The organism is Croceicoccus sp. Ery5 (genome assembly GCF_020985325.1).
In the GTDB taxonomy this organism is placed as follows: domain Bacteria; phylum Pseudomonadota; class Alphaproteobacteria; order Sphingomonadales; family Sphingomonadaceae; genus Croceicoccus.
In genome coordinates this window covers 3,674,720-3,731,200 of the sequence record NZ_CP087587.1, presented here as the reverse complement: position 1 = coordinate 3,731,200, position 56,481 = coordinate 3,674,720, and the positions used below count along the sequence as shown (strand labels likewise).

Below are 56,481 nucleotides of genomic sequence, written 5' to 3'. Positions count from 1 at the left end.
CGTCGGGGCGTTCGGTGCAGGAAGGCGGGATCGAACCCGATATCAAGGTGCCGCAGATGTCCGACCCCGACGCTCGCGCCCGCGCCAAGAACGCGATCCGCGAATCCGACCTTCGCGGCCATCTGATCAACGAGATCAGCCTGGAAGACGCCGAGCTGGAAGAAGACGCGACGCAGGACCCCCGCTTCAACGTCACGCCCGAAGAGCTGGAAGCGCAGGGGATCGAGGATTTCCAACTCGACTATGCGTTGAAAACGCTGCGCAATACGCGGCTGGCGCGGCTTAGCGGTACCAATACGGGCGGATCGGGCAAGGCGCAGTAGCGCCGTACCCGACCTTCGCAATCAGGGCGTTTTTTCCCCGATCAGAATGACGTGGCGATATTGCGGTCCTATAAAGGGAGCCAGTTTCAGCAACCCTTCGTCCAGATGATAGAATAAGCGGTTGACCGGATTGCGCGGCTTCATTCCCACCAGACCGGTTGCCACCCCGACCGGCACCGAAAGGAATTGTAGATAGCGCGAGCGCATCTGGAAGTTCTTTGCGCAGAAGTCCAGTTCGCTATGCGTCAGAGGACGTTCGTCATCAGTGCGCGCCCTGGGTGTCAGGCTGCGTACGATCTTACCCACCAGGTTAATGTTCAGCGGCTCTTCGAACAGCATGATGCCACCCGGTTTCAATACGCGGCGCACTTCCGACAAGGCGCGCTCGAACTCGATGTGGTGCAGAATGCCGCCGCCGAATACCGCGTCGAAACTGTTGTCGGGAAAGTCCAGCTGATTGGCATCCATCAACATGAATTTTGGCGCGATCCGGCTGGTCTTCGCAGCCTTGATGCCCTTGTCCAGTTCGCGTTGCGAGATATTAATGCAGGTTAGCGAACCGGGCGCCACCTCGCTCTTGTCAATCCATTGCGCCCATGATGAAGAGCCAAGTTCAAGGAAATCGCCCCCGTTCTTACCCTTGAGCTCGTCGTGAATGATTTCCAGCCGCTTGTCGGTATAGAAACCGGCGGCATTCCGCAGGACCTTGTTATATGTGTCACGTTGGAGCCCCTGATCATGCGCGATCTTCTCTCTCTCTGCCCGTTCGATGGCACCGGATTCAAGGTTCACGGATACGACTCCTTATGTTCATGCCGGACCATCAGGTACGCAGCACCAAGATCGGGGACTGGATTTCCAGCGCTGACATTCCTAGTTCAGCTTTTTGCATATAGGTTCCGTGCGAGCAAACGGCCTTTACAAAGAATCGCCAACCGCCCGAACGGAAATGACGGAACGACATGTCTTCGAAACTTGCCCTTGCCCGCGCGATCGCCCTTCTCGTTCCTGCTGGCTTGCTGGCGGGGGCCTATGTCTCGCAATATGGCTTTGGCCTGTTTCCCTGCGAAATGTGCTGGTGGCAGCGCTATGCCCATTTCGCGGCGCTGGTGCCGGCAGTCCTGGCCTTTGTGGTAAAGGGCGCGGGGCAGCGCCTGATGGTGCAACTGGCAGGGCTGATCATCCTGATCGCGGCCTTGTTGGGCGGCTATCATGCGGGCGTCGAATATGGCTGGTGGGAAGGCATCACCACATGCGCGACCACCGCAACCGCAGGGGGCGATCCGCTGGAGGCGATCCTGAACGCGCCCATCGTGCGCTGCGACACCGCGCCGTGGGACCTGTTCGGCATATCGCTGGCGGGATGGAACTTTCTGATATCGGGTGCGACGGCGGTGGCCGTGCTGGTCCTGTCGGGCCGGTCGCGCGCCACGCCCTACTCCGGCAAAATTCGGGAAATGTAAGCGATGCGCAAGGACGATACCGAAGCGATGATCCGTGTCGATCAGGCTGGCGAATATGGCGCCACGCGGATCTATGCGGGCCAGCTGGCCGTGATGGGCGACCGCGCGCCCGGTTCGGGCGAAGTTGCCGCCATGGCGCAGCAGGAGGCGGAGCATCGCGCCCAGTTCGATGCGCTGATGGCCCGGCGCGGCGTGCGCCCCACCCTGTTGCAACCGGTGTGGGACCGCGCCGGTTTCGCGCTGGGCGCGGTAACCGCATTGATCGGGCCCGAAGCGGCCATGGCCTGCACCGCCGCGATCGAGACCGAGATCGACCGCCATTATACCGAGCAGCTGGAAGAACTGGGCGACAGCGATCCCGAACTATCCGCGATGGTCGGGAAATTCCGCGACGAAGAGCGTGAGCACCACGACATCGCCATTGCGCAAGGGGCCGAAAAGGCGCCCGCCTATCCGGTGCTGTCGGGCGCGATCCGGCTGGGGTGCCGCGCGGCAATTGCGCTTTCGAAACGGATCTGAACGCGTCAGCTATCGTTCAGGCCATATCGGGCCTATGATCGGGACGAGATATTATTAGATGCCGGCCAGTCCGATGCTTGTAAGTCCGACGCCGGACAACTGACCGACGCGCTGGGAGGCGCCGCCACGATGACCAAGACTATCGCAATCGCCGCTCTCGCATTCGCTGGCGTCTGGGCCAATCCCGCCGCCGCGCAGGACACGGGCGGCGAGCGTGTGAACCAGGTCATCGTCTATGGCGACCAGCCTTGCCCCGAAGCGCGCGACGACAGCGAGATCGTGGTCTGCGTGCGGCAGGAAGATCCCTATCGCGTGCCGCAGGATCTGCGGCAGAGCAACGCTCCGCAGAACGAGGCATGGGCCAATAAGGTCGAGGCCAATGCCAATGTCGGCGCGACTGGCGCGATGAGCTGTTCCACGGTCGGTCAGGCAGGCCAGACCGGCTGCGCCCTGAACGAGATCGAGCAGGCCTATGCCGAGAAGGAAACCGCCGACAGCGTCCGCTTTGGCGATCTGATTGCCGAGGAGCGCGCCCGCCGCCTTGAATCGATCGATGCCGACGCCGCCGCAGAACAGGCGCGCGTCGAAGCGCTGGAGCGGGAATACGAAGCCCGCCGCACCGGCCAGTCCCCCGATCCCGCAACCGGCAATGTGATCGAGCCTTCGGATGCCGAGCCGATCGCGGGCGATTCGGGCGAGTAAGCCGCTTTTACAGCACGTGCCGTATCTCGGCGCAGCCATCATGGCCGGGCCGGTCCCGACGCCTTGATCAGGGGGCCGATCCGTTCGGCCCACCCTGTCCCGTTGCAGGAAGCATTTGCCTCCTTAACGATAATTGCGCTATGCGACACGCCGCAACGCATTGATCGGGCACCGAAACCCACGAAAAACCGGGCGAGTAAGCCGTCATACCCTTAACGGCTAACCCGGTGCGAAATGGCGTTATGGCGCTTGAACCGCTATCGGGGGACAGGCATTGGTTGCACCGCAACATATTGAGGCGCGTAACATGTATCTCAATGCGGACAGGACGATCGCGACAACGGCGGGCGAGGCGGTAACGCTTCGCCGTGTGGACGATCGCCGCATGCAGCGTATCCGCTGCTATCTCACTCTCGCACTGGCCGATCTTTTCGCGCTGGTGGTGTCGTTCGTAATGGCGAACACGATCTATCTGCAGCAACCTGCGGCCGATCACGGCTTTACCCTGCTGCTGGTGATGGTGCCGATCTATTTCTGTTTCGCCGCGATCAACACTTCCTATGGCGGCGATGCGCTGATGCGCCAGGAAAAGAGCTTTACGCGATCGGCACAGGCGGTGCTGTTCGCGGGCGCCGCCGTGGCGCTGATCGTCTATCTGATGAAGGCAGGGAACGAGGTTTCGCGCGCCGTTTTCGTTATCGGCTGGGTGTTGTCGCTGATCAGCGTGCCGATGCTCCGCATGGCGATCTTTCGCCCGCTGCTCAACCGTATGGGCGGCACGCCCTATTCGCGTGTGGTGATCGTCGACGGCGTCGATTACGCCCCCGCGCCCGACGATATCATGATGCCGCTGGCCGATATCGGCTTTGACCCGTGTTCGACCGATCCGCATGGCTTCCACGCCTTGGCTGCCGCGGTGACCAATGCCGACCGCATCGTCGTGGTCACCGAACCGCAGCGTTATGCCGACTGGTCGACCGCGCTGAAGGGTATTGCAGTCAAGGGCGAGATCCTGTCGCCGGGCGATGACAAGCTGGGCATCGTGGGCGTGGGCCGTCACCAGAACCGCCCGACCATGGTGATCAGCCACGGTCCGCTGACCTTGCGCGACCGTATGACGAAGCGCCTGTTCGACGTGACCGTCGCCTCGATCGGATTGCTGGCGACTTCGCCCATCCTGCTGGCGACCGCGATCGCGATCAAGCTGGAGTCCAAGGGACCCGTCCTGTTCATGCAAAAGCGGATCGGGCGCGACAACAAGATCTTCGAATGCTGCAAGTTCCGCAGCATGTACACCAACCGCTGCGACGCCAATGCCGCCCAGCTGACGGTAAAGAACGACCCGCGCGTGACCAAGGTGGGCGATTTCATCCGCAAGACCAGCATCGACGAGCTGCCGCAGCTGATCAATGTGTTGCGCGGAGAGATGAGCATTGTCGGCCCGCGCCCCCACGCGATGAGCGCCAAGGCCGCCGACCAGCTCTATTGGGATGTCGACACCCGCTATCGCCACCGCCATTCAATGAAGCCCGGGCTGACCGGTCTGGCACAGGTGCGCGGCTATCGCGGCCCGACGGACCGCACCGAAGATCTGACGAACCGGCTTGCGTCCGATCTGGAATATGTCGATCGTTGGTCGATATGGATGGATTTCTATCTGGTGGTGCGCACCGCGACCGCGCTGTTCGGCAAGAACGCCTTTTAAAACGGTTGTGGACCGGCTGGTCTGCGGACCGGCGAAAGTTCTTGGCTGGCGGGGCATTGGCTTCCGGCTGGCTGGCGATGGGCTGTCAAAGCCCTGCTTCCGAAACTGCTGGTCAGACAAGTGACTGGCCTGATTGGGCGCCCGATCTCGACAAGCATTATGCCGCGGTTGACCGCCAGAGCTCGCAGGCCGTCGATCTGCGGGAATTCGGTGCCATAGTTGATGGCGTCGCGGACGATACGCAGGCCGTGCAGCGCGCGATAGATTCCGGCGTAAAAGCTGTCATGATTCCACCGGGCAGAGGCCTGCGCATGACTGGCAGCGTGACGATTCGCTCCGGCATGGCAATCTTGGGCAACGATCACGCGGCACCCATCATCTGGGAGGGCCGCGACCGGCAGGCCTTTCTCGTTCAACCCGTTGAGGAAATGTTCGACGTCTTTGTCGAAGACATCGTTTTCGATCGCGTCAAAATTCTCCGTCGCGAAGGTTTGTCACCCTCCGGCCATCTGGTCACGGCTCGCAATGTCAAAAACCTGACTGTAACGCGCTGTGTAACGGAAGGGGTCAGCCTGTGCTACCTCAGCCATCTCCGGCGGCTTGCCGGCCTTTACAAACGCAAGAACGGAGCGGAAAATGTCGATCCGGCTACCGTCGCCGGATTTGCCTCCGATCACACCCGCGATCTGAATGATTTCGCGCTGATCGCTGATAACCACATCGATTACGGCAAGTTTCACGGCGTTGTGATCCGGTTCAACTTTGCCAAGCATGTCGTTGTTTTCCGTAATCGCGGTACATTTGCCAACATCAGCTGGTGGGGCGGTGGCGCGCGTCGGGGGGAAGGGGGCGAACTGCAATTCCTGCGACGGGTAAAGCATTGCTATATCGCCGATAACTTCGTGTCGGGTGCGATTGGCGGAATTTATGGCAATAATGGTGAGAACGTGACCGTCGCGCGCAATATCGTAAAGGATGTCACCGACGCAGGGGTGGATTTCGAAGGCTGTATCGATTGCATTGCCTATGAAAACCGCGTCATCAATGTCGGCAATTTTGGGCTGGCGACGTTTTTTGCAGCCAAGAATATCATATTCCGCGACAATTATGTCGAACAGAACGGCGATGCTGCCACGCTTCCCGAACGATACGGCAAGGGGCGCATTGGCAATCCGCAAGGTAAGTTCGTCGTCGGATTGCGCAGCAGCGGGTTCAGCGATGGCGACAGTGTAGATGTCACCTTTCGCCGGAATAATTTCGTGTGGTCCGGTGATGCGGGACTTGGTGCATGTCTGGGTAGCTTTTTCGGATCGTTACGGTTTGAGGAGAATCAGTTCGAAAATGTCCTTTGCGATGTTCGCTATTTCCGGACTGGTCGGCTAACTGTGGTGGACAACCGTTTCCGTTTTACGAAGACTATGGCTGAGCCTGTGAATCTGATCGCCGGATCGGCCGGTGTGGTCGAGATCACAGGTAATACGATCGAGGTCGAGGGGGCGATGCCTGCAGGTTCCAACCTTATCTTGCGGGAACTGCCACGGCCGCGCAATTCGCAGACGCGCATCACAAGCAATCGCCTTGCGGCACAGGCTCGCAGTATGGTCATCCGTATGACGGGCAAGCCCGCGCTTCGAACCGCCGTTCAGATCGAGGACAATGGCAGCATTCCGGTTGTCGTGGAAAACGAATTGACCTGAGCGCGTGTGCCCGCTTTCATCTTAACCGCCTTGACCTCAGCGCGGCGTCCGTGTGAAGCATATTGGCCGAGAACAGACTTGCCGGGATTCCGACATCTTCATTACATTCCAGCAGTTTCGCGCCAGCAGCGTCGTTGAACCGGCGAGGATGCCAGCCAGTTGAAGCATTCCCGACATTTTCGCACCGACATCTCCTCAGGGGCGCGCAACGAAGCTATGCGTGCGGCAATATCCAGTTAGAAGGTAAGCATGCCGATTTCCAACAAGCTCCGCCGCTTGACGATGATCGCGTCGCGCCAGCCGGAAACCTTTCTTCCCTTCGTGTCGCAACGCCTGTCATCCAAGCTTGGCTCTGCCGCCGCAAAATCTGGGGAGGGCTATATCAGCCATTATGGCGCCTGGCATGGCAACGCCGGCGACGTGATGATCGTCTATGCCCAACAAGCGCTTTTGAACAAACGCTTTTCGCAACAGAAATGGGTGGACGAGAACCACAAAAAAAAGGTCGAAGCACCTGACATCGAGCGCATAAACAACGACGCGAAGTTGGTTATCGTGGGCGGCGGCGGATTGCTTCTACCCGATCGTCACCGGCTGATCCCGAATACCGACAGCGATTGGCTGTGGAATATCTCGATGAAGAATCTGGCCGCGCTGCAAAAGCCGCTGATCGGGTTCGCAATTGGATATAACCGGATGAAGGGGCAGGACGATTTCCGCCCCTTCTTCAACGATCATATTGCCGCGACGATCGATAGATCGGTCTTTTTCGGGCTGCGCAACACCAGCAGCCTTGAAAAGCTGGCGACCTATCTGCCGTCACGGCTGGTCGACCGTCTGGTGCTGCAACCATGCCCCACCAATCTGATGTCGCGGGTCGATCCCCCGCGCTGGGCTGCCCATCGCGACCCCAAAAAGCGGGAGGTTGTGTTTGTGCTGTTCATGGGTTTTGCCCGACTGGGCATCATCGAGGATAAGGCGAATATCCGCCGCGTTGCGCAGCTTGCCAAGCGGTTGCACGCGCAGGGGTGGGATATCCATATAGCGACCCACACGAACGAGGAACTGGCTGCCATTCCCGCCTTCGAGGAAGAGTGCGTGCCCTTCACTCACAAAATGCTGGACATGATGTCACGCGAAGCAGTGGTGCAATATTACCGCAGCAAAAACCTTGTCATCGGCATGCGCGGTCATGGAGTAATGCTGCCCTATGGGCTGGGCGTGCCTGTCATGGGGATTATCAACCACGTCAAGGTCCGCTATTTCCTCGAAGAGGTCAAGCTGGGTGAATATGCCGTCGATCTCGAAGATCCGGTGATGACCGACAAGATGTTCGAGCGGGTCCAACAGTTCGACAGCGACCGGCAGGGATTCTACGATATCATGGACCGTGAACAGCAGCGTTTGTGGGACATCACGGAAAGGAACCTTGACGGTCTGGAGCCCTATTTCAATCCCGCATGATCGGATGTCATGCTCCGCGCGCTGGTTTGCGTTTGATAGAGGCGACCGAGACCAGGCTGGGTGAAGCGAGCGCCAGCACACCGGCAATCAGCAGAAGCCCCGCGCCCGATCTATAGGCGAGAGACATCGCTCTGAATGGTGGCATGTCCGCCATGACAGTAAAGATCAGCGCTGCCACAGTCGTCACAAAGCAGATAGCAAAGATCAGCCCGAAGCGATGCGGCGTATGCTCCAATTGGCGCATGGCGATGATACTGCCGATCACCGTAAGGGCCGAGGCGGCCACTCCCGCCCACGCCGCCGTTGCAATGCCGTAATGCGGGATAAGGAATATGTTGCCGACCACCGCGATGATGGCGGGCACGGTGGTAACGGTGCTGACGATGCCGGGCCGCTTGTGAAACAGGATTTCCTTGTTGAACTGCAGGGCCGCGCCGCCCAGAAACGCCGTTAGCACCAGGGGCGGAATCAAAGTGGCGGCAGAACGGTAAGAGATGGGTGCAAGTATGCGCACAAGTTCGGGGCCGAGCATCATTGTAACGGTCACGATGATCGCCAGCGCCGCGACCATCGCGAGGTCCAGGTCGGCCAAACGTCTCAGGTCCGGATTGGCTTTTTTACGCTGTTCGAAAAAGAATGGCAGATAGGCCGAGTTGAAACTTCCCAATAGTATGGCCAGCGGTGCGATGCCGGTGGCGGCCACCTGATAGATAGCCAGATCGACCATCGTCAGCATTCTGCCGATGATCACACGGTCTGCCAACCGTTTCAACCAGAGTGTAGCCGCGGTTGGAACCGATTTTATCCCATAGGAAAGCAGCCTTCGTGGCTCTTCCCAGTCCAGCGCATCTTGCGGCTTACGCTCTCTGACAAAAGATACGCATACGAATAGAGCTGTCAGCGCGCCGCCGATAAAAAACCCCAGCAAGGGTCCGACGGCACCCCAGCCGGTCAGTACCAGATAGGCGCTGCCAACGGCCTGCATAAGTGCCTGCGCGATCTGGACGCGTATATATTGCTTGGGATCACGCGTGGCGCGTGCGCTGGCCAGATTGAACGAAACGATGCTCTGCGTGACCATGCAGCCGACAAGCAAGGGCATGAACGGCATCAGAGCCAGTTGATGCCCGCTGATCGCGCCCCAGAATAGTGTCAGCAACGGTGCCAGCAGCAGTCCCACTCCGACGACGGTGGCGATGCGCGTGATAAAGCTGATCAGCAGGAAATCAGACTGATCGCCCGCGCCCTGCTTTTCATAATACAGCCGCGTCGTTGCGGAATTCAGTCCAAGATCGCCGACGATAAACAGTGCTTGCAGGATCGCCATGGCAAAGCCCCATTTGCCGAATTCGGCCGGTGACATGGCGCGCGTATAAATCGGCAGCAAAAGGAAGGGGAAAATGCGGTTCAGCACCGTGCCGAACAGATAGATTCCCGCCTCGCGGGCTAGTCGACTGCGCAGAACGCCCAAACCCATGCCCGTTACCCGAGACTTATCCAGCGGCCAGATCGCCGCGCAACGCGGCGGCTTCGATCCCCAGCCTTTGCGCCACAGTCGCGATGCGTTCCCGCAGCTCGCCCCCGGCATTCAGCAATTCCGCACCTTCGTCGACGATGGCGGCAATTTCGCCCCCACTTGGCGTAACCGCGAATTCATGCGGATCAGGGTACTCGAGTTGCTGCTGGATGGTAAGCGTTTTGTGCGAGTTCGACCCCATGAACACGCTGGGAGTGCCATTCAGCGATGCCATGATCGACGGGTGCCAGCGCCCGCTGATGAACAGGCGTGCATGTGCCAGAATGGCGATAGATGCTGCGATCGGAGTTTCGGCCGGGATCAGGGCGACACCGGTTTCACGGGCGACGTTCCGGAGAAAACCGTCGCCGTGGCAGGATTCGACCAGCACGACATTCAACCCTAGCCTTTTGACTGCGTTTACCAGATTTCGATAGGTTTCGCCCACGGTTGGCAATTGCCAGATCGCAGCCGAACTGCCGCCGATGGCGACATAGGGCCGAGTTGCCTGATCGGGGAGGGGCACGGCGGATTTGTCGAAATAGGTCCAAAGGACGCTGGGACGAAAGCGGGTGCCATGGTCGGCATCGGCAAACATGTGCTGCCACGTGAACACCGCGTCCGGCCGCATCACGGATTTGACCGCGGGCATATGCGTTTCCTGAAATCGCTTGGAAACCGGTTCGCGCAGGGCCAGCAGATCAATCCCCTCGAACATCTGCCGTGCCAATGCCAGCGTTTCCGTATTGATGCCGCTACGCGGATCGGCCGAAAGCATGCCATTCAGGACATAGATCTGCTTGCCTGCGATCCTGGCCAGATGGATCAGCGTCAGAAAGAACAGGAAATGACGGCGCGGCTGGGTCGGGAAAATGCCATCGCCTTCCAGATTCATCATCAGAGCGTCGCAGCGGTCTAGGTCAGCCAGCACCGTAGCAATTTCAGGGTGATAGACCGCTGCGCGCCGTACCAGCGCTGCGTTGCGTTCCAGATCATGCGTCATTGCGCGTGGCGTGCCCAAAGCGGTCGTGATGCCAGCGGCCAGCGAACCCACGAATGGGATGTTGCTGACCTTTTGCCGGTCGAGCAACGAACATAGTTGCTCGTAAGCCGGCAGGGGCAAGCCTTTCGCATCGCGATACCACCGCCCCATCGGGCCAGAACGGACGGCGCCGATTACTTCATGATCCTGTTCAATCAATTGCCGCAACGCCATGCTGGTGGCGCGCGCGCCCCAGTTCGGCTTGTCGACATTTTCACGAACGTAGAGAATTTTCATTGGTCAGTCGCTCCACAGTGCTGCCAGCGCTATGGGCTAGGGCGTCTGTCCGCAAGGCGGCCCACGCGATTCGATGAGGTCGGCGATGGCGCGCGCGCAGCGGTCAGTGGCTCTACCGTCGATCTCCCCCACCTCGTCCTCAAGCGCCGATGGCGGCACAAGATCGGGCGCGCCGCGGTCATAACGTTCGACTGCGGCAGCAACTTCCGCTGCGTCATGCGCCAACGCTGCGCCGCTTTGTGCCATCCAGCCCTGTTTGCCAGCTTCGGATTGTTCGGCAAATGCCGCTGCGGGGATAGGGATACACAGTACGGACCGCGACAGGATCATCGCTTCCAGCAAGCCGCTTGAATAATGGCCCAGGACCAGCTCGTTCGCGTCAATCGCCTGTTCGATCGGCCGCTGGCAACGGTCGAGCGTATGCGGAACATGTAGCGCCGAAGTCAGATGCGCGACGCTGTCCGCAGTGGAGCGGGGGTGGATGCGAATCGTGACGTGAATATCGCGCGCCTGTCCGGCGCGGTTCAGGCCCTCGATCATGGCTAATTGCACTTTTGCTGCGGTTTGCGGATTAACCTTGCCATGCTCGCCAAAAGGCTGGAACAGATAAAGCAGTTGCAGTGGCCCCGATTCACCAGTCGACGGTGCGGGCCGAGCAGCGAGTTCGGCAATCTGGTCATAGCGCGGCACCCCACCGATCGCGATACGGTCGGGCTCCATGCCCGCCACGATATAGCGTTGGCGATAGGATTTTGACGGCACCACCGCCAGATCGTGACCGGCAAAGCCATAGCTGGAGATTGCAGGCAAAAGCCCGGTTCGCGTCAACAACGGGGCCAGCGCGTGCTTGATACGAAGGACAGGGTTTTGCGGCGTGTCGGCCCCGACGTGCACAAAGGGACCTTCTTGAACGATCACGCTGGGCGTGCCCAGCCGCGCCGCCGCCCTGACGAACGCTTGTTCAATATAGACGCGGTCATGCACCATCACGATCGCATCGTGTCGCTTGCCAAGAATGCTCTCGGCATAGGCGTCCAGCCTGCGCATCATCGCGGGCCCGCCGTTCAGGAGAAGATTGGCCGACAGGCTGGAGCTTAGGCGCCGCATGCCAACATCGGCCATGTTGGTATCGAACCTGCGCCCCTTGCCGTGATATGCCGTGTGCCCTTCCGTGCGCAGGTTGAAGGGCTGGGTATCGACGAACTGGAAGCGGACATCGCCGAGCATGACAGAAAGCCGCTGTTCCAATGCCTCAAGCGTCCGGCCCGAAGAGCCGCCCGTACCCATCAGCACAATCGATCTGGACATGGTCGCGGGTCTTAAAGGCCGGACCGCACCCATGCATGGCCGTGCCGATTCACGATCATGCCGGAACGCGGAATATTCGCAAGCGCAATCAGGCTGTGGCCGTGGTCGCCGACACCGGCCTTTCACGCCATTTCAGCTTGTCGCGCTGGACCTTTTCGACCGGCAGGATTTCCTCGGCCTTGCAGCCCAATGCCTTTTCGACATTGCGCAGATCGCGGCACAGCCGGCGCAGGCCATCGGGCTCCAGCGAGGCAGCATGGTCGGTGCCCTTCCATGTCCGGTCCAGCGTGAAATGTCGCTCAACCCAACTCGCGCCTAGCGTCAGCGCAGCGATATCAGCCGCGATGCCCAGATGGTGGCCCGAAAAGGCGACACCCTTAACGCGGCCGTCAAAGCTGTTTTTCAGCCGCGTAATCTCGCCCAGGCAGATATCCTGAAATTCGACCGGATAGCCCGAAGTGCAGCTATAGATGATCAGGTCGTTGGCTCGCTTGCGCTCTTCGAAGAAGGAGACAATCTTCTCCTCCTCGTCATGGGTGGTCATACCCAGCGAGAGGTGGATTTCGCCGTCGTAACCATTTGCCAGCACGTCCAGCATCTCGAAATGCAGATTACAGGCCGAAGGCACTTTCAGCAGCTTGGGTTTCAGCGTCGCCATTTCGCGCGCCGAAGTCGTGTCCCAGACCGATGTAGAATATTCGATGCCATTGCGTTCGCATTCTTCCATCAGCTCGCCATGCTGATCGACCGAGAATTCAAGAAATTCGCGGTGAGCGCCATAGGTGTCGCCATAGGAATTTCGGGGATTAGGGTGCGGCGCGTTATACTGCTCTTCGGTCAGCAATTCGCGGTTGTTTCGCTTTTGGAACTTTACGACATCCGCTTTGGCATAGACTGCGGCAATGCGGATGTGTTCCTTGGCGATGTCCATTTCGCCTTTATGGTTGCAACCTACTTCGGCGATGATTTTCACGCCCATCGAAAACTCCGCAAAATAAGAAAGCGTTTCAGTCTCCTGACGGGTCCTATCACCCGCGTGGGCAGGCATACAACAGCGAACAGCAGTTTGTCGTCGGCGGTAGCACGGCGGCGCGATGAAGCGAGGCGGCGCCGGGGCGGTTGCCATGGCGTGATCGCCCTTGTTTTCGCCATGCCACGCGCTTAGCCATGGTTTGCGGCGCATTGTGCGGCGTGCTTTGGGACTACAAGGATCGATCGGCGGTAAATGGTGTCACGCGAAGGGCCGGAGAACGGCGGTGGATCAAGGAGCTGGCGCTCACCCGCCGGAGGGCGGATTGAGGTTGATGCAGCGCCCGAAAGATCTGCGCGCAGCAACGGCCTTGATCATGGCGAGGACCGGCCATCGCCCGAACGGCGCGGTGCAAGCCGCCGGCGACATCGTACGCAGCCGCGGGCTTCTGCTTCGAAAATGTCGTTGGCGTTAACACCCGAACTTGGCCGGCTGACGGTTCTGGCTGTGTTGTTCACAGCCATCGCCTTTTTCGGCGGATCGGCCCGCGCCGATGTGAACTGGTTGCTTCCGCTGCGCCCGATTTGCCTGTTCGCCATTGCCATTCTTGTTGTGCTGCCCGTACGCGACCGCGCGCATTCCATGACCGTTCCGGCGCTTTTGCTGGCGGGGCTGGGAGTCGTGATCGCGATTCAGCTTGTGCCGCTGCCGCCCGACATCTGGACCACATTGCCAGGCCACGCTCGATTTGCCGAAGCGGCTGTCGTGACCGGACTGGAACAACCGTGGCGGCCTGTGTCGCTGGTGCCATGGCTGACCTGGAATGCGCTATTCGCCCTGTTGCCTGCGCTTGCCATTCTGGTCGGGCTGTGGGGTACTAATCCGCGCCAGCGCGAAAAAGTGATTGCCGGATTCCTGATTTTTCTGGGCATCAGCATATTACTGGGAATCGCTCAGGTTGCCGGCGCGCTGAACGGCCCTCCGCTGCACTATCGTTTCTTCGCGCAAGACTCGGCGATTGGCTTTTTCGCCAATCGCAATCATGCGGCCGCGGTGCTGGCCACCGGCTTTCCTGTGCTGCGCCTGTGGTCGCTGGACGCAGCGCCAGGGGGTGGCTCCGGGTCGAAACGCCGCATTTTCGCTTTGATTGCCGCATTGGTGCTGCTGGTGATGATCGTGGTGACCGGTTCACGCACGGGCATGCTGATCGGCTTCGCATCGCTTGCTGCTTCGTTGGCGATGGCTCCGATCGACGAACTGGGCAAGAAGCTGGATCCGCGTAAGGCGTGGTTGATCCGCCTTGCTGTCGTCGCGGTACCGGTGCTGGTAGTGGTATTGCTGATCCTGTTCGGTAAGGCAGTGGCTCTTGACCGTATTGTCGACGACGATCTGCTCGCCGAACAACGAGTCGTCTATCTACCGCTGTTGCTGGATCTCATGCGCAATTTCTTGCCGTTCGGTTCGGGTTTCGGCACGTTCGATCCGGTCTATCGCAGTTTCGAGCCGGACTGGGCGATCACCACGAAATATTTGAATCACGCGCACAACGATTTGCTCGAACTGATGATGACCGGCGGCATTCCAGGACTTGCTGTATTGGGCGCCTTTTTGCTGTGGATCGCAGCGCGGCTGTGGCGGACACGCAAGGATTCGCGACGGCCGGAAACGATCTCGGTTCGCGCGGGTGCGATCATGGCCGCGGCACTATTAGGTGCAAGCCTGACCGATTATCCGCTGCGAACCCCGATTGCCGGTGTGGTTCTGGTCTTCGCCTGCTGGCTGATGGCCCGTCCGCTGTTCGATATGAAGCCGCCTGCCGAGAACAAGGGTAAGGGGCGGTCATCGTCTTCTGCGCCCTCATACTTCGGATCGGGAGGTCGCCGCTGATGCCACGCAAGGCCGGAAAAATGCCCAAGCGCCGCATTATGGCCGCTGTAGCAAGCTGTATGATGGCTGCTGTCGTATCGGTGCCCATCGTGCTGTTCACCATGCCCAATGTGGTGCCCGGCGCGATTAGGGCTCAACTGGTCAGCCTGCCTCTGGTCGTCAGCCCCGAAGCCCGCGCTGCTGCTGCTGCCATCGCTCTGGCAACCGACCAGTCGGAGGAAACCCTCGACAAGGCCGAGCGCTGGGCGAATGAGGCCGTGCTGGCCGACCCGCTCGAGGAAAGCGCCATCCGTTCGCTGTCATTCGTCAATGCCTATCGCGGGAAAAATGACAAGGCGATGGCGATATTGCGTTATGGCGAATCGCTGTCGAAGCGCGATCTGATGACCGAGCTGGCCCTGGCGCTGGATGCGCGCCAGTCTGGCGATAACGAACAGTCTATCCGCCATTACGGCCATGCTTTGGGCACGACAATTCGCGGTTACGACCTGATCGTGGAGCAAGTGCTGGCCAATACGTCGCAGGACGTCGAGTTCGCACGCGATCTCGGCACGGCTATGGCGGCAAGGCCCGGTTGGCGCGACCGTTTCCTGCCCTTCTATATTGCGCGGACCCAAAATCCGGATGCTCTGGGTGCGACCATTGGTGCGATGTGGGTCGATGGTGTCCCGCAAGAGGATCGCGCGCTGGCATCGCGGGCGCTGACACAGATGTTGCGGCTGGGGTCGACCGACAATGCCGCGCGCCTGATCGGGCGGGTGGCCGGTCCGGGCGGAGCGGCCAGGGTTCGCGATGGCGGGTTCGAGGATGGGCCGAATGTACCGCTTGGCTGGGATATCGAACGCAGCGCATCGTTCAGCGGCCTTGCCGTGCCCAAGGAAGGGGACGACGGCAAAGTCCTCGAACTCGGCGCGTCAAGTGGGCATGCTGGCGCCGTAGCAAGCCAGATTCTGGCACTGGCACCGGGCAATTATCGGCTATCCGGCAGTTTGTGGGCGGAAAGCAATGCCGATAGCGGAATGCCCCGCCTGCAAATTCGCTGCGTCGGCGGGTCTGATCCGATCGTCGAATTGCGTAAGGCGGAAGGTGCGCATTCGGTTGCCGACGCACGGCCGATCTCAACTCCCTTTACCGTGCCCGATAATTGCACGGTGCAGTATATCGAGGTTCGGTTCGGATCATCGCTCTTCGTGTCGCGCAGTCGCGGCTGGGTCGACGATATTTCGGTCGATCCGCTCTGACCGACTAGTGGTCGTTCTCATTAAATCCGGGAAAGGTCTTGTCCTCGGACGATGACCCGGGCTTTTCCCGCCAGAAACCTATGGCCCAGATGATCGTTGGCCAGGTCAGCGATTGCGCCATATCGCTGGCGGCATGCTGCCACACCCAGTCCTGCTTCACGGGCCATTGGGCCGAGATATCGAAGATCTCGGTCGTTCCGATAACCAGCCAGGCGATGGCAAGCGGCACCATCGAAGACAGTCGCTTGCGAAGGACCAAGGCAAGCACAAGCCACAATGCCAAACCCAGATGAACATGGATCAGGGCACGGACGGTTTCGTCGGCGGGAATATATTGCCGCTTCAGCCCTTCATACAGCGCTATGACATCGGGAAAGGCAAAGCCCGCCTGTGGCGGACTAGCCGACATCTCCGGTCCCGCGCTCACGGGCCTTGCTACGCTGGGCCAGATTGCGCGCCTGCCGCCGCTTGCGGGCAGTCTGCCACTCGACGCCCGCCAAAATGAGGGCGGGTATCAAAAGAAGGCTGGCGCCGATGATGATTTCTTGGCTCATTCTACCCGCGTTTCGTTGCGTCGACCAATTGGGGTCATAAGAATGTGGGCGGGGGATGCAAGGGGCGCTGACCGATATTGCAGGGGGGATGATCCATTTTGCGGGCCGAACCGTTAACGAGCAATGCCCCGCGGGAGTTCCGCCATCCAGCGTGCCAGCCCTGCCTCGTCCGCGGCCAGCGCGACGGGGTTTGCGTGCCAGCCGGCAAGCGCGCTGTGCATGCGTTCCAGTCCGAACAGGCGCGGTGCGAACAGGCTTTGGTCGAACGCGCCCAGATCGAGCAGCGCGGTCGATGCCGCCGCGATAAAGCCGCGATAGCCGTGCGCTTCGACCTGCGGGGCGATGCCGTGGGGCAGGGGAGCGACGTCGATCCCCGCGATGTCGTCGATCATTGCGGCGATCTCTGCGGTATCCTCACGCGGATGGGGCAGATAGGCGACGGGCAGGGGCGATGCGGCGGCGATGCGGGTAAGACCTTGGGCAATCCGGCGGCGCGGCACGATCCCGTCTTCGGCCAGTGGCGATCCGATGAACAGCAAACGGTCTTGCGGCGGCGCGCGCGTGGGAGCGGGCAGCACCAGATCGCCCGTTTCGAACCGGTCGCGGACGATCAGCCGATTGCGATCCGCGCGGCGGGACAATGCGCCCTTGGGGTAAAATCCGCTTGCGATCTGCACCGCTCCGCGGCCTGCGTACCAAAGCGGGCTGGTCAGATCGACGTAATGCGACAGCCCGTCTTCCCATAATTCGATGGGGCCGGTGAACCGGTCGGCCAGCATGCGTTCCAGCGGTTCCCCTTCAAGAAAGAGGATCAGCCGGTCGATGCCAAGCGGCGCCAAAAGGTCGCGAACCTGCGCATAGTAGCGGCGATTGGCGGCAAATGCAGCGGCCAGATGCAACGGATTGCGCGGCGGGCGGCGTTCGCGGCCCAGTGCGATGCCCTTGCCGGGAAACAGTAACTCTACCTCGGCCGCGATATGGTCGTCGCGATAGAGTACATGGGTAACGCCCGGATCGTTCGCTGCCAGCAGTCGCAAATGCAGCGTGGAGCGGGGCAGGGCAGCGATGACCGTCATGGCGTCTAGCCCTGCGTGGCGGCGATCCGGCCCGATGCGATCAGCATATCCGCCAGTTCGCGGATCGCCCCGCGTCCGCCCGAATGTTCCAGCACAATATCGGCTGCGGCCAATGCCGCCGGATGCGCATCGGCAGGGGCAACGGCGCAACCGGCTGCCTCCATACACGGTAAATCGTTGATATCGTTACCGATATAGATTGCATCCGCGATCCCGATGCCGCGCTCTTCCAGCCAGCGACGGAACAAGGGCAGCTTGGTATCGATGCCATGGCTGCATTCCAGCTTCAGCTTTTGGCAGCGCGCGGCGACGACGGCGTTCTGTTCCTTGGAAATGACGGTCATTGCCAGACCCGCCTTGCGCAGCATTTCGATCCCCATGCCGTCGCTGCGCGAACAGGCCACGCTTTCCTCGCCCGAAGTCGATACGAATAAGCGGTCGTCGGTCAGCACACCGTCGAAATCCATGACCAGAGCGGCGATCCGCGCGGGCAGGGCTGTACGGGCGGTACGGGCGGGACGCTGGCGTGCCATCCTTGCCATGCGTTCCTCGGCAATACGAAAATCGGCGGGCTCGTCGATTTCCTGCCAATGTTCGACCGGAATCTCATGCATGACCGTCTTGCCGAAGAACCGGAACCCGGCCGTGCGGAACCCTTCGGTGCGCATGGCATAGACCGCGCCGGTTTCGACGAATTCCGGCTGGCGCTGTTGCCGCATCAGGCGGAAGCTCTTGTCGTGATTGATCCCGTCCGCGCTGCCATCCGCCTGCTGCGACCACAGGAAATAATGAAAAGGCACCACGGCCAGCGCGCTGTCGGCCTGCTGCGTGTCCAATGCGGCCAGCGTGCCATCGATATCGTCCGAATCGGTCAGTGGCGAGGTGCATTGCAGGAACGCGATGGCATCGGGGCGATAGGCTTCCGCCCGCTCCAGCTCCTCCAGAACGTGCAGCAGCGCATCTTCCGAACGCGCGATATCGCCGGCCAGTTCGTCGGGGCGCATCAGCACTTCGGCGCCATATTGTTTTGCCACAGCGGCGATTTCCGGGTCGTCGGTCGAAACCACCACCCGTGTTACGCGCGTCGCGGCAAGGGCGGCATGGATCGAATGGGCGATGAGCGGCTTGCCCGCCAGCGGCAGCACGTTCTTGCGCGGAATCCCCTTGGAACCGCCGCGCGCGGGAATGATGGCCAGAACTTCCATTGTTTCCCCCTAGGCCGCCCTGCTGGCCAGCGCCTTTTCATACAGCACCGCGCGATAGCAATCGAGGATGGCGCGATTCATGCGTTCGCCGGTAAAGCGCGCCAGGAAATCGGCACGCCCCGCGCGGCCCATCCGGGCCAGTTTCTCGCGGTCCAGACCGCGGATGAAGTCTGCCAATGCCTGTGGATCCTCGGGCGGGAAAAGCAGGCCGGTCTCGCCGTTGCGGACCACTTCGGGCAAGGCGTCGACATCGGACGCCAGAACCGGTTTGCCCTGTCGCAAAGCCTCGATCGCGGCAAGGCCGAACCCCTCCCAGCGCGAGGGCACCAGTACCGCATCACAGGCCTCGACAAAGCTCCAGATCGCCTCGCGCTGTTGCCAGCCGTAATGGGTGATATTGGGCAGTCGCTTCGCCTCTTGCTCGTCATCCACGACGGTTGCGCCGATCACGTGCAGATGGACGGGCAGGCCGGTCAGCATCGACATCGCCTTTTCCGCGATATCGAATCCCTTTTGCCGGTCCTTGCGCCCGATGAACAGCAGGTTGATCCGGTCGCGAGGCATGGGCACAGGCGCGGCGCATCCCGGAAATACACGCTCGGTCACCCCATTGTGCAGCACCGACATATTGTCCTGCGGCAGTCCGCGCTCGATGGCGCAATCATATTCGAATTGCGAAATGCACAGTACCCGCTGGGTCATGGTGGACATATGGCGTTCGACCGCGGCGATCAGGTCGCGGCGGCGGTTCGACCAGCGGATGTTGAAAGCCCAGCCATGCGCGCAATAGACGACGGCGGGGCGCACATCATCGGGCATGCGGGCAATGACAGGGCGCAACATGCCGGCAAAGCTGGAATGCAGATGCACGATATCGGGCCTGTCGTGCATGATCGCATTGCGCGCATGGGCGGCAAAGCGAAGCAATGCGCGCGGGCTGCGCTGCGCATCGTCGAACAGATGCAGCGAGGCATCGGGAAGATAGGGAAGCACGAACCGTTCTTCGGCCGGAACCAATGCCCCCACGCGGCGCGGTCCCAGCACTTCGCGCTGGAAGCCCAGCACCTCGGACAGATAGGCACCCACCCCGCCGGGCAGCTTTTGCGCGATATGCATCACGCGATAGTTCTCGGGCCCGGCCTCGCTCATTGCGGAATGGCCGGATGCGGCAGGCCGTCGCCGCGCGCCTGGCGGGGTCGGGGCGGTGCAGGATATGTTTGTCCAACGCCAGCTGCCGGAAAATAACCACGACGATAAATCAGCGCATTCAGGAACAGGAAAATCGGAAAAACGGGCGGGTACATCATTGCTCCGTCCATCGCAGCGGCAGCGCAATAGCCCAGCGCCCCGACAACAGCAGCTCGCCGCAATCCGTTCAACTGACCCCAGTGCATCAGCCCGAACCCGATGCCATAGCCCATGGCGGCAAGGGCGAGGATCAAACCGAACAGGCCGAAACTTTGCAACAGGCCATAATAGACGACTTCGGGGATATAGATTTCTTCCGCGCCGAACAGGGTGATGTTCAGTTCGCGCAAATAGGTCATGCGCCCGCCCAACCGGTCGTCGATCAAGTTCGCGCTGGTCCAGCCGAGCAGGGGAAGAATTACAAGAAATACACAGAACGCCGCGCCAACGGCCACCCATACTCCCGTTCGGTTCAGCCGGATCTGGCCCGAGAACGCCATCAGGATGAACACTGCCACCATTGCGAACCAGGATGTGCGGCTGAGTGTGCAGATGATCGCCACAATGAACAATGCGCGCCAGATCTTTTTATCTTCGAAGTAAAGGTAAACCGGCATCATCATGATCATGCAAACGCCGAAGATATTGCCGTTGTTATAGGTCGAAACCAGCTTCATCAGCCAGCCGCTGCGCAAGTTGTTTTTGCTGAGGATCGTGCCCGCGTCCTCGATATTCACCGTCAAATAGGGAATTTCGATAATGTCGCGGGTGAAAATGAACAGGACAAAGTTCATGAGGCCCCAAACGACCGCGAAACGGATCATCGGGCGAATGGCGCGTGCCATGTCGGCAGTGCGGATTCGCTCAAGCTGGGGCGTAATTGCGACCAGTATCAGTATCGGCAGCAGGCCGAAGATCACCGTGAACGGAATCCAGCGCGACGATGGCAGATTATATTGCTGTGCCTTGAAATAGACCATTGCCGCCAGCGGCAGGAACAAGGCACCCGTCTGCACGATCGGGGCGAGTTGCAGGTCACGTTTGCGAATGATGGCAATGGCGGCCATCGCGCCTGACAGGCCGATCAACAGATAGCCCCATGTGACCGGAAATTTTTCGACCATGATCCCGCCTTTTGGGAAAGCGAGATTGAAGCATGCGACAAGGACGAACAGCGGCCAGATCAGCCCGCTGGCTTCGAATGCACCTTGTCCGTCAGGATGATGCGCTCTTAAGCCAGTAACGGGATGCGGGCCGGTCATCGCGGATCAGGCTTCGGCCCGGTCGTGGCCGCCATAACTGTAATATTCGTGGTAGCCGTAAGACGAATATCCACCGCTGGTGAAGTCATACTTGGTCAGCACGACGCCGAGGATGTTCGTGCCCGCGCTCAACAGGCGGCGGATCGAGGCCTTTGCCTGTCCTTGCGAGCCTGAATGCGCCTCGACCACATAGAGCACGCCGCCGGCCGCCGAAGCGAGCTGTGGTGCATCGGCCAGGCCCAGCACCGGCGGGGCGTCGATGATGATAATATCGAACCGGTCGCGCAGCTGGCTGAACACGCGGTCCAGCGTTTCTCCGCTCAAAAGGCGCGGCGGCGAGGGAGGGATTGGCCCGCTGGGGATGACCGAAAGATTGTCGACATCGGTCGTCTTCAACGCTTCGGGCACCAGCGCGGGGCTGGTCAGCAGCGTCGAGAAGCCCGACTTGTTGTCGATGTGGAAATTGTGATGCACTGATGGTCTGCGCATATCGGCATCGACCAGCACCGTGCGGCGTCCCGATTGGGCGAATTCGCGCGCCAGTGCCTCAGACGTAGTCGATTTGCCTTCCGCGGGTCGAGTTGATGTGACGAGTAGCGTCTGCGGCAGCCCGTCGCGAGTCGACAGTTCCAGCGCGGTGCGCAGCGCATAGATCGATTCCGACATGGGCGAATGTGGGTCGAGCATCTCCGTCTCGGCATCCGCATTGGCGGGGCGCGGCGTGATGCCCAGCACAGGCAGGCCCAGCTTGCGCTCCACATCGTCGGAAGAGCGGATCGAATCGTCCAGCCGTTCTCGCGCAAAGGCAATTGCTGCGGCAAGGCCGAAACCGATGACGGCGCCGAGAAAGGCATTGATCAGCGGACGCGGCCAGATCGGCGCCGACGGCGTTTCGGCACGGTCGATGATCAGGATGTTATTGGCGGTAATACCCGCAGCGGCATTCAATTCGCGGAAACGCTGCAACAATGCGTCGTAGAGGGCGCGATTGGTGTCAGCCTCACGCCGCAAAATGGTCAATTGCACGCCGCGGCTCTGTTCGCCCAGTGCAGCGCCCTGCAGTTCGCGTACATTGGCCATCAGGCTGCGCTCTTGCTGAACGGCGATGCGATATTGGTCGCGGATCGAGTTGCGCACCTGCGTAGCCTGAAGCCTGATCTGCTCGTCGAATGCGGCGATTTGTGCTTCCAGCTGTCGGACAGTTGGATAATCGGCGCTGTGCCGGTCTCGCTCACCTTCAAGCTGGGCCTTGGCCTGAGCCTTTTGCGATTGAAGTGTCTGGATCGCCGGATTGGAGAGCACTTCGGCGAGACTCATCAGCGGGGTCGCCTGTGCCTGCCGCCATTTCTGTTCGGCCAGAATGCGGTCGGTCTGCGCCGTCGCATAAGCCGTGTTCAGTGTGGCGAGGTTCGAGCCCGTCAGCGTCTGGCCGTTGCCCTCTGCATCCTCGCCACCGTCAAGATTGGTGATGCCGGTCTGGCGCGCATATTCGATCAGCGAGCGTTCGCTTTCCTCCAGACGCTCGCGCGTTTGACCCAACTGTTCCTGCAGGAACTGGCGCGAATAGGCCGACATGTCGAAACGGCGTTGCAGTGTGCTGGCGATAAATTCCTCGGCAAAGGCATTGCTCACCCGTGCCGACAATTGCGGACTGGGGCTGTCGAAGCTGAGGTCAACGAGGCGCGTGCCGCTGGTCAGTTCGATCGTCAGGTTTTCCTGAAGGATATTGATGACCGCACGCTGCCACGCGGCGGAGCCGGGGCTGGTATCGGGTGGCGTCATTTCCATCGCTTCGAAAAAGCTGGGGTCTTGATAGTAATTGAGCGATCGGGCGACGCGATCGGACAGCGAACGGCTGCGCAGCACTTCAACCTGCGTTTGCAGATAAACCTCGATATCCCCGCTGGCGGTCGGGTCCTGATCCTCCGACCCGAGGATCTGGGGCCCCTGCTGATCGATTTGCAAGGTTGCGGTGGAACGATAGATCGGTGTCGACAGCAGTGCCATCAGCAGGCCGATAATGATGGCGACTGCCGTGACGCCACCGATCAGCCAGCGATTGCGATAAAGCGCTGCGCGAATTTCGCGCAGATCGAGGTCGCCTTGCGACAGATGGCCGAGCCGGTGCGCATGGGCGCGGGCATCCGATTGGACGACATCGTCATCGGCAAAACGGTCGCGATCGAGGATGGAGGCTTCCTGGTTCATGTCAGCGATACCCGATCAATTATACAGCGGCCGGAATACGGCGATAATCGGAACGAGCTGGCGGATGTCGCGCCAGATTTCCTTGGCTTCGGACAGGCCGACGACGACCACATCGTTGCCCAGAATGCGCGGGTCTTCCATTGCGCCGCTGCGGATGGCGTTGACGTCGAAACGCGCGGCCATGCGCTGGCCCTGAATGGTGCGGAAAATCACCACCTCGTCCATCTTGGCGATCTCGTTCTCGCCGCGGGCCATGGCGATGGCTTCCAGCAATGTGGTGCTGTTGCGGATTTCGAACACGCCCGAGCTGTTGACCTGTCCGGTCACCACCACCTTGCGGTCGGCGGAATCGACGATCGAGACCGAAACCTGCGGCCGTTCGAGCAAGCGGCCGCGATAGGACTCCTCGATCTGCGAGGCCAGTTCCTCGGTCGTCAGCCCCTCGACAGTCATCGATCCGATGCCCGGTACGCCGATTTGTCCGCTGCGGTCGACCTTCACGCTTTCGACCGACAGTTCGGGTTCGAAAAATGTATTGATGCTGACCGTATCGTCCGGTCCGATGCGATAGGGGGCGGCGGCTTCGGCCTGTGCCGCCTGACCCATCAGCGTATAGGCATCGCTGTCGCTGGCCACCGATTCCACCGGCGGATATCCTTTGGCGCAACCGGCAAGGCAGACCGCGACTGCCGCAAGCGGCAACGTCTTTCGAAGCACGAAAATCCTCCAGTCGGCCCCGGGCCGAATTCCGGCCGCAGGCGTGGCGGGCACCTGCATGTTAAGGCTGTATTTCATTGAAACATCGGGCAGGTGGCGTCAAGCAAGCTTCCCCGCCCCTTATGGCAGCGCACAACGGATCGCCTTGCAACCGCGTCAGCTGAGCGCGATATCGGGCGCGTCTTCCTGTTTCATGCCGACAAGGTGATAGCCCGCATCGACGTGATGCACTTCGCCCGTCACGCCCGAGGACAGGCCCGACAGCAGGTAAAGCGCCGAGCCGCCGACATCGTCGATGGTCACATTGCGGCGCAGCGGCGAATTCAGCTCGTTCCATTTGAGGATATAGCGGAAATCCCCGATCCCGCTGGCCGCCAGAGTCTTGATCGGGCCTGCCGAGATCGCGTTGACGCGGATGTTTTCGGGGCCCAGATCGTTGGCCAGATATTTGACGCTGGTTTCCAGCGCCGCCTTGGCCACACCCATCACATTGTAATGGGGGACGACCTTTTCCGCGCCGTAATAGGAAAGCGTCAGGATCGACCCGCCATCGGGCATCATTTCGCGCGCACGCTTGGTAACAGCGACCAGCGAATAGGCCGATATGTTCATGGTCATCAGGAAATTGTCGAGGCTGGTATCGACATACAGGCCGCGCAGCTCGTTCTTGTCCGAAAAGCCGATGGCGTGGACGACGAAATCGATGGTTTCCCAATGCTGTTTCAGTTCATCGAACGCGCTGTCCAGCTTGGCCATGTCGGACACATCGCACTCGATCAGCAGGTTGCTGCCAAGGCTTTCGGCCAGCGGGCGCACGCGCTTTTCCAGCGCTTCGCCCTGATAGCTGAAGGCCAGTTTGGCGCCTTGCGCGGCCAGGGCCTTGGAAATGCCCCATGCCAGCGACTTGTCGTTCGCAAGTCCCATGATCAGGCCGCGCTTGCCCTGCATCAGGGTGCCTTGGGGAGGGGTGCTCGTTTGGGTTTCGCTCATGTTCTCGATCCGGCGATTGCTACCGCATTGGGCCGCTTGAACGGCTTCTGATGTCGGTTGATCCAGTGTTTCGGGTTACGTGTTCTTCAAGTCAAATTCGTTGCGGCCGACCATGTCGCGCTCTTCCGGCGTTTCCGCAAGCGCGGCGTTCAGTTCGGCGCCGACGACGAGCCCTAGCCCGACCAGCCAGAAAAAGAAAAGGGCGATCATCACGCCGGCAAGGCTTCCATAGGTGAGATCGTAGGAAAACAGGGTGCGCAGAACCGGCGGCAGGGTCACCGTCACCGTCACCCACCAGACGGTGACGAGCAGCGCGCCGGGCCATTTGGGATATTCGCGCCCGCGATAGGCACTGGGCGTCAGCGCGATGAACAGCAGGAACAGCGATCCGAGCAGGCCGAGCGCAGGGATAAAGCGCGACAGGGCCAGCCTGCCGACCCATGCATTGGCTTCGGGAAACCATGCGGCGATCACCTCTTGCGCGGCAGTGATAAAGAATTGCGCGGCCAGCGATGTCATCAGCAGCAGGACCGCACCGATGATGATGCCCGCCGACAACAGCCGGTATTTCAGGAAACTGGCCGAAGGGCGTGTGCCATAGGCGCGGTGCAATATGTCGCGGATCGTTTCGACAAGGCTGCCCACGGTCCATAATCCGAACGCCGCCCCCACCCATAACAGCCAGCCGGTCCGCGAGCTGACCACATCGCGCGCCACCGGTTCGATCACGTCGGCCACCACGCGCGGGACGGCGAGCAGAAACGCATTGATCGCAGCGGTCCGGTCCGCAGCCTCACCCAGAAGCTGGAAGATCGCGGCACCCAGAATGAAGAAGGGGAACAGCGACAAAATCGCCATATAGGCGAGATTTCCGGCATGAATGAAACCATCTTCGTACACGCCAGTCCAGACGCGTTTCACGATGGCGAAAAATCGCGTGCCCGGTCCGATTTCGCGCCGGACCGCCATCAAGGACATCTTGCGCTGGTTCAGCGCGTGCTGCCTGCGCGCCTCTGGCGTGAGGTTCGACCGGGAATCGCCATAGGGCGCGGGAGGATCCTGATCGTCTTGGATAGGCCCGTTCCTTGCTGCGGCTTTGTGCGGCCCTTTTGTCCGGCCAGCTCTACTCGCTCAGTCGGCTGCGGATATTGCGCGTATCCTTCCAACCCTCAAGCCGCCTGGCCAGTTCCGCATCCTGTTCGGGAAGGTCGATGGTCAGGGTGACGAGCTGGTCGCCGCGCGAACCGTCCTTGCGGGTAAAGCCCTTGCCTTTCAGGCGCAGCACCTTGCCCGAACTGCTGCCGGGCGACACGGTCAGCATCACCGCGCCCGACGTGGTCGGCACCTTGACCTTGGCACCGTTCACCGCCTCGTCCAGCGTGATCGGCAGGTCGAGCCGCACATCGTCGCCGTCGCGGCGGAAAAAGCGGTGCGCCTGTTCGACGATGGTGACGATGGCATCGCCATTGCCTGCCGGACCCGGTTCGCCCTTGCCCGCAAGGCGCATCTGCGTGCCGTCTTCCGTCCCTTCGGGCAGCTTCAGGTCGATGGTCTTGCCATCCGACAGGGTGATGCGCTGCTTTTCCAGATTGGCAATATCGGTCAGCGATACGGCAAGCCGGTAATTGACATTCGCGCCCTTGGCCGGACGCCTTTGCGCGCCTGCGCCGAAACCGCCGCCCATGCCGGCAAACGGATTGTCCTGCGGCCCCGCGCCGCGCGAACGCCGCTGGCCGCCGCCGAAAATACCTTCGAACAGGTCGGACAGATCGACATCGTCCGTGCTGGCCCCGCCCATGCCGCCGCCCATGCCGCCGAACGGATTGCCGCCCGCCTGGCGATATTGTCCGCCGCCGCGCTGGCCATAGCCAAAGGGCATTTTGGGATTGCCGTCCATGTCGATCTCACCCCGATCGAAACGGGCACGCTTGTCCTTGTCCGACAGCAGGTCATAGGCCTGCGTCACTTGCGAAAACTTGTCCGCCGCCGCCGGATTATCCTTGTTGGCATCCGGATGCAGCTGTTTCGCCAGCTTGCGATAGGCCGATTTGATGTCCTGCTCGCTCGCGCCGCGCGCAATGCCAAGGATCGAATAAGGGTCCGCCATGAACCGATAGCTAGGGTGCGAGGCGCGATCGTGCAATCCGGCGATTGAAGCTGTGCACCTGTTGTCTTGTATTCGTGCAGAAATCGCGTGCGGGATAGAGCATGGCTTTGCGCAAGGGCGATGGCTCTACTATGTTGGCCATGGCAGCAGATTCCCCGCTGCCCGATGGAACGAGGATACTACGTGGAACCCGAACTTCTGGCCGAAGACGCGATCCCTGCGGGCGACCCGTTCGGCCTGTTCGACGACTGGCTGGCCGAAGCCAGAGAGACCGAGATCAACGACCCCACCGCCATGGCGCTTGCCACCGCCAGCGCGGGCGGCGCGCCATCGGTGCGCATGGTGCTGCTGAAAGGGCACGGCGCCGATCTGGGGCCGGGGGGCGGCTTTGTGTTCTATACCAATCAGGAAAGCCGCAAGGCAGGCGAAATCGCCGCCAATCCGCAGGCCGCCCTGTTGTTCCACTGGAAAAGCCTGCGCCGCCAGATCCGGATAGAGGGACAGCTTGAGCCGGTTTCCGCTGCCGATGCCGATGCCTATTTCGCCAGCCGCGCGCGCGATTCGCAGCTGGGGGCGCATGCGTCGGACCAGTCCGCACCGATGGGCGACCGGCGCGAATTCCTCGACCGGTTCGAGGAAGTGCGCAAGCGATACGAAGGCAAGCCCGTGCCGCGCCCCGAACATTGGGGCGGATACAGGCTGGTGCCGCAAGCAATGGAATTCTGGCACGACCGCCCGTTTCGCCTGCACGAACGCCGCCGTTTCACGCGGCGCGGCGGCAGCTGGGCCAGCAGCCTGCTCTATCCATAAACGGCCCGCCCGCGCACCCGATGGCCGACACCGCCCACTTGTCCCATGAAGATCGCTCGCGCCTGACGCGCAGCGCCGCCTATGCCAGCACGACGGTCGCGGCGCTGTTGCTGACGATGAAGATCTATGCCGCGTGGCGGACCGGTTCGGCGGCCATGCTGGGCAGTCTGGCTGATACCGCGCTCGACATCGTGGCCAGCCTGTCGACGCTGGTGGGCGTATGGGTCGCCTCGCAGCCTGCCGATCACAACCATCGGTTCGGCCATGGCAAGGCCGAGGCGCTGGCCGCGCTGGTGCAGGTGTTGCTGATCTCGATCTCGGCCGTGGGCATTGCGGCCCGCGCGATCCAGCAATGGCTGGGCGGTGTCCGCCCGCAAGAGGCGGAGACCGGCATCGTCGTGTCGGTCATCGCGCTGGCGGCCACATTCGCGCTGTTGGCGTGGCAAAGGCATGTCATCCACCGCACCCGCAGCGTCGCGATCCGCACCGATCATGTGCATTACCAGTCCGACGTGCTGCTGAATCTGGGCGTGATCGCCGCGCTGGCGCTGGACCGCTGGACCGGCTTTTCGGGCGCGGACCCGCTGTTCGCGCTGGGCATTGCGGGCTGGCTGGCATGGAACGCGTTCCAGGCATCGCGCGAAGCGGTGGACAATCTTATGGACAAGGAATGGCCCATCGAAAAGCGCGAGCGTCTGCTGGAAGTGATCCGCGACACGCCGGGGCTGGAAGGGGTGCACGATTTGCGCACCCGCACCAGCGGCGACCGCGATTTCGCGCAGTTCCACGTATGGGTCGACGGCAATATGACCGTGCGGAAAGCGCATGACGTGATGGACCGGATCGAGGCGCAATTGCAGGCCGAATTTCCCGGCACCGAATTCCTGATTCATCCCGATCCCGAGGGCCTGCGCGACGAAGGGGCCTTTGCCTCGATGGATCTGCTCAAGACCGGACCCGATCCCGAACTTTCTCTCCCGACAGAGGCGAAACCCTGATGCCCGCCATTCCATACTGGCACGTCGATGCGTTCACCGATGCGGCATTCGGCGGCAATCAGGCCGCCGTGATGCTGTGGGAGGACGATTTTCCCGCCGACGCCATCATGCAGAAGATCGGCGAAGAGAATAATTTCGCCGAAACCGCCTTTCTGGTCCCTTGCGACGGACCCGAGGCCGACTGGCAATTGCGCTGGTTTACGCCGGAGTGCGAGATCCGCCTGTGCGGCCATGCGACACTGGCGGCAGGCCATGTGCTGCTGGAACAGGGCGGCGGGGACGAGGTGACGTTCCTGACGCGGCGGGCCGGCGTGCTGACCGTGCGCAGGGAAGGGGGCGGCTATGCGCTGGCGCTACCCGCGATTCCGACCGCGCCGCAGGACTGGCAGGCGGCTGTCGCCGCGCTGGGTGCAAGGCCGCAGCTGATCCACCGATCGCCCGACGGCTATAATGTATTCCTGTTCGGGGATGAGGCAGCGGTGCGCGGATTATCGCCTGATTTCGGTGCTTTGGCGGCGATGGGCGACCACCAGTTCATCTGCACCGCACCGGGCGAAAGCACCGATGTCGTCAGCCGCGTGTTCGTTCCCGGCGCAGGCGTGCCCGAGGATAGCGTGACCGGTTCGGCCCATGCGGTGCTCACCCCGTTCTGGGCTGCGCGGCTGGGAAGGGACAGTTTCACCGCATTTCAGGCATCGAAGCGCGGCGGTCTGCTGCATTGCAGGCTGGACGGCGAAACCGCATGGCTGGGCGGGGCCTGCGTGACCGTCGTCGAGGGTATGTTCCGCTATTGAGCGGGGAAGAGTTCCGACAGGCCCAGCATCCGGTCGTTCAGCGCAGTCTGCTGTGCCGCCGTGCTGTAACCCAGTCGCACGATCGTCAGCTTCTGCGACGGCACGACCAGCAGGAATTGTCCCCGATGACCCAGCGCCGCAACCGCGTCCGATGGTCCGCGACCGCCGAAAACGACCGCATCGCGCCCCTCTTCGCGCGCATGATTGCGCCATAAATGCGCGCCATAGGCACCGTCCGACGGGTTTTTGCCACCCATAAAGCGTATCCAGCCGCGCGGCACGACCGTTACGCCGTCATAACTGCCGCCCCGCCGGATCAGCTCCCCGATCCTGCCCCAGTCGCGTGCGCCGGCATGGAACATGGCGCCGCCGATCAGCGTGCCGCGCGCATCATATTCGCCGCGCATCGTGGTCAGGCCCAGCGGTTCGTATAACCGGCTTTGCAGCCAGCCCTGCATCGCTGCCTGCCGCGCGGCGGGCTCCCTGCTTTGCGTCAGCGTATCGGTCGCGATGTCGGACAGGATTTGTGTGTCCGCCGTCGAATAGGCGAATTGCGATCCCGCATCGTGATCCAGCGGCTGGGTCAGCGCGTAATGCGCCATGTCGTCGCGCCCGTCGCGATACAACATGCGCGCCGCATCGCTGGCATAGGCAGGCTGCGCAGTTTCACTATGCCGCAGGCCCGATCGCATTTGCAGCAGATGGCGCAGGGTAATCGCCCCGCGCGGATCGCCGCTGCGCTGCCAGCGCGCGACGGGGGCCGGTGCGTCAAGGGCGAGCGAGCCGTCGGCCACCATCATGCCGACGATCAATCCCGTGACAGTCTTCGACAGCGACCAGCCCAGTTGCGGCACATCGGGACCGAACCCTTCGCCATAACGTTCCGCGACCGGCTTGCCGTCATGGATCACCAGCAGGGCGCGGGTTTCGCCGACGGCCTCTTCGTCGAACAGGGCATCGATCGCATAGGCGAGCGCCGTGCGATTGGCGGCGGGCGTGTCCGCCACGGCGGCCAGCGATTCGTCGGACGGCGGCGCGATCTCTTCGCCGCCCGATCCGCATGCGGATAGCGAAATCACGGCGGCAAACACGGCCACCCACTTGTAGCGGGACAAAGCGCAAGGCATCAGGCGCGCCTGATCCGCCCGCGCCCATCGAAAGGCAAGACCGAATTGAGCAGCCCTGTGGAAACGAAGCCAAAGCGCAATCCCGCATGGAAACGGCGGTTGTGGCAGGCGGTGCCGGTCGCGGTGCTGACCGGCTTTGCCGCCGCGGCATTCGTCTGGGGGCCGGGCATGGCTGCCGAAGCGCGGGCGGGAACCGATTTTGGCGCGCGCATCGCCTGTTCCTGCCATTACGTTGCGGGGCGGCCCATCGACCAGTGCCGCGCCGATTTCGAACCGGGGATGACCATGGTGCGCCTGTCAGTGGACGAGGAAGCGCAGGAAGTGACCGCCAGCGTTCCCATGCTGGCATCGACCCGCGCGCGCTATCGCGAAGGCTGGGGCTGCGTGCTCGAACAATGGTCCGGTTGAGGGGAAGCGGCTGAGCGGGATCACCCTGCCGCGAAGGTTTCCTCGATCCAGCCGCCGCCGATCACGCGGTCGCCCGCATAGATCACCGCTGCCTGCCCCGGCGCAACGCCATATTCGGGCTGCGCAAAGCGGATGCGCACCTCTTGTCCCCCGCCCAGCGCGCCTTCCAGCGTGACGGGCACCGGCTTGGCCAGCGACCGGACCTTGGCCGTCAGCCCGCTGGCGGGCACGGGGCCGATGCGGTTCGTTTCGATCACGCGCATCGCACCCACGGCGAGCAGGCGTTTCGGCCCGACGACAACGGCATTGTTTTCGGCATCGATGCGGATGACATAAAGCGGTTCGGGCTGCCCGCCGATCTCGATCCCGCGGCGCTGGCCCACCGTATAATGCACGATGCCGCGATGGCGACCCAGCACATCACCGGTTTCTGCATGAACGATATCGCCCGCATCGCCTGCCTCGGGCCGCAGCTTTTTGACCAGCGAGGCATAATCGCCATCGGGCACGAAGCAGATGTCCTGACTATCGGGCTTGGCCGCGACGCCAAGGCCCAGCGATTGCGCGATGCGGCGCACTTCGGGCTTGGGCAGGCCGCCCAGCGGGAAGCGCAGGAAGTCCAGCTGGTCCTCGGTGGTTGCGTACAGGAAATAGCTCTGGTCGCGGGCCGGATCGTGCGCGCGGTGCATTTCCGGCCCCGCTTCGCCCGTCACGCGGCGCACGTAATGGCCGGTGGCCAGACAATCCGCGCCCAGATCGCGCGCCATCTTGAACAGATCGGTGAATTTCGGCCCCATATTGCAGCGGATGCAGGGGATGGGCGTGCGGCCCTGCAGATATTCGTCGGCAAACCCGTCGATCACCGATTCGCGGAAGCTGCTTTCGTGGTCGAACACGTAATGCGCGATGCCCAGCCGGTCGGCCACCGCCCGCGCGTCGCGGATATCGTCGCCCGCGCAACACGCGCCCTTGCGCTTGACCGCTTCGCCATGATCGTAAAGCTGCAGCGTGACTCCGATCACCTCGGCCACGCTTTGCGCGGCAAGGGCCGCGACGACCGACGAATCGACACCGCCCGACATGGCGACGACGATGCGCCGCTGCGACAGCGGGGCGGGCAGGTCGAACAGGGCGGCCGGGTCCAGACTGGTCGCCGCATCGGCCGAATCGACCGGCGAAGGGGTAACGGGGGCATTCATGATGCGCGGCCCATACACCGATGCCTGCCTGCGATAAACCGCCCAAAAAGCGCAGGTCCGGACCGCATCGCCGCAAAGCCGCGCCCCCGTTTACGTTTTGTTGACCAACTGCGGCCATGGTGAACGCCATGTTCGCCAAGTTTCCCAAGCTGTCGCGCACGCAACCGGATTTATCCGGAGCGGATGGCATGGCAGGGCCGGAACCGGACGGGGTACGCGAACATCTTGCCGACAGTTTCGGCCTGATCGCGCACGAGGCTGCCGGTCACGGCGCGCGTTCGCTCGACTGGCATTCGCTGCGCGCGAAGCTGAGCGCGGAGCGCGATTTGCGCGGCGCGCTGAAGGGCGAGAACGAGGCGATGGCGAGCTGGATCCGCGCCGAAGGCAGCTTCGACCCGCGCGCGGCCGAGGCGCTGTGCGGCCATGCAAACCCGCATCATCCGCCGTTTCAGGATGTGGCGGCCGACGTATCGGATGAAAATTTTCACATTGCGCAGGGCCGTTTACCCGATCCTAAGCCTTCGCAATCTATCACCGGTTCGGGATGCAGCGTGTCGGCGGATGACGGCACATCGGCATCAGGGTTGAGTGTTGAGGACTAGATGATCGAGAACCAGGACATCAGGCCATCAATGGTGATCGGACCGCTTGGCGAGCCGCTCACGATTGACGACCTGCCCCCTCCTTCCACCAAGAGGTGGGTTGTGCGCCGCAAGGCCGAAGTGGTGGCTGCCGTGAATGGCGGTCTGTTGTCGATCGACGATGCGTGCGAACGCTATGATCTGACGCTGGAGGAATTCGCCTCGTGGCAGCGCGCGGTCGAACGTTCGGGCATGAAAGGTCTGCGCGTCACGCGAATCCAGCATTATCGCGACCTTTACGAAAGGCAGATGAAGTACTGATTCCCCGTTTCGGGGAATGGCACTGGCAGAATCTTTCAGTATCAAAGGAACATCCGGCCTGATACGCCGTTCATCCTCCAGCAACTAAGAGGAGAACTGCCGTGGGTTGGATTATTGCGCTTATCGTGGGCGGTGTTGCCGGCTGGCTGGCCAGCATGGTCATGAACCGCGATGCATCGATGGGCATTTTCTGGAACATCGTCGTCGGCTGCGTCGGTTCGCTGATCGGCAATGCGCTGGCCGGACCGCTGTTCGGCGTTCAGGGCACCGTTCAGGCATTTTCGCTGACCGGCCTGATCATCGCGTTCGTCGGTGCGGTCGTTCTGCTGGCCATCGTCAATCTGGTCCAGCGCGGGCGCGTCCGCTAAGGCTTTTTGGCCCTATCCAAAGGACGAACGTTCAATTCTACTCTGCGAAACGCAATTGTTTCGCAAAGCAGCAAGTGATAACAGCCGAAATCATCGATGGGCTCCGTGGTGACTGCGGGGCCCGTCGTTTTCGGCGCAAGTGCCTCGATTCAGATCGGGCGCCCAAGCCATTAACCGCCAGCCGCCGGGAACGGCTGGTGCGTTCATACAGCCGCTTGGGGACGGGCGGCAGCAGGCGACCGACAGATGAATTACGACAGGTCCATAGAGACTGAAGGGGCGATTCCAGCGATGCACGACCGGATCGTCGATAGCGACTATTCCGATCTGGGCACGACGGGAGAGGATGGCAGCCGCAAGAAGCGGTTCGCCCTGATCGCTGTGGTTGCCGTATTGGCGCTGGCAGCCGTGGTCGGTTTCCTGATCTGGCGCAGTTCGATCGCACCGGCCGAGACCGAAGTGCAGGTCCCCATCGTCAGCGTCGCGGTTCCCGGCAATACCACCGTTTCGGGCGAGATTACGGCCACCGGCACCTTGGCCGCGCGGCGCCCCATGCCTGTCGGTTCGGTGGGCGAGGGCGGATCGGTCGTCGATGTCATGGTCGACGCGGGCGACTGGGTCCGCGCCGGGCAGGTTCTGGCCGTGATCGACCGTTCGGTCCAAAGTCGCCAAGCCGAAGCGCAGGCCGCGCAGGTGCAAGTCGCCCGCGCCGATGCCGAGCTGGCGCAGGCCAATCTCGACCGTGCGTTAAAGCTGGTCGATCGCGGATTTATCTCGACTGCCGATGTCGACCGTCTGACGGCCACTCGCGATTCCGCCAATGCGCGCGTCCGCGTGGCGGAGGCGACCCTTGGCGAATTGCGCGCCCGCAATGCGCGCCTGAACATCGTGGCGCCCGCGGGCGGCCTGGTGCTGGAACGCAATGTTGAGCGTGGGCAGGTCGTCGGCGGTGGCGGAAGTCCGCTGTTCGTGCTGGCGCGCGGGGGCGAGATGGAGCTGAACGCCCGTATCGGCGAAGGCGATCTGGCGCGGCTGTCGGTAGGCGTCCCTGCCGAAGTGACTCCGGTGGGCAGCAAGCAGGTCTTTACCGGGCAGGTCTGGCAATTGTCGCCGACCATCGACGAAACCTCGCGTCAGGGCGTGGCGCGCATCGCCATGCCCTATGACAAGGCGCTCCGCCCCGGCGGTTTTGCCACGGCGCGCATCACATCGGGTTCGATCACCGCGCCGATCCTGCCCGAATCCGCGATCATGTCGGATGCCGAGGGTAGCTTCGTCTATGTGGTCGGCACCGACAACAAGGTTGCGCGCAAGCCTGTCGAACTGGGCATGGTGACGGCCAAGGGCATTACCATCGCTGGCGGCCTTGCCGGGAACGAGAAGGTCGTTCTGCGGGCAGGCGGGTTCCTCAGCCCCGGCGATGTGGTCGAACCGACCACCGCCGAACTCGACGGCTGAGGAGGGCGCGATGGATCTTCGCAATATTTCGGCCTGGTCGATTCGCAACCCGGTCGTGCCCATCGTCATATTCGCGGGACTGGTGCTGGCCGGCATCGTCAGCTTTATGCGGATGGAAGTGCAGGACCAGCCGGACATCGAATTTCCGGTCGTGATCGTCGTCATTTCGCAGCCGGGCGCCGCCCCGACCGAGATCGAGAACCAGATCACCCAGCTGGCCGAAGCCGCGATCCAGAACGTCGAAGGCGTGGTCAATATCAATTCCACCGCGAGCGAGGGTAACTCGCAGACAGTCGTGGAGTTCGAAATCGGCGCCGATGTCGCGCAGGCGGTGAACGAGGTGAAAGCCGCGATCGACCAGATTCGCGGCGAATTGCCCGACGGTATCCTTGAACCGCGCGTGTTCCGCGCGCAGACGTCGTCCGATCCCATCGGCTATTTCGCGGTTGCCGCGCCCGACATGACGATCGAGCAATTGAGCTGGTTCGTCGACGATACGGTGACGAAACGGCTGCTGTCGATTGACGGCATGGCCGAAGTGGGCCGCGGCGGCGGCGTCGACCGCGAGATTCTGGTCGTGCTCGATCCGGCGCGCATGCAGTCGCTGGGCGTGACGGCCAGCCAGGTGAACGCACAGCTGCGCCAGCTGAACGTCGATGCCGCGGGCGGACAGGCCGAAGTCGCCGGTTCGCGCCAGTCGGTCCGTGTGCTGGGCAATGCCGAAACCGCCTATGAACTGTCGCAGATGCAGGTTCCGCTGGGCGGCGGGCGCACCGTCAGGTTGGCCGATTTCGCGACGGTCACCGACCGCTACAGCGAGATTACCTCGCTCGCCAAAGTGGGCGGGCGACAGGTGGTGACATTCTCCATCGCGCGTGCGCGCGGCGCTTCGGACGTCAGCGTTTTCGATGCCACGATGGAACAGCTTGACCGCATTGCCGAAGAAAACCCCGGCGTGACATTCGAGACGCTGTTTACATCGGTGCCCTATACCAAGGCGCAATATAACAGTTCGATGCATGCCATGGTGGAGGGCGCGGTGCTGGCCGTGCTGGTGGTGTTCCTGTTCCTGCGCGACTGGCGCGCGACGATCATCGCGGCTCTGGCGATCCCGCTGTCGGCGATCCCTACATTCTATTTCATGGATTTGATGGGCTTTACGCTCAATTCGCTGTCCTTGCTGGCCCTTGGGCTGGTTGCAGGTGTGCTGGTCGACGATGCCATTGTGGAGATCGAGAATATCGTTCGCCACATGCGCATGGGCAAAAGCGCCTATCAGGCGTCGATCGATGCAGCGGACGAAATCGGGCTGGCCGTGGTGGCCACCACTTTTTCCATCGTGGCGGTGTTCCTGCCCGTTGGCCTGATGGGCGGGGTGCCCGGACAGTTCTTCAAGAATTTCGGCCTAACCGTCGTGGTTTCCGTGCTGATGAGCCTTGCCGTCGCGCGCATGATTACGCCGATGGTCGCTGCCTATTTCCTGAAGGCCAAGGGCCATGCCAGCCACGGCGAGGGCAAGTTGATGGACCGCTATATGGGCGTCCTTCGCTGGTCGCTCGACAATTCGAAGGCCGTGTCCCATCGCCGGACTCTGGTGCGCGAGCCGCTGCATTTCAGCTCCGCATTGCTGGAGACGGTTTTTACGCTGCTGGTCCTTGCCGCCATCATTGCGGGGCTCGGCGTCGGGTTTAGCCTGATCTATGGCAAGCTCGACCTCTCGGTCATATTGCCGACCAACCCCAGCACGCTGATGCAACCTTTTGTCGGCATGGCCAAGCTGCTGATCGAGGCCGTGTTCTTCATGGCCGTGATGCTGGTGCCGGTCGTGTTCGCCTTTGTCGCGGTCAAGGGGCTGGGGCTGCTGTTCCGCCTGATGGGCGGCCATGTCGCGCGCTATCACGCGTTCTACACCGGTCGCTGGGCGGCGCGGCTGCGCGATCATCGCCTGTGGATGGTCGGCATCGGCTTTGGATCGCTGATCTGGTCGGTCATGCTGCTGATGTCGCTGCCGATGCAGTTCTTCCCGAACTTCAATTCCGATTTCAGCCGTATCCGATTGGAAATGGTCCCCGGCACCACGCTGGAACAGACCGAAGCGGTGATGGACAAGGTTGCCGGCATTATTAACGAGCGCCCCGAAGTGCGAAGCGCGCTGGAGCGGGTGAACGAGGGCAATGCCCGCATGTTCATCAACCTGAAGGAAGACCGCGACAAGACGCAGCAGGAGTTCGAGCGCGAGCTGACCCCGATGCTGCAGAATATCCCCGATGCGCGCGTCAGCTTTCAGGACATGCAGGGCGGCGGCGGCACGGGCCGGCCGATCTCTGTGATGCTGTCAGGCTCCAATCCCGACCTGCTGGATGAAACCGCGCGCCAGCTGGCGCAGGAAATGCGCAGCATTCCGGGCGCGGTTGCCCCGCGAGTCGAGGCGGACTTGCAACGGCCCGAACTGATCATACGTCCGCGCGCCGAGCTGGCCGCCAGCCTTGGCGTGACGACATCGGCGCTCAGCCAGACGATCCGTATCGCGACATTGGGCGATATCGACCAGAACGCCGCGCGCTTCTCTCTGTCGGACCGGCAAATCCCGATCCGCGTGCGCCTGTCCGAAACCGCGCGCCGCGATCTGGATGTGATCCGCAACCTGCCGGTGCAGACCGCATCGGGCGGTTCGGTCCCGCTGGAGCGGGTGGCGGAAATCGGTTTCGGATCGGGGCCGACGACGATCCAGCGCTATAACCAGCAGCGCCGCGTGTTCGTGGGTGCCGATCTGGCGCCGGGCGTGGCCAAGGGCACGGTCGATGCGGCGGTCCAGCAATTGCCGATCATGCAGAACCTGCCCGCAGGCGTGTCCAACGCTCCGTTCGGCGCGGACCAGTGGCAGGCGGAAATGCTGAACAGCTTCGTCATTGCGCTGGTATCGGGCATCCTGCTGGTCTTTGCCGTGCTCGTGCTGCTCTATCACCGCTTCATCTCGCCGCTGGTCAATATGGGATCGCTGTTCCTCGCGCCTCTGGGCGGGGTGATGCTGCTGATCATCGTGGGGTACGAGCTGTCGATGCCAGTGTTCATCGGCATTCTGATGCTGTTCGGCATCGTCGCGAAGAACTCGATCCTGCTGATCGATTTCGCGATCGAGGAAATGGCCGCTGGCGCAGGCCGCAAGGAAGCGATTGTCGAGGCGGGGCACAAGCGCGCGCAGCCGATCGTGATGACGACCGTGGCAATGACCGTGGGCATGATCCCGACGGCCATTTCGCTGACGGGCGATTCGGCATGGCGCGCGCCGATGGGCGTGGTGGTGATCGGCGGGCTGATCCTGTCGACACTGCTGACCCTGCTGATCGTGCCCGCAGGATTCAGCCTGGCCGACGGGTTCGAAAAGCGCGTCGGTCCGCTTTTGCGCAAGCGCCTCTTGACCTATGATCCCTCGCACCGGCACGAAAGCGATGCGCAAGCAGGTAGCCTGCCTGCCGAATAGGGCAGCGTGGACGATCATTTGACGGAGCAGCGAGCCCATCCGCCGGTAGAGCCCCTGGTCGAAGATCAAAGCGACCGCGGTCGCACCATGCGGCGGGTTGCGACCGGGCTGCTGGTGCTGATGGCGCTGGTCTTCGTGGTGTCGCGCAGTTTCGAGGATCGGGTCACGGGCCTTGATTTCGTGACCGCCTTTGCCGAGGCGGCGATGGTCGGCGCATTGGCAGACTGGTTCGCGGTGACTGCGCTGTTCCGCCATCCGCTGGGCATTCCGATCCCGCACACGGCGATCATCCCGACAAACAAGGACCGCATTGCCGATTCGATGGCGCGCTTCCTGCGGTCCAATTTCCTGACACCCGCCGTCGTCGCACGCCGGATGCGCGCGATGAATGTAGCGCGGGCGGCGGGCGATTACCTTGCCAGCCCGCCCAAGGGGCAAGGCAACGGGGTGCGCGCGGGTGCCGCCGAATTGCTGGCGCAGGCGCTCGAATCGCTCGATCCCGAAAGGCTGGGCGATCAGGTGCGGCACGGGCTGGCCGCGCAACTGGGCCGCCTCGACGTTTCCCCGTTGCTTGGCCAGATGCTGTCCGCCGCGATCGCGGACAAGCGCCACTTGCCTTTGCTGGAATCCATCGTCCGCTGGGCGGGCAAGACACTTGAATCGAACGAAAGTCTTGTGCGCAATATGATCCACGAGCGCGCCAATGCGCTGCTGCGCTTCACCGGACTGGACGAGCGGCTTGCCAATTCGGTGCTCGACGGGCTCTACCGATTGCTGGCCGAAATGCTGGTCGATCCCAACCACCCGCTGCGCGCCAAGGTGGAAGAAGGGTTGGAAAAGCTGGCCCACGACCTCGTCCACGATCCCGATATGCGCGCAAGGGTAGAGGGGATGAAGCAGGAACTGCTGGCCAATCCCGCCGTCGCGGGCTGGTGGCAGGGCGTGTGGGAACGGCTGCGGGGCAGCCTGATAGAGGCGGCGCGCAATCCCGACAGCGCGATGGGCGGCCAGTTCGCAGGCGCGTTGCAAGAGCTGGGCGAGGCATTGCGCGGCGATGCGCGGTTGCAGCTACAAGTGAACCGCTTTGCCCGCCGCAGCGCGGTCGGCATCGCCAATCGATATGGCGACCAGATCGTCCGGCTGGTGTCCGAAACGGTCAAGCGCTGGGACGCCACCACCATTACCCAGCGTGTCGAAGGCGCGGTCGGCCGCGACCTTCAGTTCATCCGCATCAACGGCACGCTGGTGGGCGGGCTGGTCGGACTGATCATCCACGCGGTTGACGTGTGGGTGCTTTAGGGGATGTTGTAGCGGATTACCTGCACTACCCACGATGCGATCGGCGCGCCATCTGCGCCGCGCGCGGGCTCATAGACCGCATCTTCCCGAAATATTTCGCAGGGCCGGTCGTCGAATTCATCCGTCGTGGTATTGCTCAGGATCGCGCAATCGCGAACGCGGCCATCTTCCCCGACGATCATGCGCAACTGCAAGGTGGCGACCTTTCGTGCATGTAGCGCCGCTGCCGGATAGCGGGCCTGAACCTTGGTGGCGAGGCGCACGTAATCATCATGCGGCAGCGTCGGCGCTGACATACGGTTGCGATTGGCGTCCGCGTCAAGGCCCCATTCCTCGACCAACTGCCACTCGCAGCGCTCCAGCATTGAGAAGACGGCGTCCATCTTACCCGTCTTCAGCGTGACCTTGCCCGACAGTCCGTCGGTAAACTCGATCCGGTCGATCATGGCAAAGCGTTCCGGCTCGGCCTTGAGATAGTCGTCCGACACGGCGCTGCCATCGGCGGTGATTTCGACAAGACCCTGCGCCACGAAAGCCGGATCGCGCCCCATCTTGCCGACGACGACCGAAGCCTCGGCGTCAGGACCGCCCGTCGCGAAGCTGAGCGCGATATGACCATAGACGCCCTTTTCGGGCCGACCGATCCGGGCATGGCGTCCGATCAGGGTCAGGTCGAACCCCCGACCGGGCCCTACGGTGCTGAGTTTAAGTGCGGTATGGTCCTCGCCAGACCCGAACTGGCGCGCGATCGTGCAGCGCTCGGGCGCGAAATCGACCAGCCATTGCGATGACGGGGCCAGCGTCACCGGGTCCGCAGCCAACGCAGGTTGTGGCAAGAGCGCCGATGCACCGCATAAAATGGCAATCGCCATTGACCTCATATAATCGCCCCGCATTCAATCTTTGCCTAACGGTAACAGGAATTTACGCGGGGTCAAAACCGGCTATCGGCAGGATATCCCCCCGTAAAATCGTTATCCGCCGCGAAATTGGTAAAGCTCATCGAGATGCTGCGGTCCAGTGCCTCGACATGGTGCCACCAGCCGATGGGCAGAAAGATCGCCTCGCCCGCATCGATGGTGCATTCCAGCATGGGCGGGGTGGCGATGTCGTCATTCAGAAACTCGTCCAGCGTCCAGTCGCTGAAACAATGCAGGCTGTTGCGCATGCGCGCCGTTTCCCAGCTTGGTACCATGCGCACCCGCTTCCGACCCGATATTTGCACCAGCAGATTATTGGTGAGGTCGTGGTGAAACGGCGTCAGCGTGCCGCGCGGACCCATCCAGAAAAGGCCATCGCGCCCGCCGCTTTCGCGCAGGATCGAAACGGGTGCCAGATCATCCCACAAGGGCGCGAGCGTGGCCTTGTTGGTCTTGTCGTTATAGGCGGTGATATAGAAATCATTGCTCGCCTCGTCGCGGCGCAGCAATTCGATCACCGCGCGCATGGGCACGCGCCGTTCATGCGCGGTCTTGTCACTTTCGTAAGTCGGTGAAGCGCCGCGCTGGCCCTGCAATTCGACAACAGCATTGCCCAGAGTTTGGTCAAGATAATCGAGTGTCCAGCGTTCCAGCGCGGGCCAGTGATCGACCAGCCCTGTCAGCTTGACGGGACGGTTGGCAAAATAGAACGCGCGGAAGAAGCGCTCTGGTTCGATCGCGTGCACGGTCGGAATGCTATGCGCCCCATCGTTCTGGGCATGGAGGCGGGCATAAAGGTCCAGCGTCCAGTCGCGTTTTGCCAGCTTGTTGGAGAGCTGTCGGGCGGCCGCGAAGAACGGGTCCTTGGCAAGGCGTTTCAGTTCGTAATCCGCGCTTTTGTCGCTGGCGCCGCTGTTAAGCAGCCGGGCGCGGATTTGCTGTTCGTCACAGCCGTCGAGGAGCGCCTGCGCGATCACGTCGCGCTTGGCATGGGGTGATTCGCCGGTTTTCGCCATGCGACTGTTTAGTGCGCGAATATTGCGCGAGAAAGATGGGGCGACATGCTGTCCGCATGCCGCCCCATGGGCATTACAACTTCTCAACCAATTCCGGCACTGCCTTATAGAGATCGGCGACGAGGCCGATGTCGGCGACCTGGAAGATGGGTGCGTCCTCGTCCTTGTTGATGGCGATGATGGTCTTGGAATCCTTCATGCCGGCAAGGTGCTGGATGGCGCCGCTGATGCCGATGGCGATATAGACTTCGGGGGCGACGATCTTGCCCGTCTGCCCGACCTGATAATCGTTGGGGACATAGCCCGCGTCCACCGCAGCGCGCGATGCGCCGACGCCCGCGCCGAGCTTGTCGGCAAGCGGCATGATGGTCGCCTCGAACGTCTCGGCATCCTTCAGCGCGCGGCCGCCCGATACGATGATCTTCGCGCTGGTCAGTTCGGGGCGTTCGCTCTTGGCGAGTTCGGCACTGACAAAGCTCGACTTGCCCGCATCGCCGGTGGAGGCAACCGCTTCGATCGCAGCGCTGCCGCCGGTGGCCTCGGCCTTGTCGAAGGCAGTGCCGCGCACGGTGATGACCAGCTTGGGATCGCTCGATTCAACCGTGGCGATGGCATTGCCTGCATAGATCGGACGGGTGAAACTCTTCTCGCCCTCGACCGACAGGATATCGCTGATCTGCATCACGTCGAGCAATGCCGCCACGCGCGGGGCGATATTCTTGCCGGTGGTGGTGGCAGGAAACAGCACCGCGTCATGGTGATCCATGATCGAGACGATCAGCGGCGCGACATTCTCGGCCAGCTGGTGTTCGTAGGCCGCATCGTCCGCGACATGGACCTTGCCCACGCCCGCGATCTTCGCGGCGGCATCGGCCACAGTGCCGCAGCCCGCACCCGCGACCAGCAGATGCACCTCGCCCAGCTTTGCAGCGGCGGTTACCGTGGCAAGCGTCGCATCGCCCAGATTGCTATTGTCGTGATCGACATAAACAAGCGTCTTCATCATGCTACTCCAAGCGCTTTGAGTTTGGCGACCAGCTCGTCGACATCGGCGACCTTCACGCCTGCCTGACGCACCGGCGGTTCGGACACGTTCAGCGTCTTCAGGCGCGGCGCGATATCGACGCCGTAATCAGCCGGAGTCCTAGTCTCCAATGGCTTCTTCTTCGCCTTCATGATGTTGGGCAGGCTCGCATAGCGCGGCTCGTTCAGGCGCAAATCGGTCGTGACGATCGCGGGAAGGCCCAGCTTCACCGTCTCCAGCCCGCCATCGACTTCGCGCGTCACGTTCACGCTATCGCCGTCGATCTCGACCTTCGATGCGAACGTGCCCTGCGGCAGGTCCATCAGCGCGGCCAGCATCTGGCCGGTCTGGTTGCTGTCGTCGTCGATCGCCTGCTTGCCAAGGATGATGATGCCCGGCTCGATCCCGGCGGCCACGGCCTTCAGGATCTTGGCCACCGCCAGCGGCTCGACCTCCTGATCGGTCTCGACCAGCACCGCGCTGTCCGCACCCATCGCCAGCGCCGTGCGCAGCGTTTCCTGCGCCTTGGCAGGGCCGATGCTGACCGCGATGATCTCTTCGACCTTGCCCGCTTCCTTCAAACGGATCGCTTCTTCCACCGCGATCTCGTCGAACGGGTTCATGCTCATCTTCACATTCGCAAGATCGACACCCGAACCGTCCGCCTTCACACGCGGCTTCACGTTGTAATCAATCACCCGCTTCACGGGCACTAGGGCTTTCATGGCTAAAGCACTCCCATCGATTGGTTGCGCGACTGCTGCCCATCCGGCGGCAATCGCCTGTGTTCTGCTGCCATCTGATAGAGGTTGACCATTACGTCAATCAACTGCTTTTTGGGTTAGCCTAGATGGCGGCATGCGGATCAATAACGGTTCGCGCACAAAAAAGGGGGCGGTTTGGCCCCCTTTTCCGTTTCGCGGGGTCGCCCGATCAGGCGGCCTTCTGGACTTCGCCCACGATCTTCTTCGCGGCGTCGCCCAGATCGTCGGCCGGCACGATCGGCAGGCCCGAATTGGCGAGGATTTCCTTGCCCTTTTCGACATTCGTCCCTTCGAGACGGACGACGAGAGGAACCTGCAGGTTCACTTCCTTGGCCGCTGCGACGATGCCGTCGGCGATGATGTCGCACTTCATGATACCGCCGAAGATGTTGACGAGGATGCCCTCGACAGCAGGATCGGACAGGATGATCTTGAAGGCCGCGGTCACCTTCTCGGTCGTGGCGCCACCGCCGACGTCGAGGAAGTTGGCGGGGAAGGCGCCGTTCAGCTTGATGATGTCCATGGTCGCCATGGCAAGCCCTGCGCCGTTCACCATGCAGCCGATGTTGCCGTCGAGCTTGATATAGGCAAGGTCATATTCGGAAGCTTCGACTTCGGCCGGATCTTCCTCGGTAATGTCGCGCAGTTCGGCCACGTCGGGGTGGCGGAACATGGCATTGCCGTCAAAGCTCATCTTGGTGTCGAGGACGAGGAGGTTGCCGTCCTTGGTTTCCACCAGCGGATTGATTTCCAGCATTTCGCAATCGAGCGCGAGGAAGGCTTCGTAAAGCTGCTTGGCCAGCTTTTGCGCCTGCTTGTTCAAATCGCCCTTCAGCTTCAGCGCAAAGGCCACCGCACGGCCATGATGGGGCTGGAAGCCCGAAGCCGGATCGACGGTGATGGTGGTGATCTTCTCGGGGGTCGAATGCGCGACTTCCTCGATGTCCATGCCGCCTTCGGTCGATACGATCATGGCGATGCGGCCCGTGGCGCGATCGACCAGCATCGAGAGGTAATATTCCTCGGCGATATCAACGCCGTCGGTGACATAGAGGCGGTTGACCTGCTTGCCCGCTTCGCCCGTCTGCACGGTGACCAGCGTGTTGCCGAGCATTTCGGCGGCATCCGACTTCACGTCGTCGATGCTTTTGGCAAGGCGCACACCGCCCTTGGCCTCGGCGCCCAGTTCCTTGAACTTGCCCTTGCCGCGGCCGCCGGCGTGGATCTGCGCCTTCACGACATAAAGCGGCCCGGGAAGCTTCTTGGCAGCCTCGACCGCCTCTTCAACCGTCAGGGCTGCATAGCCCGTGGGGACGCCGACGCCGAATTTGGCCAGCAGTTCCTTTGCCTGATATTCGTGAATGTTCATCGAAATAATCCTCGCCAATGCCTGATGCGGCCATCGCGCCGCTGTAGGAAGGGTTCGCTTGGCACGCGTCTAAGCATAGCCGCGCCCACTTGAAAAGGGCGCTTGACGCCTAAAAAGGGGTGCTTGGCGTTTTGTCACGAGACTTTGCGAAGCATTAGCGATAAAATCGCATCGCAAGACGCTTCGCACATGCGGCAAACCTGTGCCAAAAGGCAGCTTGCATGCTTGATTACACCCGATTCGACGCAATTATGGCCGAAGCCGCCCGCATCGCGATGGCGGAATTTCCCGGCGCGGGAAATGAAACGACTGCGTGGCGCAAGGAAGATGACACGCCCGTCTGTGCCGCCGATCTGGCCGTGAACCGCTTTCTGGCCGAATCGCTGCGCGATCTGTTGCCCTCTGCAGGCTGGCTCTCGGAAGAAACCGCCGACAATCCCGATCGGGTGAAGGGCGGGCTGTTGTGGCTGGTCGATCCTATCGATGGCACGCGCGATTTTCTGCGCGGCCGCGCTGGTTGGGCCGTTTCGGTCGCGCTGATTAGCAATGGTCGGCCGCTGATCGCGCGCCTGGCGGCACCGGCGCGCGGTGAAATATGGGCGGCGGAAGCGGGGCGCGGCGCGCGGCGCAACGGTCTGGCGTTAAAGGCCAGCACCCGTGCCGCATTCGATGGCGCACGCATTCCCGCCGATGCGACGATGCGGCTGCCTCCGTTGGTCAATGTGCCCAAGCCCAATTCGATCGCGCTGCGCATTGCATTGGTCGCCAGCGGAGAGGCCGATGTCGCCGCCAGTACGCGGCTTGGCTATGAATGGGATATCGGGGCCGCCGCCCTGATCGCGCGCGAGGCGGGGGCAACCGTGACCGATGCGACGGGCGGACAACTTGCGTTTAACAAGGCCGATCCGCGCGCGAAAGGCATTCTGGCCACGGCACCTGCGATCCACAGCGCCGCCACGGACTGGCTGGCGGGAAGGGACGATCGTTTGCGTCACAATTGACGCGGGTTTTCGTTGACGCGGGTCTTCGCAAGAAAAGGGTTTTCGAACGAAAAAGGCTCCGGCAGCCTGCGCTGCCGAAGCCTTCTCCTCTCCAAACAGATGATTGCCGGACTTATTGGCCCTTGGCGGCCTGAACGTCCTGCTGGCTGATCGGCAGGATCTTGATTTCCACGCGGCGGTTCATGGCGCGGCCTTCTTCGGTATCGTTGCTGGCGACGAAATAGTTCGGATCCTCGCCAAAACCCTTCGTCGCGATGCGCGCCGCGGGGACGCCCTTGTACGACAGGTAATTCGCCACGGCCTGCGCACGCTTTTCCGACAGTTGCAGGTTATAGGCGTCGGCACCCGTGTTGTCGGTAAAGCCGTAAACGTCGATCAGGCTGTCGGGATAGTTGATCAGCGACTGGGCAATGCCGTCCAGCGTGCTGCGGAAGGCCGGCGAAATCTCGGTGCTGTTGACGGGGAAAGTGACGCCATTGGGCAGGTTGAGATTGATGTAATCGCCTTCCTGCTCGACCTCTACGCCGGTACCGGCGGTCACTTCCTTCAGTTCCTTGATCTGCTGGTCCATCTTGTAACCGACCACACCGCCGGCCGCGCCGCCGATACCCGCGCCGATGATGCGCGCGGTCTTGCCGCCGACGATGTCGCCCAGCAGATAGCCGAGGCCCGCACCGCCCGCGGTGCCAAGCGCAGTGCGCGAAATCTTTTTCTCGCCCGTGTTGGGATCGGTGACGCAGGCCGAAAGGCTGACCAGCGATGTCGCGACAAGGGCGGCTGCTACGAAACGGTTTTTCATGGGATTGCGGTCCTCTTCTTCATACGCCCGCCTGCCGATTGAGCGATCCCGAAACGACGGCGGATCGGGTATATTGCGCTAAACGCATTATATGACAGCTGCGTTCCCGACCCGCGAACCGGAACGGGAAACGCAATTGCTTGCGGGCGGGATATGATTGCCGCTAATTGCTTCGTCACGCAACTCGGTCTCAACGGCAGTCAGAGCAACTAATTGTCCCCATTTCCCTGGTTCGACCTACTGATCATCGCGGGTTTGATCGTATTGAACGGTCTGTTCTCGATGTCGGAACTTGCCATCGTGTCGGCGCGCCCCGCACGCCTGCGCAAGCTGGCAGAGGATGGCAGCAAGGGAGCGAAGGCCGCGCTCGCGCTGGCGGCCGATTCGGGCAAGTTCCTGTCGACCGTGCAGATCGGCATCACGCTGATCGGCATCGTCGCGGGTGCCTATTCGGGCGCCAGCCTGGGCCAGCCCGTGGGTGAACGTCTGGCGTTGCTGGGGCTGGATACGGCAACCGCCCAGCAATTGGGCTTTATGCTGGTGATCGTGCTGACCACCTATTTCTCGCTCACCGTGGGAGAGCTGGCGCCCAAGCAGATCGCGCTGCGCGGCCGGGAGACGATCGCATGCCTTGCCGCGCCGCCCATGACGATACTGGCCAAGGTTGCCGCACCCGTGGTCTGGCTGCTCGACAAATCAACCGATGCGCTGCTGCGCCTTGTCGGTGTGCGGCAACAGCGCGATGCGGGCGTTACCGCCGATGAATTGCACCTGATCATCAGCGAGGCGACCCGTTCGGGCGCGATCGAAAAGACCGAGCAATCGATCATGGCCGAAGTGCTGCGCCTTGCCGAACGGCCCGTGCGCGAACTGATGACCCCCAGGACAGAGATCGACTGGCTGGAACGCCGCGCCACGGTCGAGGAAATGCGCAAGGTGATCGCCAAATCGCCGCACTCCCTGTTGCCGGTGGCGCAGGGATCGGTCGATGACGTGATCGGCGTGGTCAAGGTGCGCGAATTGCTGGCCGCGCTGGTCAAGGGACAAAAGCCGCAGATGACGCGGCTGATCAAAAAGGCCGAAATTCTGCCCGACCAGATCGACGCGCTCGATGCCTTGCGGATCATGCAGCGCGGCGATGTGGCGATGGCCTTCGTGCATGACGAATACGGCCATTTCGAAGGGATCGTGACACCCGCCGATCTGCTGGCGGCCCTGGTCGGCAGCTTCGTCTCGCACGCGGACGAGGGGGACGATCCCCTGCTGGTGGAGCGGGAGAACGGCTCTTTGCTGATCGCGGGTGCGCTGCCAGCCGACCGCATGGCCGACAGGCTGGGCATCGACCTGCCCGACCAGCGCGAATTCGCGACGGCGGCGGGCTATGCCTTGTGGGTGCTGAAAAAGCTGCCGGTAGAGGGCGAGAGCTTTATCGAACAGGGCTGGCGGTTTGAAATCGTCGACATGGACGGCCGCCGGATCGACAAGCTGCTGGTCGAAAGCGTCGGCGGTGCGGCGAAACCGGACGACACCGCCGGATAGGGACGCTTAGCCGGGGATGACCGCCTGTGCGTCACGGCCGTCGCCCTGCGGCGCGGCCACGATATCGCGCGTGATCTGACCCTTTTCGACCGTATTCGTGTCGGGATCGCCCACGGCCGAACGGATCGCCGGATCGGCGGTGCCCGCCTTGCTGACGGCGCTGGTTTCGACGCCGCTGCGGGGCGCGGGGCCGCCGAACAGCGTGTCCATCGCCTGCTGGCTGGCACCGGGTGTCTGCGGGCGCGGCGCGCCGGGTTCTGGCGGGGTCAGCGCGAAATCGGGCGGAACCGCCAGCGGAGCCTGACGCGAGACCGCCATTTCATCGGGGCGGTCGCGGTTGAACAGGTTCAGGCCGCCGCCGCATCCGGCCAGCATGGCCAGCGCGGGAAGGGCAAGAAGGGCGGGCTTGATACGCATCGTCAATTACTCCGTGGCCGATTTGGCCGAAACTTTCGCGGCATCGCTCTCGTCCTTGTCGCGTATGAACAGCGTGCGGGCAAGCAGCAAGACCACGCCAAGGGTTATCGCCACATCGGCAAGGTTGAAAACGGCAAAGGGCCGCCAGTCGCCCAGGTGGAAATCGGCATAGTCGATCACATGGGTCAGGCGGAACCGGTCGATCAGATTGCCGATCGCGCCGCCCAGAATCAGCGCCAGCGACAGAATATCGCCGCGCTTCTTTTCGATGAACATCCACACCAGAACGCCCAGCGAGATCAGCCCCGTCACCGCGAACAGAGCGACACGGCTTTCAAGGCTTTCGGCGGCGAACATGCCGTATGACACGCCCGGATTGGTCGCATAGCGCAGGTCGAAGAACGGCAGCACTTCGATCACCTGCCGCTGAAACAGCTCCATCGGGCCCAGCAGCAGCGCCTTCACCCCCTGATCCAGCGCAACGATAACCGCCGCAAGGATCAGGCCCAGCCTGCGATCGGCTGTCAGGCGCGCGGCCAGCTTCATGCTGCCTCTGCCGCCGAAACCACGTTGTCGCAGCGGTCGCACGCGTCGCCATCCTCTGCCACTTCGGGCAGATGGCGCCAGCAGCGGCCGCACTTGGACATATCGGTGGGCGTGATCGTCACCGCATCGCCCTGCCCGCGCATCACTGTCGCTGTGATGAACAGCTCTGCCAGATCGGAATCGGTAAAGCCTGCGGGAACGGCGCCTTCGGGTACTGTCACCTCGGCGGCAAGGCTGGAGCGGATGGTCTTTTCGCGGCGGAACGGCTCGATCGCCTCGTTCACATTTTCGCGCAGGTCGCGCAGCCTGTCCCACACCGCCTTGTCGGCGCGCAGATCATCGGCCAGCGCGATTTTCGGCCATTCCAGCAAATGCACGCTACCCTGATCGGGGAAGCGCGTGCCCCACACTTCCTCTGCCGTGAACACCAGCACCGGCGCGGCATAGCGGACAAGGGCGTGGAACAATATATCCAGCGTCGCGCGATAGGCGCGGCGTTTCACATCCGCCGGATCGTCGCAATACAGGCAATCCTTGCGGATATCGAAGAAAAAGGCCGACAGATCCTCGTTACAGAAATCGGTCAGCGCGCGGGTATAGGCGTTGAAGTCGAAATCATTGACGCATTGCACCAGCTTTGCATCCAGATCGGACAGCAGCGTCAGCACATAGCGTTCAAGTTCGGGGAATTGGGCCATTTCGGGCACGTCGGTCCCGTCATAACCGTCCAGCGCGCCCAGCAGATAGCGGAACGTATTACGCAGCTTGCGATACTGGTCGGCCACGCCCTTCAGGATTTCGGGGCCGATGCGGTGATCCTCGGTATAATCGACCGACAGGGCCCACAGGCGGATGATGTCCGCGCCATAATCGCGCATCACGTCCAGCGGGCTGATCGTATTGCCCAGCGACTTGGACATTTTCATGCCCTTGGAATCCATGGTGAAGCCATGGGTCAGCACCGCGTCATAGGGTGCACGGCCGCGCGTGCCGCAGCTTTCGAGGAGGCTCGACTGGAACCAGCCGCGATGCTGGTCGCTGCCTTCCAGATAGAGATCGGCGGGCCATTTCAGTTCGGGCCATTTGCCCGATTCCAGCACGAAGGAATGGGTGCTGCCCGAATCGAACCAGACGTCGAGAATGTCGGTCACCCGCTCGTAATCGTCGAGGTTGTAATCGGGGCCGAGCAGGTCGGCGGCGAATTCCTCGTCCCAGCCGTCGACGCCGTGGGCGCGGATATTGGCGACGATGCGCGCGTTGACCGCGTCGTCGACCAGATATTCGCCCGTCTTGCGGTGCACGAACAATGTGATCGGCACACCCCACGCGCGCTGGCGCGAGAGCACCCAGTCCGGGCGGCCGGCGACCATCGAGCCGATGCGGTTGCGGCCCTTTTCGGGCACGAAGCGCGTATTGGCGAGCGCGTGGAGCGCGGCCTGACGCAGCGTGCCATCGGGCTCGGCGTGGCCGCCTTCGTTTTCCCAGCGCTGTTCGGCGCGGTTATCGGCGATTTCCACCATGCCGGGCTTGTCCATCGGCACGAACCATTGCGGCGTGCAGCGGAAGATGACCTTTGCCTTGGACCGCCAGCTATGTGGATAAGAGTGTTGATAGTCCGTGGACGCGCTGAGGAGAGCGCCCACCTCACGCAGGTCGGAGCAGACCGGTCCGTCGGGCGCGTTGAACTTCGGATTGATGACCGACATGTTGCGTTCATCGCCCCGACCCAGCCACAGCCAGTCCTCGCGGTAGCGGCCATCGCCTTCCACCACGAATTTCGGATTGATGCCGTTCGCCTTGCACAGCTCGAAATCGTCCTCACCATGATCGGGCGCCATGTGGACGAGGCCGGTGCCGGAATCGGTGGTGACGAAATCACCCGCCAGCATGGGGCGCAGCTCGGCGTAGAACCCACCGAGATGGTGCATTGGGTGGCGGACCTTGGTGCCCGCGAGGTCGGCGCCTTTGAGTCGCACGCTATGACCGATATCCAGCGCAGCGGCATCCTTCGACACCCGCTTGATAAAGTCGAGCATCAGGGGTTCGGCAACAATGTAGTATCTGGAGCCAGAATTTTCGTTGTCGAGATCGTCGTTGCCTAAGGCGGCGTTGAAGAGAACATACTCAACCTCCGGCCCATAAGCCAAAGCCTGGTTCACCGGGATCGTCCACGGCGTCGTCGTCCAGATCACCGCATGAGCGCCGACCAGTTCTTCTACCGGCGATTCCACGATCTCGAACGCCACGTCGATCTGGGTGGAGACGATATCCTCATACTCCACCTCTGCATCGGCCAGCGCGGTCTTTTCGACCGGGGACCACATCACCGGCTTCGCGCCGCGATAGAGCTGGCCGCTTTTGGCGAATTTGAGGAGTTCGCCCACGATGGTCGCCTCGGCATCGGGGTCCATCGTCAGGTATGGCTTGTCCCAGTCGCCATTGATGCCAAGGCGCTTCAGCTGCTCGCGCTGAACATCGACCCAATGCGCGGCATAGGCGCGGCATTCGGCGCGGAATTCCTTTTGCGGAACCTCGTCCTTGTTCTTCTTCTTCTTGCGATACTGCTCTTCCACCTTCCATTCGATCGGAAGACCGTGGCAGTCCCAGCCGGGCACATAGGGCGCGTTCTTGCCCAGCAGCGTCTGGGTGCGCACCACCATGTCTTTCAGCACATGGTTCAGCGCATGGCCGATATGCATGTCGCCATTGGCATAGGGCGGGCCGTCGTGCAGCACGAAGGTCTCGCGCCCCTTACGCGCCTCGCGCAATTGCGCGTAAATGTCCTGTTCCTGCCAGCGCGCCAGAATAGCCGGCTCCTTGGCGGGGAGTCCGGCTTTCATGGGGAAATCGGTCTTCGGCAGGAAGACGGTATCTTTAAAGTCGCGGCCAGAAGAGTTGTTTGCGTCGGTCATAACCGCCGCGCACTAGCGGGAAGCCGCGCGCGTTGAAAGAGCGGGAATGCGTTAGGGCCGAGATTCAGGCAATATCGGCCAGTAAACGCCGTGCTTCGTCGCAATCGCGCGCGATCTGGGCCGTCAGCTCGTCGAGCGAATCATATTTCTCTTCGGGCCGGATAAAGTGGTGCAGCGCCACTTCGACGGTCTGGCCGTAAAGATCGCCGCTGAAATCGAAGAAGAACGGTTCCAGCAATTCGGTCGGCGGATCGAAGCTGGGCCGCACGCCCAGATTGGCCGCGCCTTTCAACGGCGGGCCATTTGCCAGCGGACCCGTCAGCACACGGCCTGTCACGGCGTAAATGCCGAATTTCGGGCGCAGATAGCGGTCCATCAGCAGGTTCGCGGTGGGAAATCCGATGCTGCGCCCCAGTTTCGCGCCGTGGATCACCTCGCCCCGTATGGCAAAAGGGCGGGTCAGCAGGCGCGCCGCCTCTTGCGGGTTGCCGGCTTCCAGCGCCTTGCGCACGCGGGTGGAGGACACGACCTCGCCCGCATCCTCGACCGGCGCGACGATGCGCGTCGCAATGTCCAGCGCTTCGCAACGGGTGCGCAGCATGGCGGCATCGCCGCGCCGTCCGTGGCCAAAGGTGAAATCATGGCCGGTCACGACACCGCCTGCCGCCAGACGCTCGGCCAGAATCCGGTCGACGAATTCCTCTGCCGAGGTTTCGGCCAGCGCCTTGTCGAACCGGAACACCAGCATCGCGCTGGCGCCCAGCGCGGCGAATAATTCTTCTCTCTGGTCGAGCGAGGTGAGGCGGAAGGGCGGCACGTGCGGCGCGAAATAGCGCACCGGATGCGGATCGAAAGTCGCCACCACCAGCGGTGCGCCGCGCTCTGCGGCAAGGGCGCGGGCCTGCGCGATGACTTGCTGGTGCCCCTGATGCACGCCATCGAAATTGCCCAGCGCGATAATCGCACCGCGCAAGTCGGTCGGCATGGGATCAAGGGCGGAGAGGCGAATCATCGAAGGCGCGGTCTAGTCGCGGTCGGGTCGTCCCTCAAGCCGCTCCGATCAGCCGCGGCGGCGAAGCGTGACGAAGCTGTAGGCCGGACGGCTGCCGTCGGCGGGGTGATCGGTGCGGGCGACTTCCTCCCACTGGTCGGCGGGCGGGGCGGGCATGGTGACCTCTCCGTCATAATCGCGGTGGATTTCGGTCATCTCGATCCGACGGGCCAGCGGCAGGGCCTGCGCGAACACATCGGCGCCGCCGATCACCGCGATGCGGGCCGCATTGGCAAGATGGATCGCGCTGTCGAAATCGGGCGCAACCTCGGCATCCTCGCCGTTCCAGTCGGGATCGCGGGTCAGCACGATATGGCGGCGGCCCGGCAAGACGCCCGGAAGCGAATCATAGGTCGCGCGGCCCATGATCATCGGCGTGCCCATTGTCAGCCGTTTGAAATGCGCCAGATCGGCAGGCAGATGCCACGGCAGCCGCCCCTTTGCGCCGATCACGCCATTCTGCGCGCGCGCGAAGACGAGGAAAAGTTCAGGTCCCGTCATCGCGGCGTTCCTTCCATAATCAGACCGTCTTGCCCGTTAGCAGGCGGGTCACGTGGCCCATCTTGCGGCCGGGATTGATCTCTCCCTTGCCGTAAAGATGCAGATGATTGGCGGGGTCCGCCAGCAGGGCGGGCCAGTCATTGGCCTGATCGCCGATCAGATTGTCCATCTGCACGGCAGGCACGATCAGATCGGTCAGCCCCAGCGGCAGGCCGCAGATCGCGCGGATGTGGTTTTCGAACTGGCTGGTGCGCGCCCCTTCGATCGTCCAGTGCCCCGAATTATGGACCCGCGGGGCCATTTCGTTGAACACCGGCCCGTTCGCCGTGGCAAAGAATTCCAGTGTCAGCACGCCGACATAGCCCAGCGCCTCGGCAACCTTGGCCGCCAGTTCGCGGGCGGCGGGGACCTGTGCGGTCACCTCTGCACCCGCAGGCACGACCGAGCGCGAGAGAATGCCCGAGCTGTGGTCGTTCTGCGCGCTGTCCCAGAAGCGGACCTCGCCATCCAGACCGCGCACCAGAATGACCGAGAATTCGGCGGCAAAGTCGACGAAGCCTTCGTAGATCAGGCGGTTGCCCGAAAGCGTCAGGTCTTCGGCATCCCTGGGCGACATGATGCGCCACTGGCCCTTGCCGTCGTAACCGTCGCGGCGGGTCTTCAGGATGCCGGGCGTGCCGATCCGTTCCAGCGCCTCGGTAAATTCGGCCTCGTTCTCGACCGCGCGGAACGGGGCGGGGGTGCCGCCCTGATGTTCCACGAAGCGCTTTTCGGCAAGGCGGTCCTGCGCGATTTCCAGCGCGCGGACCGATGCGCGCAACGGGGTCGCCCCGATGAACGAGAGCGGCGCGACGGGCACATTCTCGAACTCATAGGTGATCACGTCGCAGGCGCCCGCGAATTTCGCCAGCAATTCGCTGTCGCCATAGGGGGCGCAGGTGAAATCGGCAGCGACTTCGGCGGCCACGCTGTCGCGTTCGGGGGCATAGATGTGACAGCGATAGCCCAGCTGCGCCGCCGCCATCGCCAGCATCCGGCCCAGCTGGCCGCCGCCCAATATGCCGATGGTGCTGCCCGGAGAGATTGGATCGGTCGTCATCAGTCTCAGTTGCTGTCCACCGGGCGCTGGGCGACCGCATCGGTTTGCGCCGCGCGATACGCCTTCAGCCGCTCTGCCAGTGCATCGTCATGCGTGGCAAGCACGGCCGCCGCCAATAGCCCCGCATTTTTCGCACCCGCCTCGCCAATGGCCAGCGTGCCCACCGGAACGCCGCCCGGCATCTGCACGATGGAGAGCAGCGAATCCTGTCCCGACAGCGCCTTGGACTGCACCGGCACGCCCAGCACGGGCAGATGCGTCATCGCCGCGATCATGCCCGGCAGATGCGCAGCGCCGCCCGCGCCCGCGATGATCACCTTAAAGCCCTCATCGGCGGCGCCATGGGCGAATTTCACCATACGGTCCGGCGTGCGATGGGCCGAAACGATGCGGCAGTCATGCGCCACGCCCAGCGCGTCCAGCGCCTCTGCCGCGTGCTTCATGGTCGGCCAGTCGGACTGGCTGCCCATTACGATGGCGACTTGTGCGCTCATCCCGCGATCAGCCTTCCGACAGATAGGCCCGCTCGCCCGAAGGCTGGCCGTTCACGAAGGGATAGACGATGGGCTGGCCGGTCGGGATTTCCAGATCGGTGATATCCTCGTCCGAAATGCCCGACAGATGCTTGACCAGCGCGCGCAGCGAATTGCCGTGGGCCGATACGATCACCGTTTCGCCATTGGCCAGCATCGGCTGGATCTCTGCCTGATAATACGGCAGCACGCGGGCGATCGTGTCCTTCAGGCTTTCGGTCAGCGGCACGTCGATACCGGCATAGCGCGGATCGTTGCCGGGATCGTACTGGCTGCCCTTTTCGATGGGCGGGGGCGGCACGTCGAAGCTGCGACGCCATATATGCACTTGCTCGTCGCCGTGCTTGGCTGCGGTCTCGGCCTTGTTCAGTCCGGTCAGCCCGCCATAATGGCGTTCGTTCAGCAGCCAGCTTTTCGCCACCGGAACCCACAGGCGGCCCGCATTATACAGCGCCAGATGCAGCGTGCGGATCGCGCGGGTCTGCAGCGAGGTGAAGGCGACCGTCGGCAGAACGCCCTTTTCCTGCATCAGCCTGCCCGCGGCCACAGCCTCGGCCACGCCCTTGTCGGTCAGGTCGACGTCCCACCAACCGGTAAAGCGGTTTTCCAGGTTCCACTGCGACTGGCCGTGGCGAACGAGGATCAGCTTTGCTTCGGTCATCGGTTGGATGCTTCCCTGTCTGGCGTGAATTGCATTGGGCAATTGTTGCGTTTGCCAGCCCCTAACCGTCGGGTGGCGGTTTGAAAAGAGCGCGCTATCCCCTG

53 protein-coding genes (1 of these 53 running past the window's edge) are annotated in these 56,481 nt (G+C 62.2%); 21 read left to right on the top strand and 32 right to left on the bottom strand.

Annotated elements, in window-relative coordinates; all coding sequences use genetic code 11:
- Positions 1 to 323, top strand: partial view of a S41 family peptidase gene (locus LOZ74_RS17635; protein ID WP_230292276.1) — the final stretch only. The gene continues 1,036 nt to the left of window position 1, outside the view; only the last 323 of its 1,359 coding nucleotides appear in the window; its start codon lies off the left edge, out of view; it ends in the stop codon at positions 321 to 323.
- 21 nt (positions 324 to 344) lie between these two features.
- On the opposite strand, the gene LOZ74_RS17630 is transcribed toward LOZ74_RS17635, so the two are convergent.
- Positions 345 to 1,115 carry a class I SAM-dependent methyltransferase gene (locus LOZ74_RS17630; RefSeq protein ID WP_230292275.1) on the bottom strand — a complete coding sequence of 257 codons (771 nt, stop codon included), beginning with the start codon at positions 1,113 to 1,115 and terminating at the stop codon, positions 345 to 347.
- Positions 1,116 to 1,285: 170 nt separating this feature from the next.
- On the opposite strand from LOZ74_RS17630, the gene LOZ74_RS17625 reads away from it, so the two are divergent.
- From LOZ74_RS17625 to LOZ74_RS17600, 6 genes are all read left to right on the top strand, one after another.
- Positions 1,286 to 1,786, top strand: a complete 501-nt coding sequence (locus LOZ74_RS17625) for a disulfide bond formation protein B (RefSeq protein ID WP_230292274.1) — start codon at positions 1,286 to 1,288, stop codon at positions 1,784 to 1,786.
- Positions 1,787 to 1,789: 3 nt separating this feature from the next.
- Positions 1,790 to 2,305 (top strand): demethoxyubiquinone hydroxylase family protein, encoded by a 516-nt coding sequence (locus tag LOZ74_RS17620; protein WP_230292273.1) that lies wholly within the window; start codon positions 1,790 to 1,792, stop codon positions 2,303 to 2,305.
- Between the two features lie 129 nt (positions 2,306 to 2,434).
- Complete coding sequence (locus LOZ74_RS17615; RefSeq protein ID WP_230292272.1) at positions 2,435 to 3,007, top strand: hypothetical protein; 573 nt, start codon at positions 2,435 to 2,437, stop codon at positions 3,005 to 3,007.
- A gap of 307 nt (positions 3,008 to 3,314) precedes the next feature.
- The gene (locus LOZ74_RS17610) at positions 3,315 to 4,712 is read left to right on the top strand and encodes a sugar transferase (RefSeq protein ID WP_230292271.1); all 1,398 of its coding nucleotides are present in this window, start codon (positions 3,315 to 3,317) and stop codon (positions 4,710 to 4,712) included.
- Positions 4,649 to 6,409, top strand: a complete 1,761-nt coding sequence (locus tag LOZ74_RS17605) for a right-handed parallel beta-helix repeat-containing protein (RefSeq protein ID WP_230293951.1) — start codon at positions 4,649 to 4,651, stop codon at positions 6,407 to 6,409. The genes LOZ74_RS17610 and LOZ74_RS17605 overlap by 64 nt, the downstream gene beginning before the upstream one ends.
- Before the next feature lie 282 nt (positions 6,410 to 6,691).
- Complete coding sequence (locus tag LOZ74_RS17600; protein ID WP_230293950.1) at positions 6,692 to 7,873, top strand: polysaccharide pyruvyl transferase family protein; 1,182 nt, start codon at positions 6,692 to 6,694, stop codon at positions 7,871 to 7,873.
- 7 nt (positions 7,874 to 7,880) lie between these two features.
- Here the strand turns inward: LOZ74_RS17600 and LOZ74_RS17595 are convergent, their stop codons facing one another.
- From LOZ74_RS17595 to LOZ74_RS17580, 4 genes are all read right to left on the bottom strand, one after another.
- Positions 7,881 to 9,350, bottom strand: coding sequence for a lipopolysaccharide biosynthesis protein (locus LOZ74_RS17595; RefSeq protein WP_230292270.1), 1,470 nt, complete (start codon positions 9,348 to 9,350; stop codon positions 7,881 to 7,883).
- Positions 9,351 to 9,366: 16 nt separating this feature from the next.
- Positions 9,367 to 10,668, bottom strand: a complete 1,302-nt coding sequence (locus LOZ74_RS17590; protein WP_230292269.1) for a polysaccharide pyruvyl transferase family protein — start codon at positions 10,666 to 10,668, stop codon at positions 9,367 to 9,369.
- Positions 10,669 to 10,704: 36 nt separating this feature from the next.
- A complete protein-coding gene (locus tag LOZ74_RS17585) occupies positions 10,705 to 11,976 on the bottom strand; it encodes a hypothetical protein (RefSeq protein ID WP_230292268.1) in 1,272 nt (423 codons plus the stop codon).
- An 88-nt stretch (positions 11,977 to 12,064) separates the two neighbouring features.
- Entirely contained in the window at positions 12,065 to 12,955 is an 891-nt protein-coding gene (locus LOZ74_RS17580; RefSeq protein ID WP_230292267.1) for an N-acetylneuraminate synthase family protein, read from the bottom strand.
- Positions 12,956 to 13,606: 651 nt separating this feature from the next.
- On the opposite strand from LOZ74_RS17580, the gene LOZ74_RS17575 reads away from it, so the two are divergent.
- Together LOZ74_RS17575 and LOZ74_RS17570 are read left to right on the top strand one after the other, a co-directional pair.
- Positions 13,607 to 14,833 carry an O-antigen ligase gene (locus LOZ74_RS17575; RefSeq protein ID WP_230292266.1) on the top strand — a complete coding sequence of 409 codons (1,227 nt, stop codon included), beginning with the start codon at positions 13,607 to 13,609 and terminating at the stop codon, positions 14,831 to 14,833.
- A 38-nt stretch (positions 14,834 to 14,871) separates the two neighbouring features.
- Positions 14,872 to 16,074 carry a M48 family metallopeptidase gene (locus tag LOZ74_RS17570; RefSeq protein WP_230292265.1) on the top strand — a complete coding sequence of 401 codons (1,203 nt, stop codon included), beginning with the start codon at positions 14,872 to 14,874 and terminating at the stop codon, positions 16,072 to 16,074.
- Positions 16,075 to 16,078: 4 nt separating this feature from the next.
- Here LOZ74_RS17570 and LOZ74_RS17565 read toward each other — a convergent pair whose 3' ends face one another.
- The 11 genes from LOZ74_RS17565 to LOZ74_RS17515 all read right to left on the bottom strand — a co-directional run bounded on the left by LOZ74_RS17565 (position 16,079) and on the right by LOZ74_RS17515 (position 27,381).
- Positions 16,079 to 16,483, bottom strand: a complete 405-nt coding sequence (locus LOZ74_RS17565; RefSeq protein WP_230292264.1) for a hypothetical protein — start codon at positions 16,481 to 16,483, stop codon at positions 16,079 to 16,081.
- Positions 16,473 to 16,628: a hypothetical protein gene (locus tag LOZ74_RS17560; RefSeq protein WP_230292263.1), complete on the bottom strand. Its 156-nt coding sequence runs from the start codon at positions 16,626 to 16,628 to the stop codon at positions 16,473 to 16,475. The genes LOZ74_RS17565 and LOZ74_RS17560 overlap by 11 nt, the downstream gene beginning before the upstream one ends.
- A 113-nt stretch (positions 16,629 to 16,741) precedes the next feature.
- The gene (locus LOZ74_RS17555; RefSeq protein ID WP_230292262.1) at positions 16,742 to 17,704 is read right to left on the bottom strand and encodes a hypothetical protein; all 963 of its coding nucleotides are present in this window, start codon (positions 17,702 to 17,704) and stop codon (positions 16,742 to 16,744) included.
- 5 nt (positions 17,705 to 17,709) lie between these two features.
- Positions 17,710 to 18,909 carry an acylneuraminate cytidylyltransferase gene (locus LOZ74_RS17550; RefSeq protein ID WP_230292261.1) on the bottom strand — a complete coding sequence of 400 codons (1,200 nt, stop codon included), beginning with the start codon at positions 18,907 to 18,909 and terminating at the stop codon, positions 17,710 to 17,712.
- Positions 18,910 to 18,918: 9 nt separating this feature from the next.
- Positions 18,919 to 20,058, bottom strand: a complete 1,140-nt coding sequence (locus tag LOZ74_RS17545; protein WP_230292260.1) for a glycosyltransferase — start codon at positions 20,056 to 20,058, stop codon at positions 18,919 to 18,921.
- On the bottom strand, positions 20,055 to 21,221 hold the full coding sequence (locus LOZ74_RS17540) for a hypothetical protein (RefSeq protein ID WP_230292259.1): 1,167 nt from the start codon (positions 21,219 to 21,221) through the stop codon (positions 20,055 to 20,057). The genes LOZ74_RS17545 and LOZ74_RS17540 overlap by 4 nt, the downstream gene beginning before the upstream one ends.
- Before the next feature lie 144 nt (positions 21,222 to 21,365).
- Positions 21,366 to 23,567 carry a polysaccharide biosynthesis tyrosine autokinase gene (locus tag LOZ74_RS17535; RefSeq protein WP_230292258.1) on the bottom strand — a complete coding sequence of 734 codons (2,202 nt, stop codon included), beginning with the start codon at positions 23,565 to 23,567 and terminating at the stop codon, positions 21,366 to 21,368.
- 15 nt (positions 23,568 to 23,582) lie between these two features.
- Complete coding sequence (locus tag LOZ74_RS17530) at positions 23,583 to 24,284, bottom strand: polysaccharide biosynthesis/export family protein (RefSeq protein ID WP_230292257.1); 702 nt, start codon at positions 24,282 to 24,284, stop codon at positions 23,583 to 23,585.
- A 156-nt stretch (positions 24,285 to 24,440) separates the two neighbouring features.
- A complete protein-coding gene (fabI, locus tag LOZ74_RS17525) occupies positions 24,441 to 25,232 on the bottom strand; it encodes an enoyl-ACP reductase FabI (protein ID WP_230293949.1) in 792 nt (263 codons plus the stop codon).
- Positions 25,233 to 25,349: 117 nt separating this feature from the next.
- A complete protein-coding gene (locus LOZ74_RS17520; protein WP_230292256.1) occupies positions 25,350 to 26,243 on the bottom strand; it encodes a YihY/virulence factor BrkB family protein in 894 nt (297 codons plus the stop codon).
- Between the two features lie 154 nt (positions 26,244 to 26,397).
- Positions 26,398 to 27,381, bottom strand: coding sequence for a DnaJ C-terminal domain-containing protein (locus LOZ74_RS17515; protein WP_230292255.1), 984 nt, complete (start codon positions 27,379 to 27,381; stop codon positions 26,398 to 26,400).
- A gap of 183 nt (positions 27,382 to 27,564) precedes the next feature.
- Here LOZ74_RS17515 and pdxH point away from each other — a divergent pair, with 183 nt between their 5' ends.
- The 3 genes from pdxH to LOZ74_RS17500 are packed head-to-tail and all read left to right on the top strand — an operon-like array spanning position 27,565 to position 29,983.
- Complete coding sequence (gene pdxH, locus LOZ74_RS17510) at positions 27,565 to 28,191, top strand: pyridoxamine 5'-phosphate oxidase (protein ID WP_230292254.1); 627 nt, start codon at positions 27,565 to 27,567, stop codon at positions 28,189 to 28,191.
- A 20-nt stretch (positions 28,192 to 28,211) separates the two neighbouring features.
- Positions 28,212 to 29,189, top strand: coding sequence for a cation diffusion facilitator family transporter (locus tag LOZ74_RS17505; protein WP_230292253.1), 978 nt, complete (start codon positions 28,212 to 28,214; stop codon positions 29,187 to 29,189).
- Positions 29,189 to 29,983, top strand: a complete 795-nt coding sequence (locus LOZ74_RS17500; RefSeq protein WP_230292252.1) for a PhzF family phenazine biosynthesis protein — start codon at positions 29,189 to 29,191, stop codon at positions 29,981 to 29,983. Before LOZ74_RS17505 ends, LOZ74_RS17500 begins: the two co-directional genes overlap by 1 nt.
- Here LOZ74_RS17500 and LOZ74_RS17495 read toward each other — a convergent pair.
- Positions 29,977 to 31,098 carry a serine hydrolase gene (locus LOZ74_RS17495; RefSeq protein WP_230292251.1) on the bottom strand — a complete coding sequence of 374 codons (1,122 nt, stop codon included), beginning with the start codon at positions 31,096 to 31,098 and terminating at the stop codon, positions 29,977 to 29,979. The genes LOZ74_RS17500 and LOZ74_RS17495 overlap by 7 nt on opposite strands.
- A 57-nt stretch (positions 31,099 to 31,155) precedes the next feature.
- Between LOZ74_RS17495 and LOZ74_RS17490 the strand changes: the two genes are divergently transcribed.
- Positions 31,156 to 31,518 (top strand): hypothetical protein, encoded by a 363-nt coding sequence (locus LOZ74_RS17490; RefSeq protein WP_230292250.1) that lies wholly within the window; start codon positions 31,156 to 31,158, stop codon positions 31,516 to 31,518.
- A gap of 20 nt (positions 31,519 to 31,538) precedes the next feature.
- On the opposite strand, the gene mnmA is transcribed toward LOZ74_RS17490, so the two are convergent.
- On the bottom strand, positions 31,539 to 32,717 hold the full coding sequence (mnmA, locus tag LOZ74_RS17485; RefSeq protein ID WP_230292249.1) for a tRNA 2-thiouridine(34) synthase MnmA: 1,179 nt from the start codon (positions 32,715 to 32,717) through the stop codon (positions 31,539 to 31,541).
- Positions 32,718 to 32,845: 128 nt separating this feature from the next.
- Between mnmA and LOZ74_RS17480 the strand changes: the two genes are divergently transcribed.
- From LOZ74_RS17480 to LOZ74_RS17455, 6 genes are all read left to right on the top strand, one after another.
- Positions 32,846 to 33,319, top strand: coding sequence for a hypothetical protein (locus LOZ74_RS17480; protein WP_230292248.1), 474 nt, complete (start codon positions 32,846 to 32,848; stop codon positions 33,317 to 33,319).
- Positions 33,320 to 33,619: a DUF1153 domain-containing protein gene (locus LOZ74_RS17475; RefSeq protein WP_230279639.1), complete on the top strand. Its 300-nt coding sequence runs from the start codon at positions 33,320 to 33,322 to the stop codon at positions 33,617 to 33,619.
- Positions 33,620 to 33,720: 101 nt separating this feature from the next.
- Complete coding sequence (locus tag LOZ74_RS17470; protein WP_230279640.1) at positions 33,721 to 33,987, top strand: GlsB/YeaQ/YmgE family stress response membrane protein; 267 nt, start codon at positions 33,721 to 33,723, stop codon at positions 33,985 to 33,987.
- Between the two features lie 246 nt (positions 33,988 to 34,233).
- Positions 34,234 to 35,445 carry an efflux RND transporter periplasmic adaptor subunit gene (locus LOZ74_RS17465; RefSeq protein ID WP_230292247.1) on the top strand — a complete coding sequence of 404 codons (1,212 nt, stop codon included), beginning with the start codon at positions 34,234 to 34,236 and terminating at the stop codon, positions 35,443 to 35,445.
- A 10-nt stretch (positions 35,446 to 35,455) separates the two neighbouring features.
- Entirely contained in the window at positions 35,456 to 38,926 is a 3,471-nt protein-coding gene (locus LOZ74_RS17460; RefSeq protein WP_230292246.1) for an efflux RND transporter permease subunit, read from the top strand.
- Positions 38,927 to 39,013: 87 nt separating this feature from the next.
- On the top strand, positions 39,014 to 40,225 hold the full coding sequence (locus LOZ74_RS17455; RefSeq protein ID WP_230293948.1) for a DUF445 domain-containing protein: 1,212 nt from the start codon (positions 39,014 to 39,016) through the stop codon (positions 40,223 to 40,225).
- Here LOZ74_RS17455 and LOZ74_RS17450 read toward each other — a convergent pair.
- The 5 genes from LOZ74_RS17450 to sucC form a co-directional block, all read right to left on the bottom strand.
- A complete protein-coding gene (locus tag LOZ74_RS17450) occupies positions 40,222 to 41,046 on the bottom strand; it encodes an energy transducer TonB (RefSeq protein WP_230292245.1) in 825 nt (274 codons plus the stop codon). The two genes, LOZ74_RS17455 and LOZ74_RS17450, sit on opposite strands and share 4 nt — an antisense overlap.
- A 113-nt stretch (positions 41,047 to 41,159) precedes the next feature.
- On the bottom strand, positions 41,160 to 42,161 hold the full coding sequence (locus LOZ74_RS17445) for a cupin-like domain-containing protein (protein WP_230292244.1): 1,002 nt from the start codon (positions 42,159 to 42,161) through the stop codon (positions 41,160 to 41,162).
- A gap of 73 nt (positions 42,162 to 42,234) precedes the next feature.
- Positions 42,235 to 43,164 carry an electron transfer flavoprotein subunit alpha/FixB family protein gene (locus LOZ74_RS17440; protein ID WP_230293947.1) on the bottom strand — a complete coding sequence of 310 codons (930 nt, stop codon included), beginning with the start codon at positions 43,162 to 43,164 and terminating at the stop codon, positions 42,235 to 42,237.
- Positions 43,164 to 43,910, bottom strand: coding sequence for an electron transfer flavoprotein subunit beta/FixA family protein (locus tag LOZ74_RS17435; RefSeq protein ID WP_230292243.1), 747 nt, complete (start codon positions 43,908 to 43,910; stop codon positions 43,164 to 43,166). The genes LOZ74_RS17440 and LOZ74_RS17435 overlap by 1 nt, the downstream gene beginning before the upstream one ends.
- 208 nt (positions 43,911 to 44,118) lie before the next feature.
- A complete protein-coding gene (gene sucC / locus LOZ74_RS17430) occupies positions 44,119 to 45,318 on the bottom strand; it encodes an ADP-forming succinate--CoA ligase subunit beta (RefSeq protein ID WP_230279646.1) in 1,200 nt (399 codons plus the stop codon).
- Positions 45,319 to 45,539: 221 nt separating this feature from the next.
- Between sucC and LOZ74_RS17425 the strand changes: the two genes are divergently transcribed.
- Complete coding sequence (locus LOZ74_RS17425; protein WP_230292242.1) at positions 45,540 to 46,319, top strand: 3'(2'),5'-bisphosphate nucleotidase CysQ; 780 nt, start codon at positions 45,540 to 45,542, stop codon at positions 46,317 to 46,319.
- A 112-nt stretch (positions 46,320 to 46,431) separates the two neighbouring features.
- On the opposite strand, the gene LOZ74_RS17420 is transcribed toward LOZ74_RS17425, so the two are convergent.
- Positions 46,432 to 47,118 carry an OmpA family protein gene (locus LOZ74_RS17420; RefSeq protein WP_230292241.1) on the bottom strand — a complete coding sequence of 229 codons (687 nt, stop codon included), beginning with the start codon at positions 47,116 to 47,118 and terminating at the stop codon, positions 46,432 to 46,434.
- A 213-nt stretch (positions 47,119 to 47,331) separates the two neighbouring features.
- Here LOZ74_RS17420 and LOZ74_RS17415 point away from each other — a divergent pair, with 213 nt between their 5' ends.
- Complete coding sequence (locus tag LOZ74_RS17415; RefSeq protein WP_230292240.1) at positions 47,332 to 48,657, top strand: hemolysin family protein; 1,326 nt, start codon at positions 47,332 to 47,334, stop codon at positions 48,655 to 48,657.
- Positions 48,658 to 48,663: 6 nt separating this feature from the next.
- On the opposite strand, the gene LOZ74_RS17410 is transcribed toward LOZ74_RS17415, so the two are convergent.
- The 8 genes from LOZ74_RS17410 to gpmA form a co-directional block, all read right to left on the bottom strand.
- Positions 48,664 to 49,074 (bottom strand): DUF3035 domain-containing protein, encoded by a 411-nt coding sequence (locus LOZ74_RS17410; protein ID WP_230292239.1) that lies wholly within the window; start codon positions 49,072 to 49,074, stop codon positions 48,664 to 48,666.
- A gap of 6 nt (positions 49,075 to 49,080) precedes the next feature.
- Positions 49,081 to 49,620: a signal peptidase II gene (gene lspA / locus LOZ74_RS17405; protein ID WP_230292238.1), complete on the bottom strand. Its 540-nt coding sequence runs from the start codon at positions 49,618 to 49,620 to the stop codon at positions 49,081 to 49,083.
- Positions 49,617 to 52,532: an isoleucine--tRNA ligase gene (ileS, locus tag LOZ74_RS17400; protein ID WP_230292237.1), complete on the bottom strand. Its 2,916-nt coding sequence runs from the start codon at positions 52,530 to 52,532 to the stop codon at positions 49,617 to 49,619. Before ileS ends, lspA begins: the two co-directional genes overlap by 4 nt.
- Before the next feature lie 64 nt (positions 52,533 to 52,596).
- Entirely contained in the window at positions 52,597 to 53,544 is a 948-nt protein-coding gene (locus LOZ74_RS17395; RefSeq protein ID WP_230292236.1) for a bifunctional riboflavin kinase/FAD synthetase, read from the bottom strand.
- A gap of 48 nt (positions 53,545 to 53,592) precedes the next feature.
- Positions 53,593 to 54,084, bottom strand: coding sequence for a dihydrofolate reductase (locus LOZ74_RS17390; RefSeq protein WP_230279654.1), 492 nt, complete (start codon positions 54,082 to 54,084; stop codon positions 53,593 to 53,595).
- A gap of 19 nt (positions 54,085 to 54,103) precedes the next feature.
- Positions 54,104 to 55,183 carry a 5-(carboxyamino)imidazole ribonucleotide synthase gene (locus LOZ74_RS17385; protein WP_230292235.1) on the bottom strand — a complete coding sequence of 360 codons (1,080 nt, stop codon included), beginning with the start codon at positions 55,181 to 55,183 and terminating at the stop codon, positions 54,104 to 54,106.
- 5 nt (positions 55,184 to 55,188) lie between these two features.
- Positions 55,189 to 55,677, bottom strand: coding sequence for a 5-(carboxyamino)imidazole ribonucleotide mutase (purE, locus tag LOZ74_RS17380; protein WP_230279656.1), 489 nt, complete (start codon positions 55,675 to 55,677; stop codon positions 55,189 to 55,191).
- Positions 55,678 to 55,684: 7 nt separating this feature from the next.
- Entirely contained in the window at positions 55,685 to 56,377 is a 693-nt protein-coding gene (gene gpmA, locus LOZ74_RS17375) for a 2,3-diphosphoglycerate-dependent phosphoglycerate mutase (RefSeq protein WP_230292234.1), read from the bottom strand.
- Positions 56,378 to 56,481 lie beyond the last annotated feature (104 nt).

What these genes read in the sequence shown, in the direction of transcription:
- LOZ74_RS17625 (WP_230292274.1), top strand. Translation starts at nt 1,286, where the DNA reads ATGTCTTCGAAACTTGCCCTTGCCCGCGCGATCGCCCTTCTCGTTCCT.
- LOZ74_RS17620 (WP_230292273.1), top strand. Translation starts at nt 1,790, where the DNA reads ATGCGCAAGGACGATACCGAAGCGATGATCCGTGTCGATCAGGCTGGC.
- LOZ74_RS17615 (WP_230292272.1), top strand. Translation starts at nt 2,435, where the DNA reads ATGACCAAGACTATCGCAATCGCCGCTCTCGCATTCGCTGGCGTCTGG.
- LOZ74_RS17610 (WP_230292271.1), top strand. Translation starts at nt 3,315, where the DNA reads ATGTATCTCAATGCGGACAGGACGATCGCGACAACGGCGGGCGAGGCG.
- LOZ74_RS17605 (WP_230293951.1), top strand. Translation starts at nt 4,649, where the DNA reads ATGGATGGATTTCTATCTGGTGGTGCGCACCGCGACCGCGCTGTTCGG.
- LOZ74_RS17600 (WP_230293950.1), top strand. Translation starts at nt 6,692, where the DNA reads ATGATCGCGTCGCGCCAGCCGGAAACCTTTCTTCCCTTCGTGTCGCAA.
- LOZ74_RS17595 (WP_230292270.1), bottom strand. Translation starts at nt 9,350, where the DNA reads ATGGGTTTGGGCGTTCTGCGCAGTCGACTAGCCCGCGAGGCGGGAATC.
- LOZ74_RS17590 (WP_230292269.1), bottom strand. Translation starts at nt 10,668, where the DNA reads ATGAAAATTCTCTACGTTCGTGAAAATGTCGACAAGCCGAACTGGGGC.
- LOZ74_RS17585 (WP_230292268.1), bottom strand. Translation starts at nt 11,976, where the DNA reads ATGTCCAGATCGATTGTGCTGATGGGTACGGGCGGCTCTTCGGGCCGG.
- LOZ74_RS17580 (WP_230292267.1), bottom strand. Translation starts at nt 12,955, where the DNA reads ATGGGCGTGAAAATCATCGCCGAAGTAGGTTGCAACCATAAAGGCGAA.
- LOZ74_RS17570 (WP_230292265.1), top strand. Translation starts at nt 14,872, where the DNA reads ATGGCCGCTGTAGCAAGCTGTATGATGGCTGCTGTCGTATCGGTGCCC.
- LOZ74_RS17565 (WP_230292264.1), bottom strand. Translation starts at nt 16,483, where the DNA reads ATGTCGGCTAGTCCGCCACAGGCGGGCTTTGCCTTTCCCGATGTCATA.
- LOZ74_RS17560 (WP_230292263.1), bottom strand. Translation starts at nt 16,628, where the DNA reads ATGAGCCAAGAAATCATCATCGGCGCCAGCCTTCTTTTGATACCCGCC.
- LOZ74_RS17555 (WP_230292262.1), bottom strand. Translation starts at nt 17,704, where the DNA reads ATGACGGTCATCGCTGCCCTGCCCCGCTCCACGCTGCATTTGCGACTG.
- LOZ74_RS17550 (WP_230292261.1), bottom strand. Translation starts at nt 18,909, where the DNA reads ATGGAAGTTCTGGCCATCATTCCCGCGCGCGGCGGTTCCAAGGGGATT.
- LOZ74_RS17545 (WP_230292260.1), bottom strand. Translation starts at nt 20,058, where the DNA reads ATGAGCGAGGCCGGGCCCGAGAACTATCGCGTGATGCATATCGCGCAA.
- LOZ74_RS17540 (WP_230292259.1), bottom strand. Translation starts at nt 21,221, where the DNA reads ATGGTCGAAAAATTTCCGGTCACATGGGGCTATCTGTTGATCGGCCTG.
- LOZ74_RS17535 (WP_230292258.1), bottom strand. Translation starts at nt 23,567, where the DNA reads ATGAACCAGGAAGCCTCCATCCTCGATCGCGACCGTTTTGCCGATGAC.
- fabI (WP_230293949.1), bottom strand. Translation starts at nt 25,232, where the DNA reads ATGCAGGGCAAGCGCGGCCTGATCATGGGACTTGCGAACGACAAGTCG.
- LOZ74_RS17520 (WP_230292256.1), bottom strand. Translation starts at nt 26,243, where the DNA reads ATGGCGGTCCGGCGCGAAATCGGACCGGGCACGCGATTTTTCGCCATC.
- LOZ74_RS17515 (WP_230292255.1), bottom strand. Translation starts at nt 27,381, where the DNA reads ATGGCGGACCCTTATTCGATCCTTGGCATTGCGCGCGGCGCGAGCGAG.
- LOZ74_RS17505 (WP_230292253.1), top strand. Translation starts at nt 28,212, where the DNA reads ATGGCCGACACCGCCCACTTGTCCCATGAAGATCGCTCGCGCCTGACG.
- LOZ74_RS17500 (WP_230292252.1), top strand. Translation starts at nt 29,189, where the DNA reads ATGCCCGCCATTCCATACTGGCACGTCGATGCGTTCACCGATGCGGCA.
- mnmA (WP_230292249.1), bottom strand. Translation starts at nt 32,717, where the DNA reads ATGAATGCCCCCGTTACCCCTTCGCCGGTCGATTCGGCCGATGCGGCG.
- LOZ74_RS17480 (WP_230292248.1), top strand. Translation starts at nt 32,846, where the DNA reads ATGTTCGCCAAGTTTCCCAAGCTGTCGCGCACGCAACCGGATTTATCC.
- LOZ74_RS17475 (WP_230279639.1), top strand. Translation starts at nt 33,320, where the DNA reads ATGATCGAGAACCAGGACATCAGGCCATCAATGGTGATCGGACCGCTT.
- LOZ74_RS17465 (WP_230292247.1), top strand. Translation starts at nt 34,234, where the DNA reads ATGAATTACGACAGGTCCATAGAGACTGAAGGGGCGATTCCAGCGATG.
- LOZ74_RS17460 (WP_230292246.1), top strand. Translation starts at nt 35,456, where the DNA reads ATGGATCTTCGCAATATTTCGGCCTGGTCGATTCGCAACCCGGTCGTG.
- LOZ74_RS17455 (WP_230293948.1), top strand. Translation starts at nt 39,014, where the DNA reads ATGCGGCGGGTTGCGACCGGGCTGCTGGTGCTGATGGCGCTGGTCTTC.
- LOZ74_RS17445 (WP_230292244.1), bottom strand. Translation starts at nt 42,161, where the DNA reads ATGGCGAAAACCGGCGAATCACCCCATGCCAAGCGCGACGTGATCGCG.
- LOZ74_RS17440 (WP_230293947.1), bottom strand. Translation starts at nt 43,164, where the DNA reads ATGAAGACGCTTGTTTATGTCGATCACGACAATAGCAATCTGGGCGAT.
- LOZ74_RS17435 (WP_230292243.1), bottom strand. Translation starts at nt 43,910, where the DNA reads ATGAAAGCCCTAGTGCCCGTGAAGCGGGTGATTGATTACAACGTGAAG.
- sucC (WP_230279646.1), bottom strand. Translation starts at nt 45,318, where the DNA reads ATGAACATTCACGAATATCAGGCAAAGGAACTGCTGGCCAAATTCGGC.
- LOZ74_RS17425 (WP_230292242.1), top strand. Translation starts at nt 45,540, where the DNA reads ATGCTTGATTACACCCGATTCGACGCAATTATGGCCGAAGCCGCCCGC.
- LOZ74_RS17420 (WP_230292241.1), bottom strand. Translation starts at nt 47,118, where the DNA reads ATGAAAAACCGTTTCGTAGCAGCCGCCCTTGTCGCGACATCGCTGGTC.
- LOZ74_RS17410 (WP_230292239.1), bottom strand. Translation starts at nt 49,074, where the DNA reads ATGCGTATCAAGCCCGCCCTTCTTGCCCTTCCCGCGCTGGCCATGCTG.
- lspA (WP_230292238.1), bottom strand. Translation starts at nt 49,620, where the DNA reads ATGAAGCTGGCCGCGCGCCTGACAGCCGATCGCAGGCTGGGCCTGATC.
- ileS (WP_230292237.1), bottom strand. Translation starts at nt 52,532, where the DNA reads ATGACCGACGCAAACAACTCTTCTGGCCGCGACTTTAAAGATACCGTC.
- LOZ74_RS17395 (WP_230292236.1), bottom strand. Translation starts at nt 53,544, where the DNA reads ATGATTCGCCTCTCCGCCCTTGATCCCATGCCGACCGACTTGCGCGGT.
- LOZ74_RS17390 (WP_230279654.1), bottom strand. Translation starts at nt 54,084, where the DNA reads ATGACGGGACCTGAACTTTTCCTCGTCTTCGCGCGCGCGCAGAATGGC.
- LOZ74_RS17385 (WP_230292235.1), bottom strand. Translation starts at nt 55,183, where the DNA reads ATGACGACCGATCCAATCTCTCCGGGCAGCACCATCGGCATATTGGGC.
- purE (WP_230279656.1), bottom strand. Translation starts at nt 55,677, where the DNA reads ATGAGCGCACAAGTCGCCATCGTAATGGGCAGCCAGTCCGACTGGCCG.
- gpmA (WP_230292234.1), bottom strand. Translation starts at nt 56,377, where the DNA reads ATGACCGAAGCAAAGCTGATCCTCGTTCGCCACGGCCAGTCGCAGTGG.